This window comes from Microbulbifer thermotolerans (genome assembly GCF_001617625.1).
In the GTDB taxonomy this organism is placed as follows: domain Bacteria; phylum Pseudomonadota; class Gammaproteobacteria; order Pseudomonadales; family Cellvibrionaceae; genus Microbulbifer; species Microbulbifer thermotolerans.
The window spans coordinates 618,910-670,000 of the sequence record NZ_CP014864.1 but is presented as its reverse complement, the minus strand read 5'-3'; the positions used below and the strand labels follow the sequence as shown (position 1 = coordinate 670,000).

The 51,091-nt window shown below is 57.3% G+C and carries 44 protein-coding genes and 1 pseudogene (2 of these 45 running past the window's edge); 13 read left to right on the top strand and 32 right to left on the bottom strand.

The window, feature by feature from the left end:
• The 3 genes in view from ilvC to A3224_RS02820 are tightly spaced (at most 36 nt apart) and all read right to left on the bottom strand, a layout consistent with a single transcriptional unit that may run on beyond the window.
• Nucleotides 1-686, bottom strand: partial view of a ketol-acid reductoisomerase gene (gene ilvC / locus A3224_RS02830; RefSeq protein ID WP_067151210.1) — the 5' portion only. Its footprint begins 340 nt before the window's first position; the window shows 686 of its 1,026 coding nt (coding positions 1-686); it begins with the start codon at nt 684-686; its stop codon lies off the left edge, out of view.
• A 36-nt stretch (nt 687-722) separates the two neighbouring features.
• A complete protein-coding gene (gene ilvN / locus A3224_RS02825; RefSeq protein WP_067151207.1) occupies nt 723-1,214 on the bottom strand; it encodes an acetolactate synthase small subunit in 492 nt (163 codons plus the stop codon).
• 12 nt (nt 1,215-1,226) lie between these two features.
• Nucleotides 1,227-2,963: an acetolactate synthase 3 large subunit gene (locus A3224_RS02820; RefSeq protein WP_067151204.1), complete on the bottom strand. Its 1,737-nt coding sequence runs from the start codon at nt 2,961-2,963 to the stop codon at nt 1,227-1,229.
• A gap of 458 nt (nt 2,964-3,421) precedes the next feature.
• Between A3224_RS02820 and A3224_RS02815 the strand changes: the two genes are divergently transcribed.
• Complete coding sequence (locus A3224_RS02815; protein ID WP_067151201.1) at nt 3,422-3,889, top strand: DUF4124 domain-containing protein; 468 nt, start codon at nt 3,422-3,424, stop codon at nt 3,887-3,889.
• Nucleotides 3,890-4,025: 136 nt separating this feature from the next.
• Here A3224_RS02815 and A3224_RS02810 read toward each other — a convergent pair whose 3' ends face one another.
• The 5 genes from A3224_RS02810 to rluD all read right to left on the bottom strand — a co-directional run bounded on the left by A3224_RS02810 (nt 4,026) and on the right by rluD (nt 13,511).
• Nucleotides 4,026-7,073 carry an efflux RND transporter permease subunit gene (locus A3224_RS02810; RefSeq protein ID WP_067157338.1) on the bottom strand — a complete coding sequence of 1,016 codons (3,048 nt, stop codon included), beginning with the start codon at nt 7,071-7,073 and terminating at the stop codon, nt 4,026-4,028.
• A 359-nt stretch (nt 7,074-7,432) separates the two neighbouring features.
• Complete coding sequence (locus tag A3224_RS02805) at nt 7,433-8,563, bottom strand: efflux RND transporter periplasmic adaptor subunit (RefSeq protein WP_231902442.1); 1,131 nt, start codon at nt 8,561-8,563, stop codon at nt 7,433-7,435.
• Nucleotides 8,564-8,889: 326 nt separating this feature from the next.
• Nucleotides 8,890-11,493, bottom strand: a complete 2,604-nt coding sequence (clpB, locus tag A3224_RS02800) for an ATP-dependent chaperone ClpB (protein WP_067157335.1) — start codon at nt 11,491-11,493, stop codon at nt 8,890-8,892.
• Nucleotides 11,494-11,758: 265 nt separating this feature from the next.
• Nucleotides 11,759-12,523: a peptidoglycan editing factor PgeF gene (gene pgeF, locus A3224_RS02795; RefSeq protein WP_067151195.1), complete on the bottom strand. Its 765-nt coding sequence runs from the start codon at nt 12,521-12,523 to the stop codon at nt 11,759-11,761.
• Between the two features lie 4 nt (nt 12,524-12,527).
• A complete protein-coding gene (gene rluD, locus A3224_RS02790; RefSeq protein WP_067151192.1) occupies nt 12,528-13,511 on the bottom strand; it encodes a 23S rRNA pseudouridine(1911/1915/1917) synthase RluD in 984 nt (327 codons plus the stop codon).
• Between the two features lie 112 nt (nt 13,512-13,623).
• On the opposite strand from rluD, the gene A3224_RS02785 reads away from it, so the two are divergent.
• On the top strand, nt 13,624-14,568 hold the full coding sequence (locus A3224_RS02785; protein ID WP_067151189.1) for an outer membrane protein assembly factor BamD: 945 nt from the start codon (nt 13,624-13,626) through the stop codon (nt 14,566-14,568).
• 30 nt (nt 14,569-14,598) lie between these two features.
• Here the strand turns inward: A3224_RS02785 and A3224_RS02780 are convergent, their stop codons facing one another.
• Nucleotides 14,599-16,227, bottom strand: a complete 1,629-nt coding sequence (locus A3224_RS02780) for an NAD+ synthase (RefSeq protein ID WP_067151186.1) — start codon at nt 16,225-16,227, stop codon at nt 14,599-14,601.
• A gap of 91 nt (nt 16,228-16,318) precedes the next feature.
• Here A3224_RS02780 and A3224_RS02775 point away from each other — a divergent pair, with 91 nt between their 5' ends.
• The 3 genes from A3224_RS02775 to A3224_RS02765 all read left to right on the top strand — a co-directional run bounded on the left by A3224_RS02775 (nt 16,319) and on the right by A3224_RS02765 (nt 20,339).
• Nucleotides 16,319-17,914, top strand: a complete 1,596-nt coding sequence (locus A3224_RS02775; protein WP_067151183.1) for a sensor histidine kinase — start codon at nt 16,319-16,321, stop codon at nt 17,912-17,914.
• Nucleotides 17,915-18,036: 122 nt separating this feature from the next.
• On the top strand, nt 18,037-19,446 hold the full coding sequence (locus A3224_RS02770) for a sigma-54-dependent transcriptional regulator (RefSeq protein ID WP_067151180.1): 1,410 nt from the start codon (nt 18,037-18,039) through the stop codon (nt 19,444-19,446).
• Nucleotides 19,447-19,769: 323 nt separating this feature from the next.
• Nucleotides 19,770-20,339, top strand: coding sequence for a GspH/FimT family pseudopilin (locus A3224_RS02765; protein ID WP_067151178.1), 570 nt, complete (start codon nt 19,770-19,772; stop codon nt 20,337-20,339).
• 99 nt (nt 20,340-20,438) lie between these two features.
• Here the strand turns inward: A3224_RS02765 and A3224_RS02760 are convergent, their stop codons facing one another.
• The 13 genes and pseudogenes from A3224_RS02760 to murJ all read right to left on the bottom strand — a co-directional run bounded on the left by A3224_RS02760 (nt 20,439) and on the right by murJ (nt 34,584).
• Nucleotides 20,439-20,879 (bottom strand): type IV pilin protein, encoded by a 441-nt coding sequence (locus A3224_RS02760; RefSeq protein WP_067151176.1) that lies wholly within the window; start codon nt 20,877-20,879, stop codon nt 20,439-20,441.
• Nucleotides 20,880-20,944: 65 nt separating this feature from the next.
• The gene (locus A3224_RS02755; RefSeq protein WP_082817361.1) at nt 20,945-24,343 is read right to left on the bottom strand and encodes a PilC/PilY family type IV pilus protein; all 3,399 of its coding nucleotides are present in this window, start codon (nt 24,341-24,343) and stop codon (nt 20,945-20,947) included.
• 13 nt (nt 24,344-24,356) lie between these two features.
• Entirely contained in the window at nt 24,357-24,779 is a 423-nt protein-coding gene (locus A3224_RS02750; RefSeq protein WP_231902441.1) for a pilus assembly PilX family protein, read from the bottom strand.
• Between the two features lie 9 nt (nt 24,780-24,788).
• Nucleotides 24,789-24,893, bottom strand: a pseudogene (locus tag A3224_RS17605) (hypothetical protein); the annotation flags it as partial.
• Complete coding sequence (locus A3224_RS02745) at nt 24,893-25,921, bottom strand: PilW family protein (protein ID WP_067151170.1); 1,029 nt, start codon at nt 25,919-25,921, stop codon at nt 24,893-24,895. The pseudogene A3224_RS17605 and the gene A3224_RS02745, both read right to left, overlap by 1 nt.
• A gap of 2 nt (nt 25,922-25,923) precedes the next feature.
• Nucleotides 25,924-26,337 carry a type IV pilus modification protein PilV gene (gene pilV / locus A3224_RS02740; protein ID WP_231902440.1) on the bottom strand — a complete coding sequence of 138 codons (414 nt, stop codon included), beginning with the start codon at nt 26,335-26,337 and terminating at the stop codon, nt 25,924-25,926.
• A gap of 55 nt (nt 26,338-26,392) precedes the next feature.
• Nucleotides 26,393-26,917 carry a GspH/FimT family pseudopilin gene (locus tag A3224_RS02735; protein ID WP_067151166.1) on the bottom strand — a complete coding sequence of 175 codons (525 nt, stop codon included), beginning with the start codon at nt 26,915-26,917 and terminating at the stop codon, nt 26,393-26,395.
• Between the two features lie 234 nt (nt 26,918-27,151).
• Nucleotides 27,152-28,084: a 4-hydroxy-3-methylbut-2-enyl diphosphate reductase gene (ispH, locus tag A3224_RS02730; RefSeq protein ID WP_067151162.1), complete on the bottom strand. Its 933-nt coding sequence runs from the start codon at nt 28,082-28,084 to the stop codon at nt 27,152-27,154.
• Between the two features lie 43 nt (nt 28,085-28,127).
• The gene (fkpB, locus tag A3224_RS02725; protein WP_067151159.1) at nt 28,128-28,568 is read right to left on the bottom strand and encodes an FKBP-type peptidyl-prolyl cis-trans isomerase; all 441 of its coding nucleotides are present in this window, start codon (nt 28,566-28,568) and stop codon (nt 28,128-28,130) included.
• A gap of 7 nt (nt 28,569-28,575) precedes the next feature.
• Complete coding sequence (gene lspA, locus A3224_RS02720; RefSeq protein WP_067151156.1) at nt 28,576-29,103, bottom strand: signal peptidase II; 528 nt, start codon at nt 29,101-29,103, stop codon at nt 28,576-28,578.
• Nucleotides 29,096-31,900 carry an isoleucine--tRNA ligase gene (gene ileS, locus A3224_RS02715; protein ID WP_067151153.1) on the bottom strand — a complete coding sequence of 935 codons (2,805 nt, stop codon included), beginning with the start codon at nt 31,898-31,900 and terminating at the stop codon, nt 29,096-29,098. The genes lspA and ileS overlap by 8 nt, the downstream gene beginning before the upstream one ends.
• Nucleotides 31,901-31,966: 66 nt before the next feature.
• Entirely contained in the window at nt 31,967-32,938 is a 972-nt protein-coding gene (ribF, locus tag A3224_RS02710; protein ID WP_067151150.1) for a bifunctional riboflavin kinase/FAD synthetase, read from the bottom strand.
• 128 nt (nt 32,939-33,066) lie between these two features.
• A complete protein-coding gene (murJ, locus tag A3224_RS02705) occupies nt 33,067-34,584 on the bottom strand; it encodes a murein biosynthesis integral membrane protein MurJ (RefSeq protein WP_231902507.1) in 1,518 nt (505 codons plus the stop codon).
• Nucleotides 34,585-34,881: 297 nt separating this feature from the next.
• Between murJ and A3224_RS16755 the strand changes: the two genes are divergently transcribed.
• The 5 genes from A3224_RS16755 (at nt 34,882) to rpsT (ending at nt 39,430) form a co-directional block, all read left to right on the top strand.
• Entirely contained in the window at nt 34,882-35,049 is a 168-nt protein-coding gene (locus A3224_RS16755) for a hypothetical protein (protein ID WP_156481411.1), read from the top strand.
• A 156-nt stretch (nt 35,050-35,205) separates the two neighbouring features.
• The gene (locus A3224_RS02700) at nt 35,206-35,904 is read left to right on the top strand and encodes an OmpA family protein (protein ID WP_067151147.1); all 699 of its coding nucleotides are present in this window, start codon (nt 35,206-35,208) and stop codon (nt 35,902-35,904) included.
• Nucleotides 35,905-36,166: 262 nt separating this feature from the next.
• Complete coding sequence (gene pdsR, locus A3224_RS02695; RefSeq protein WP_067151145.1) at nt 36,167-36,856, top strand: proteobacterial dedicated sortase system response regulator; 690 nt, start codon at nt 36,167-36,169, stop codon at nt 36,854-36,856.
• Nucleotides 36,857-37,010: 154 nt separating this feature from the next.
• Nucleotides 37,011-39,035, top strand: a complete 2,025-nt coding sequence (locus A3224_RS02690) for an ATP-binding protein (RefSeq protein ID WP_067151142.1) — start codon at nt 37,011-37,013, stop codon at nt 39,033-39,035.
• 128 nt (nt 39,036-39,163) lie between these two features.
• Entirely contained in the window at nt 39,164-39,430 is a 267-nt protein-coding gene (gene rpsT / locus A3224_RS02685; protein WP_067151139.1) for a 30S ribosomal protein S20, read from the top strand.
• A 92-nt stretch (nt 39,431-39,522) separates the two neighbouring features.
• Here rpsT and A3224_RS02680 read toward each other — a convergent pair whose 3' ends face one another.
• The 5 genes from A3224_RS02680 to rplU all read right to left on the bottom strand — a co-directional run bounded on the left by A3224_RS02680 (nt 39,523) and on the right by rplU (nt 43,428).
• Nucleotides 39,523-40,134 carry a hypothetical protein gene (locus A3224_RS02680; RefSeq protein ID WP_067151135.1) on the bottom strand — a complete coding sequence of 204 codons (612 nt, stop codon included), beginning with the start codon at nt 40,132-40,134 and terminating at the stop codon, nt 39,523-39,525.
• Nucleotides 40,135-40,218: 84 nt separating this feature from the next.
• Entirely contained in the window at nt 40,219-41,352 is a 1,134-nt protein-coding gene (proB, locus tag A3224_RS02675) for a glutamate 5-kinase (RefSeq protein WP_067151132.1), read from the bottom strand.
• A gap of 121 nt (nt 41,353-41,473) precedes the next feature.
• A complete protein-coding gene (gene cgtA / locus A3224_RS02670; RefSeq protein WP_067151129.1) occupies nt 41,474-42,670 on the bottom strand; it encodes an Obg family GTPase CgtA in 1,197 nt (398 codons plus the stop codon).
• 171 nt (nt 42,671-42,841) lie between these two features.
• Nucleotides 42,842-43,099 carry a 50S ribosomal protein L27 gene (gene rpmA, locus A3224_RS02665; protein WP_067151126.1) on the bottom strand — a complete coding sequence of 86 codons (258 nt, stop codon included), beginning with the start codon at nt 43,097-43,099 and terminating at the stop codon, nt 42,842-42,844.
• Between the two features lie 17 nt (nt 43,100-43,116).
• Nucleotides 43,117-43,428 (bottom strand): 50S ribosomal protein L21, encoded by a 312-nt coding sequence (gene rplU / locus A3224_RS02660; protein ID WP_067151123.1) that lies wholly within the window; start codon nt 43,426-43,428, stop codon nt 43,117-43,119.
• Nucleotides 43,429-43,657: 229 nt separating this feature from the next.
• Here rplU and ispB point away from each other — a divergent pair, with 229 nt between their 5' ends.
• A complete protein-coding gene (gene ispB / locus A3224_RS02655) occupies nt 43,658-44,620 on the top strand; it encodes an octaprenyl diphosphate synthase (RefSeq protein ID WP_067151120.1) in 963 nt (320 codons plus the stop codon).
• Between the two features lie 54 nt (nt 44,621-44,674).
• On the opposite strand, the gene A3224_RS02650 is transcribed toward ispB, so the two are convergent.
• Both A3224_RS02650 and galU read right to left on the bottom strand, forming a co-directional pair.
• Nucleotides 44,675-46,024 (bottom strand): phosphohexomutase domain-containing protein, encoded by a 1,350-nt coding sequence (locus A3224_RS02650; RefSeq protein WP_067151117.1) that lies wholly within the window; start codon nt 46,022-46,024, stop codon nt 44,675-44,677.
• Nucleotides 46,025-46,882 carry a UTP--glucose-1-phosphate uridylyltransferase GalU gene (galU, locus tag A3224_RS02645; protein WP_067151114.1) on the bottom strand — a complete coding sequence of 286 codons (858 nt, stop codon included), beginning with the start codon at nt 46,880-46,882 and terminating at the stop codon, nt 46,025-46,027. It lies immediately after the preceding gene.
• A 280-nt stretch (nt 46,883-47,162) separates the two neighbouring features.
• On the opposite strand from galU, the gene fabA reads away from it, so the two are divergent.
• Entirely contained in the window at nt 47,163-47,687 is a 525-nt protein-coding gene (gene fabA, locus A3224_RS02640) for a 3-hydroxyacyl-[acyl-carrier-protein] dehydratase FabA (protein WP_067157329.1), read from the top strand.
• An 82-nt stretch (nt 47,688-47,769) separates the two neighbouring features.
• Complete coding sequence (fabB, locus tag A3224_RS02635) at nt 47,770-48,996, top strand: beta-ketoacyl-ACP synthase I (RefSeq protein ID WP_067151111.1); 1,227 nt, start codon at nt 47,770-47,772, stop codon at nt 48,994-48,996.
• A gap of 76 nt (nt 48,997-49,072) precedes the next feature.
• On the opposite strand, the gene A3224_RS02630 is transcribed toward fabB, so the two are convergent.
• From A3224_RS02630 to A3224_RS02620, 3 genes are all read right to left on the bottom strand, one after another.
• Nucleotides 49,073-49,927 (bottom strand): sugar nucleotide-binding protein, encoded by an 855-nt coding sequence (locus A3224_RS02630; protein WP_067151108.1) that lies wholly within the window; start codon nt 49,925-49,927, stop codon nt 49,073-49,075.
• Nucleotides 49,928-49,942: 15 nt separating this feature from the next.
• Nucleotides 49,943-50,485 carry a single-stranded DNA-binding protein gene (ssb, locus tag A3224_RS02625; RefSeq protein WP_067151105.1) on the bottom strand — a complete coding sequence of 181 codons (543 nt, stop codon included), beginning with the start codon at nt 50,483-50,485 and terminating at the stop codon, nt 49,943-49,945.
• 104 nt (nt 50,486-50,589) lie between these two features.
• On the bottom strand, nt 50,590-51,091 hold the final stretch of the coding sequence (locus A3224_RS02620) for an MFS transporter (protein WP_067151103.1). Its footprint extends 668 nt past the window's final position; the window shows 502 of its 1,170 coding nt (coding positions 669-1,170); its start codon lies beyond the right edge, outside the window; the stop codon is at nt 50,590-50,592.

Here is a 51,091-nt window from a genome sequence, read left to right as displayed (position 1 = left end):
AGACATTCAAAGTAGGCCATTTCCGGCGCGTAGCCCGCTTCCACCAAGGTTTCAAAGCCCGCCGTTACCAACGCGGAGACACCGCCACACAGAACCGCCTGCTCACCAAACAGGTCCGTTTCGGTTTCCTCGCGGAAGTTGGTTTCGATGATGCCGGAACGGCCGCCACCGTTGGCAGAAGCATAAGACAGTGCCAGTTCCTTAGCCGTGCCAGAGGCATTTTGATAGACGGCGATCAATGTCGGCACACCGCCACCTTCCAGATAGGTGGAACGCACTGTATGGCCCGGCCCCTTGGGCGCGATCATGATTACGTCGACGTCTTTGGGTGGCTCGATCAGCTCAAAATGCACATTGAAGCCGTGCGCAAACGCGAGCGCCGCTCCGGACTTCAAATTGGGCGCCACCTTTTCGCGGTAGATCTGCGCCTGGTGTTCGTCGGGCGTCAGTATCATTACCACATCGGCGTCTCTCACGGCGTCGGGGACTTCCGCCACACGCAGCCCGGCCTTCTCCGCCTTGGCCCATGAGCTGGACCCCTTACGCAGACCGACAACCACGTTTTTTACACCGGAATCCTTCAAATTGTTGGCATGGGCGTGCCCTTGGGAGCCGTAGCCGATGATCGCCACGGTTTTGCCCTGGATTAAAGACAGGTCGCAATCTTTATCGTAGTAAACTTGCATTACTCAGTTCCTATTTCACATCGGTTTAATAACAGTTCAAACACTCAATACTTTTTCACCGCGGGCTATGCCCGAAACTCCGGAGCGCACCACTTCCATAATGGTGTGCTCGCCCAGCGCCTGTAGAAAAGCATCCAGTTTTTCACTAGTACCCGCCACCTGCACCGTGTACATATTGCTAGTGACGTCCACAATCTGGCCGCGAAAAATATCCACACTACGCTTGATCTCATCGCGTTGCGCACCGCTGGCCCGCACTTTGACCAGCAAAAGTTCGCGCTCGATATGCGCCCCTTCCGTAAGATCCACCAGCTTAACCACATCAATCAATTTGTTCAGATTCTTGGTAATCTGCTCGATCTTGTGGTCATCGCCAATGGTGACCAACGTCAGGCGCGACAAACTGGCATCTTCTGTAGGCGCCACTGTCAGGCTTTCAATGTTGTAACCACGCTGAGAAAAGAGACCCACTACCCGGGAAAGCGCTCCGGGTTCGTTTTCCATCAGGACTGAAATAATTCTGCGCATCGTATTACTTCCCTAAGTCCGCTCCGTCTTGCTCAACCACATATCCCGCATGGAGCCATTCGGCATCACCTGCATCGGGTAGACATGCTCGGACGGGTCCACATAGACGTCGATAAATACGGTGCGGTCCTTAATCGCAAACGCTTCGCGCAGTTTGTCGTACAGCTCCTCTCGGCGCTCAATTTTCATTCCGAGGTGGCCATAGGCCTCGGCCAGCTTGACGAAATCCGGCAGAGACTCTTCGTAAACACTGTTCGAGAGGCGCCCCTCGTACTGCATTTCCTGCCACTGCTTCACCATTCCCAGGGCCTGGTTGTTCAGGCAGAGAATTTTTACCGGCAGATGGTATTGCGTCGCGGTGGACAGCTCCTGAATACACATCTGAATGCTGCCCTCACCAGTGACGCAGATCACTTCCTCATCCGGGTGCGCGATTTTCACCCCCAGCGCCGCCGGCAAACCGAACCCCATGGTTCCCAGTCCGCCGGAATTGATCCAGCGACGCGGCTTGTCGAACAGGTAATACTGGGCAGTAAACATCTGATGCTGCCCCACATCGGAAGCCACAAAAGCGTTGCCTTCCGTGATTTCATATACCGCTCGAATCACCTCCTGCGGCATGATCAGGGCACCATCGGTGCGGTAGCGCGGTGCCGTATAAAGCCCGTGGCGCTCGCGCCAATCGTCGATCTGACGCCACCAGTCGACAATAGCCGACTGGTCCGGCTGCTCATCGGAAGACTTGAGTATCTCCAGCATCTCACTCAACACGGACTGCACGGTGCCGACAATCGGTATGTCCGCCACAATCGTCTTGGAGATAGAGGCCGGGTCCACATCGACGTGAATAATCTTGGCCCCCGGACAGAATTTGCCCGGTGTGTTGGTTACCCGGTCATCGAAACGCGCGCCCACCGCCAGGATCACATCCGCGTGGTGCATGGCGGTATTGGCCTCGAAAGTGCCGTGCATTCCGAGCATGCCGAGGAAGCGTTTGTCACTGCCGGGGAAGGCACCAAGCCCCATCAGGGTATTGGTCACGGGAAAATTCAGACGGCGCGCCAGCTCAGTCAACAATTCGGCACCCCCGCCCTGCACCACGCCACCACCGGCGTAGATCACCGGACGCTTGGCGGACAACAGCTGCGCCACCGCCTTGCGGATCTGCCCGCTGTGCCCCTTTCCGGCCGGAGTGTAGGAGCGCATGCGCAATTTGTCCGGATAGCGGTAGGGGAAGCGATCCGCCGGGTTAGTGACATCCTTGGGGACATCGATCACCACCGGCCCGGGGCGTCCGGTACTGGCGATATAGAAGGCTTTTTTGACAATCTCGGGGATCTCTTCGGCGCTTTTTACCAGGAAGCTATGCTTCACGATCGGCCGCGAGCAGCCGACCATGTCGGTTTCCTGAAAGGCATCCTCGCCAATTTTTTCCGTTGGCACCTGGCCGGAAATCACCACCATTGGAATAGAGTCCATATAGGCTGTGGCGATACCGGTAATCGCATTCGTGGCGCCCGGACCAGAGGTCACCAGCACCACACCGACTTTGCCGGTGGCGCGAGCGTAACCATCCGCCATATGGGTGGCACCCTGTTCGTGCCGCACCAGAATGTGCTTGATGCTCTTCTGGCGAAAAATGGCGTCGTAAATATGCAACGCCGAACCTCCGGGGTATCCGAAGATCAGGTCCACCCCTTCATCCTGCAGCGCGCGAACCAACATATCGCCGCCGGAGAGTAATTCCACAAAAGCCCCCTCAAATTTCGCGATTCATAGGACAAACATCTCTCAAAGGGCAAGCTAGGCCAGCCAATGAGAAAAACAAAAGGCGATTGTAAAGGAAATCAATGATAAATATCAGCCTTTTGCGCAATCGCCCGCCGACTTTTAGGATGGCTCTATCGGCTTGGCCAGTGCGCGCGAGCCGACACCGGCATTAACCGGAGTCGTGCGGACTCGCAGGCCTCCTGGGTGGGGAGGGGTTCTCGACAAGAGGTGGCGGGCGTTTGGCCCGCCGGGCCGGAGCGGGCACCGCGGATATGCGGAAAACTCCAGTCGCCGAGGGAGCGATTGATTCTGCAAACTGAATCCCGGCTGTCAATAGAGCAACGCTGCATTAGCCAAAGTGTTAAAGGAGTTGTAGGCAAGCGCGCACAGACCGGTACAATGCCACTAAAGGACACCACAAAAACCGAGGAGCAACTATGCGCTTCGCTATAGCGATATTGATCTCAGCGCTGGCATTCGCCGCCCGGGCCGATGGTATTTACAAATGGGTGGATGAAAACGGCGTGGTGCACTTCGGCTCCCAGCCGCCGCAAAAGCAATCCGTCGAAGTGGTAAAGAAGCCCAAGTCAGAACGCTATAAGCAGTGGCAGGCGGAACAGGCAGCACTCAACCCCACCCCGGCCGAAGAACCCACCTCCAGTGAAAAAAATGTGGCGGCCGCCCCAAAGGCACAGCCGGAACAACAGCAAAATGAAGCCCTCACCAAGGCTCAAGAAGCTGTGCGCGCGCAGCGCTGCCGGATGGCCCAGTCTAACCTGCAGGAACTGACCACCCACAGCCGCATACGCGAACTGGGAGCCGATGGCAAGATGCGGGTACTACCTGAGGAGGAACGCCAGGAGCGAATCCGGCGCATGCAGCAAACCATTCAGGAAAACTGCTAAAGCGTAACCGCTGAAATTGTCGTTAGCGCTGAGACTTCCTGCCCTAGATGGAAGCTCTCAGCGCTAGCGCCCGCAATGGATAACAGTGCCGGGCAACCCCATCAAAGATTCCCCAAAGCTGAACCGCTCTTCCTCCTCAATAACCGTAATCCCTGCCTAGATATAAATACATCGCCGGCACCACAAACAGTGTAAACAGAGTACCAATTGTCATACCGCTGGCGACCACCAGGCCCATCGCAAAGCGGGCTCCGCCGCCAGGGCCGGCAGCGGCCAGCAAAGGCACCATCGCCAACACCAGCGATGCAGTTGTCATCAGGATGGGGCGCAGGCGAATACTGGCGGCCTGCTCTATCGCCTCGCGCTTGGAGTGGCCCTGCTCCTGCAGTTTATTGGCAAATTCAACCACCAGAATACCGTGCTTGGAAATGACACCGATCAGTGTCACTAATCCCACCTGGGTGTAGATATTCAGTGTGGTTAAGCCGAGACTGACAAAAATCATGGCCCCACAGACACTCATAGGCACTGTCACCAGCATAATCAGTGGGTCCCGCCAGGACTCGAACTGCGCGGCCAGCACGAGATAGATCACAATCAAGGCAAAAAGAAAGGTGATCTCCAACTCCCCTCCTTCAGACTTGTACTGGCGCGACTGGCCCGCGTAATCCACCGAGTACCCCTGGGGCAATATTTCGCGGGCGGCCTGATCCAACACACCCAGCGCTTCTCCCAGAGTAATACCGGGGCGCGGCACACCGGAGATGGTCACCGCATTCAACTGTTGAAAGCGCTTAAGTTGTTGCGGCTCTACAGTTTCACGCAGATTGACCAGCGTGGAAATTGGCACCAGGTCACCATTGACCGCGCGGATATAATAGTTTTCCAACTGTTCCCCCGTGAGCCGCTCTACCCGCACGACTTGCGGAATCACCTTGTAACTGCGGTTGTCCAGAGAAAAGCGGTTGATGTAGGCCCCGGACAGCATGGCGCCCAGTTCGCGGCCGATGTCGGCCATGCTCACCCCCATGGCCGCCGCCTTGTCCCGGTCGATCTCGACGATAATTTTCGGCTTGTCGATCTTCAGGTCCGAATCGACAAAAATAAATTTACGGCTGGCGATGGCTCGCGCCATGATTTCATCGGCCAAATCGGCGAGGCGCTCCACCGGCTCGGTGGCGCCGATTACAAATTCCACCGGCAGGCGGCCACCCGCGGTCGGCAGGCTCGGTGGCACCACAACCGCCACCTTGAGCCCGGCAATCTGCGCCACCTCTGCACTGATCTCCGCCTGCATCTCCGCCGTGTCTTTGTCGCGCAGATTCCAGGGGGCGAGCACATACCCTGCGACGGCGCTATTGGTGGCATTACTGGTACCGCCGACACCGTTGAGCAGGAAAAAATTGGCCACTTCATCGTGACGCTCGGCAATTTGTGTCAACTCCGCCGTATACTGTTCGAGGTAGTCCAGGGTTGCATAAGCATCAGCGGAAGAGATCGCCAACACCAAGCCCCGGTCTTCGGCAGGCTCCAGCTCTCTGGGGGAAGATACAAACAGAAAATAGCAACTGACCAGGACGATGGCGCCAAAGAGGAGAATCACCAAGCGGTCGTTCAACGCACTGTGCAAGCTACTCTTGTAACTTTCCTGCAAGCGGTTGAACTGCATTTCCAACCACTTTTCCAGCCGGTTGCCACCCCCTGTGCGAGGGCGCAGGATCTTGGCCGACATCATCGGTGACAAAGTTAAAGCCACCACACCAGACAACAGAACCGCACCGGCGAGAGAAAACGCGAACTCGATAAACAAAGTGCCGACGAGACCGCCGAGAAATCCGATGGGCAAGTAGACGGCGATCAAGGTGGTGGTCATAGCCACCACCGGCCAAGCCAACTCACGCGCACCAACAATCGCCGCCTCCTGAGGCACCATGCCCTCCTCGATATGCCGGTGCACGTTCTCCAGCACAATAATGGCGTCATCCACTACTATGCCGATAGCTAGCACCATGCTGAGCAGCGTCAGAAGATTGATGGAGAAACCCATCAGCAACATCAGAAAAAGCGCTCCCACCAGAGACAGTGGCACCGCTATCGCGGGGATTAAAACGCTGCGCAGGGAGCCGAGAAACAGGTAGATCACCAGAATCACAATCAGCACCGCTTCGACGATGGTCTTCATCACCTCGTCGATGGAATCCTGAATATATTCCGTACTGTCGTAAGGGATATCGCCAATCATCCCCTCGGGCAATTGCGGAAAAATCTCCTGCTCCAGGGTTTCCCTGACTACCCGGATCACATCCAGCGAATTGGCATCGGGCGCCACTTCTATGGCGACGAAAGTGGCCGGTCGGCCATTAAAGGAAACAGAGGTATCGTAAGACTCCGCCCCCAGCTCGACTTCCGCCACGTCGCCGAGACGCACCAGACGGTCGCCGTCGGCACGTACAACAAGACTGCGAAAAGCCTCTGGCGAGGCAATATCGGTTTTAGCCCGGATTTCCATAGCCACCATGGCACCTTTGGTGGCACCCACTGCGGACAGGACATTATTGCGCCGGAGCGCCGCACTCACATCGGCTGGAGTCACCTCCTGCGCGGCCATATCGGCAGGCCTCAACCAAATACGCATGGCAAAGGTCCGATTGCCCAGCAAACGTGCACGCTGCACACCGGCAATGGTCGATAGCTTGGGCTGTACTACGCGGGTCAGATAGTCAGTGATCTGATTGTTATCGAGAATGTCTGACGAAAAGGATAAATACATAGCTGCGGTGGATTCCCCCAGCGCCATATCCACACTGGAGTCCTCCGCCTCTTCCGGCAATTCACTGCGCAGCCGGTTGACCTTGGCCACCACCTGGGTCAACACCTCATTGGGATCGTAATCAAAATCCACATAGATCTGGATGGTTGAGATGCCCTGGACACTGGTAGACACCATGTAATCAATACCATCCGCGGTGGCGATCTCCTGTTCCAGCGGCGTGGTGATAAACCCCTGCACCAAGTCTGAGTCAGCACCGACGTACACTGTGGTGACAGTGATCACCGCATTTTCCAGCTCCGGATACTGGCGCACATTCAGTTCCGTGGCCGCGCGCAGGCCAAGCAGGAAAATAAACAAACTCACCACTGAGGCGAGCACCGGCTTGCGGATAAAAATTTCAGTAAAATTCACGCCTTTTCCCAAGCCATCCCGACTTCGGCAAACCGCTGACTAATCCGCGCTCAGGCAACGAATAAGCTCTGCACCCGGATGGAAAGCAGCAATGAGAAAATATAACTGAGCAAATGCCGGACAACAGGCGGGCCCAGTGCCACTATGGTTTCAGGGTTCCCTTAAGGAACCTCCCTGACGCTGACGCCGAGGCCTGATGAGAAGCTCAAGTGATGGGATGGGCATTTTGAAACCGTCGGAAATAGGGAGATATCCGGCGAAGCCGCCGGGACATACTCGTGCATTTTCGCAATACTTATCCCTTTGCCTGAGCGCCCCGAAACAAGCCGCAGCTCTTGTGCGGTTTAATTACGGGCCCACTAACTATTTTCCGGCTTCGGATCCGCGTCGGCGGGCGGACGGTTTTCATTTTCAATGATCACGGCACCCTCGTTGCGCAGTTTGAGCAGACCGCTACTCGCCACGACTTCACCCGCCCGCAAGCCCTGTACGACTTCCACCAGATCGCCGCGTTCTTCCCCGGTCTTCACGAAACGCTTGCGGGCAATAATGCTGTCACCGGTATCGCTCTTGCGCAGAATAAACACCGCCGTACCGTAGGGTGCGAACATCAGCGCAGTGCGCGGCACCACCAAGACCTTTCGCCGGGCGTCAATCTGCACCGCTACATCCGCAAACATACCGGGGCGCAACCGGTGTTGCGGATTTTTCAGTGTGCCCTGAAGCAGAAAATTGCGGCTGGCCGCATCCACACTGGGGTCTATGGCGGTAATGCGCCCATGAAACTTTTTGCCGGGAAAGGCGTCGGTTCCCAGAGTTATCGGCAGATCCAACGCCACTTTGGCAAGGTGCCGCTCCGGCAGAAAAAAATCGACGTAAATCGGGTCCAGCTGCTGAAGGGAAACCACGGCCTCCCCCGGGTTAACATTCTGCCCCAAGTCGATGCGGCGGATGCCCAAAACCCCGCTGAAAGGCGCGGTGATTTGACGTTTATCAATAGTGGCGCGCTGGACTTCCAGATTAGCCAGAACCTGCTCCAGCTCACTGCGGGTGGCGTCCAGATCCGCTTCTGTGGTGACGCCTCTGGCGTGCAGAGCCTTGACCCGCTGATGGTTGCGCCGCGCCAGCCGCAGCTCCGCTTCCAGTACCTGAAGCTGGGCGATTTCCGGTTCCGCGGCCAGCTCCGCTAACAAGGCCCCTTTTTCGACCGACTGCCCCGACTTAAAATGGATGGCGCTGACGATGCCCTGCGCTTCCGTGGTGACCTCCACACCATTTACCGCCCGTAGCGTTCCCACCGCAGTCAGCGTCTCCTGCCAGACCTGCACCTCCGCGGTAAAAGAAGTCACTGTTGCCGGCGGCAGTGGCATACTGTCGAAAGCGCGATTCATCATGACAAGGCCGATATATTTGAAAGCAAAAATACCGCCGAACAACAGCAGGCAGCCGAGGAGCATCAGCAGCATGCGTTTGTTCAAAACCCGAGACACAGTGCCATTCCACTGAATTGCGATTTCGGCATCGGCCGACTCTTTCGCCGAACAACAAAATTCAGTTTATAAACAAATGGCTATTTACGCCTGGAGACTGCCGCTGTATCACACTCGCTCGACGTCAGGAAAACAATACATGCCGTGGGTTTAGCAACGCGCCGCGTAATATGAAAATTTTGAGCGAAGGGAGGGATAGTGCGAAACCACCGGCTACTGAGCAGTATCCGGCGGTTCCACAGGAATGGATTGCGTGTTTCGCAAAGCGAGATTCACGCCTGAGCGCCCGGCACTAACGGCACTCAGGCGGATTTGTCAGGGTTACCTCAACGGAATACCGCCCGGTCTCCATCCAGTTCGGCATGAATAGTGTCGCCGGGCACAAATTTGCCTGCCAACACATCCTGCGCCAGGGGATTTTCCAGCCACATCTGTATCGCACGCTTCAGAGGGCGGGCACCGTAGACGGGGTCAAAGCCCACTTCGGCCAGCTTGTCCAGCAGCGCTTCGGAGACTTCCAGCTGCAAATCCCGCTCGGCGAGACGGCGGCGCATAGCCGCCAGTTGAATTTCGGCGATAGAACGCACCTCCGCCTGATTCAGCGGGTGGAAGACCACCACTTCGTCAATGCGGTTGATAAACTCCGGCCGGAAATGGCCACTTACCACATCCATCACCGCACTCTTCATCTGCCGGTACCGGATTTCTGTGTCCACTTCGTCCGCATCCCGGTCAGCGGCATACTTCTGGATCAAGTCGGACCCCAAATTGGAGGTCATCACCACCACCGTGTTGCGGAAATCCACGGTGCGTCCCTGACCATCTGTGAGGCGACCGTCCTCGAGTACCTGCAGCAGAATGTTGAAAACTTCCGGGTGCGCTTTTTCCACTTCATCCAGCAGTATCACCGAGTAGGGCTTGCGCCGCACCGCCTCGGTCAGGTAGCCACCTTCCTCATAACCCACATAGCCGGGCGGCGCACCAATCAGGCGTGCCACTGAGTGTTTCTCCATAAACTCGGACATATCGATGCGCACCATGGCGTCCTCGGTATCGAACAGGAACTGCGCCAATGCCTTGCACAGCTCCGTTTTTCCGACACCAGTGGGGCCGAGGAACAGGAATGAGCCATTGGGTCTGTTGGGATCGGCGAGACCGGCGCGGGAGCGACGCACGGCATTGGACACCGCGGCTACCGCCTCGCCCTGCCCGATCACGCGCTTGTGCAGCGCCTCTTCCATACGCAACAATTTTTCCCGTTCGCCCTCGAGCATTTTTGCCACAGGAATTCCGGTCCAGCGGGAAACCACTTCCGCCACTTCCTCCTCGGTGACCTTGTTGCGCAACAGGCGCAAGTCTTCATCACCCTTGGTTTCGGCAGCGGCTTTCAATTGTCCTTCTAATTGCGGAATTAATCCGTATTGCAATTCCGACATCCGCTCCAGGTCGCCGGCGCGGCGCGCCGCTTCCATATCCAGCTTGGCCTGCTCCAGCTTTTCCTTGATATCGTGGCTGCCTGCCAGCTGAGCCTTCTCCGCTTTCCATACCTCTTCGAGATTGGCGTATTCCTTTTCCAGTTTCTGGATTTCCTCTTCCAACTTGGCCAAACGCTTTTGTGCCGCCTCGTCGTCCTTGTCTTTTTTTACCGCTTCGCGCTCTATCTTCAGCTGAATCAGACGCCGGTCCAGTTTATCCATCTCTTCCGGCTTGGAATCGATTTCCATACGGATACGGCTCGCAGCCTCGTCGATTAAGTCGATGGCTTTGTCTGGCAATTGGCGATCGGTGATATAGCGCTGGGACAATTTGGTCGCAGCGATAATGGCTGAGTCGGTGATATCGACGCCGTGGTGTACTTCGTAACGCTCTTTAAGCCCCCGCAAAATAGCGATGGTGTCTTCTTCGTTTGGCTCGTCAATCAGCACCTTCTGGAAGCGCCGCTCAAGGGCGGCATCCTTTTCGATGTACTGGCGGTATTCATCCAGGGTGGTGGCGCCGACACAGTGCAATTCACCGCGGGCCAGCGCAGGTTTCAGCATATTGCCGGCATCCATGGCGCCCTCGGCCTTGCCGGCGCCCACCATGGTGTGCAGTTCGTCGATAAACAGGATAACGCGCCCTTCCTGCTTGGAGAGTTCGTTGAGCACCGCTTTCAGGCGCTCCTCGAATTCACCGCGAAACTTGGCTCCGGCCAAAAGCGCGCCGAGATCCAGGGAGAGCAATCGCTTGTCTTTCAAGCCTTCGGGAACTTCGCCGTTGACGATACGCTGCGCCAACCCCTCGACGATGGCGGTCTTCCCTACCCCCGGCTCACCGATTAAGACGGGATTATTTTTGGTGCGCCGCTGAAGAACCTGGATGGTGCGACGGATTTCATCGTCGCGGCCGATCACAGGATCCAGCTTGCCTGCCACGGCGCGCTCTGTCAGATCCAAAGTGTATTTATCCAGAGCCTGACGCGCGTCCTCAGCACCGGCATCATTGACTTTCTCGCCGCCGCGCACTTTTTCAATGGCCGCCTGCAATTGTTTGACATCGCCGTTGGCATTGAGGATTTTTGACACCTCACCGGCAGCGGCGTCAAAAGCGGCCAGTAATACAGTTTCGCTGGCAATAAAACTGTCACCGTTTTGCTGCGCCCGTTTGTCCGCCAAATTAAACAGCCGCGCCAGCTCCTGCGACATACCGACATCGCCAGTGGGCGTACCTACCGTGGGCAAACTATCGAGCCTTTTTGCCAAATCGTTGCGCAGACCGTTGATATTAAAACCGGCCTGAGAAAGAAAAGCGGGGACACTGCCGTTATTCTGATTCAGCAGCGCCAATAACAAATGTTCGGGATAAATCTGGTTGTGATCGCGGCCAACGGCGAGGGACTGGGCGTCGGCAATCGCCGCTTGCAGCGGGTTCGTCATTCTATCTATGCGCACGGAAAACCCTCTCTGGATCTGTTCAACGACATATTGATTCAGTCTGGTTACCGATATGCGGGCGGCACAGCGATTTTCAATCCGGGCGGAAAATACAGGCGTATCACACCCGGCGCCCAAAGCCTTCCGCAGAGGGAAAGGTACGGGAATCCTCTGATCATTCCACGCCTTGATTTTAGGCCCGGGAGAAAAACTCAAGAGACAAGTATCAGAGGCTTCACAGGCAAATCATCCGCCATCCAGCCGTAGAGAGGATTGATCTGTATCAGTTTTCCAGCCAGATCAGAGTGGCCATGCGTCCAGTGATTTTGTCACGCCGGTAGGAATAAAAATGCGCTTCTTCCGTAAAGGTACAGCGGTCACCGCCGTAAATGGCATCCACGCCGAGCTGGTGCAACTCGGCGCGCGCCAGGGCGTATATATCCGCGAGAAAATGCAGCGGCTTTTGCGTGTGAGGACGAAAGCACTGGGCAATTGCTTCCGTGTGCGCGCCACTGAGTGCATTTTCAAAAAAAGCCTCCAACACATCCACACCAGTTTCAAACGCCTGCGGCCCTATAGCCGGGCCCAGCCACACCAGCAGTTCCGCCGGGTCGCAGTCGAGCGCCTCCACACTGGTCCGCAGTACGCCACCAGCCAGTCCGCGCCAGCCGGCATGCGCCGCAGCCACCCGGGTACCGGATTGATCACAAAAAAGCACCGGCAGGCAGTCGGCAGTGAGCACTGCGCACACCGCACCTGGGCTGGTTGCGAAACTGGCATCAGCAGTGCGCACCAGACCATCGGCTCGGGCCGGCACAACTCTGTCACTGTGGATTTGCTCCAGCCACTGGGGCTCTGCAGGGAGCCGCAGATCCCGCTGCAGGCGTTTGCGATTGTCCGCCACCGACTGGTCATCATCCCCCACGTGGGTGGCCAGGTTGAAAGCGGTATAAGGTGCGCCACTGGTGCCCCCAGAGCGCAAGCTGGTGGCCGCGCGCACATTGGAAGGCGCCGGCCAGCGTGGAAAGAGGTAGTTTTCGCTGGGCATGGTTCTATATTCCTATACCGTCTGCTGCGGAAGCGGTCCCTGCGTCCTCGCGCAACAGTTCGAGCAGCCGCAGCATATCCGCCGGTATCGGCGCACGCCAGCGCATTTCCTCGTCACTACGCGGGTGCCGCAGGCAAAGCTCGGCCGCATGCAGGGCTTGGCGCGGGAACTGCTGCAGCGCCCGAGCCAGTTCCGGCGAGGCCTCCGGCGGCAACCTGGGGCGGCCACCGTAGAGCGGGTCGCCCACCAGCGGATGGCGGATATACGCCATATGCACCCGGATCTGATGGGTGCGCCCCGTGGCAAGAGCGCAGCGCAATAGCGTATGGGTGCGAAATCGCTCCCGCACCCGGTAGTGTGTAATCGCCTCTTTGCCGCCGAAGTCCAGCACCGCCATTTTCAAGCGATTTTGCCGGTGGCGGCCGATGGGCGCGTCCACGGTTCCGCCACCGCTAATGGCGCCCTGAGCCAGGGCGTCGTACTGGCGGCTGACAGTACGCGCCTTTAACTGCTGCACCAGGCTGGTCTGTGCCGGAAGCGTCTTGGCTACCACCATCAGGCCACTGGTGTCTTTGTCCAACCGGTGCACTATACCCGCGCGGGGTACCCGCTCCAGCGCCGGACAGTAATGCAGCAAACCGTTTAGCAAGGTGCCGTCGGGGTTTCCGGCCGCAGGATGGACGACCAGACCCGCAGGCTTATTGATCACCAGCAAACTGTCGTCTTCAAAGACGACCTGTAAGTCCAGTGCCTGGGGACGCCATTCCCCCTGGGGCTCCAGCTCGGCGCGCAACCGCAGGCGCTCACCGCCGAACAGCTTGTCCTTCGGCTTGGCCGTATTGCCGTCGACAGTCAATTGCCCGCCTTTTATCCAGGATTGCAGGCGCGCGCGCGAATAGTCGGGAATTAATTCCGCTGCTGCCTGGTCCAACCTGTGTCCGGCAAGCCGGGCGGGTACGTCAATATCCAGTTTCAGAAGTTCGGCCATGGGTCAAATATTTTGGACGGCTCCGCGTATGTGGTTAAATGGCGGGCCGTTGGTTGCCTATAATTGGCCGCTAGTTTAAAGGTAGAAAGTAATAATGATAGAGCGAGGGGCTATGCAGGCTGGAAAAACGCTGTGGTTGACCGTGGTCAAGGTACTCTTGTCCACGATTTTGGTAGCCTGCGCCAGCACCGATGAATCCGAAGAGGGGCTGCCCTCCGGCAATCGCACCGAACAGGCCTTCTACGAGGCCGCACAGCGTCAGCTCAGATCCAGTCAGTGGGACCTGGCAATCAAGAACCTGCGCGCCCTCGAGGACAATTTCCCGTTCGGCAACTACGCCGAGCAGGCGCAACTGGAGCTGATCTACGCCTATTACCGCAACTATGAAAACGACGCAGCCATCGCCGCCGCGGACCGCTTCATCCGGCTACATCCCCAGCACCGCAATGTGGATTACGCCTACTACATGAAGGGGCTGGCCTCCTTTACCGAAGGCAGCGGCCTGTTCGAGCGCTTTCTACCCACCGATATGACCAGCCGTGACCCCGGCTCGGCGCGGGAGTCCTTCGCCCACTTCGCGCAGCTGATGGCGCGCTTTCCGGAGAGCCGCTACGCACCGGATGCACAGAAGCGCATGATCCACCTGCGCAACCTACTTGCCCGTTACGAGATACACGTGGCCAACTACTACTTCAAACGCGGCGCCTACTTGGCGGCAGCCAACCGCGGCCGCTACGTGGTGGAGAACTTCCAGCAAACCCCGGCGATACCGGATGCCCTGGCGGTAATGGTACAGAGCTACCACCTGCTGGAAATGCCGGAGCTGGAGGCCAGTGCGCTATCGGTACTGCGCACCAACTACCCCAATCACCCGGCCTTCCTGCGCAACGGCAGCTTCAATTACAACTACTACAAAGGGGCCAGTGGCCGCAGCTTTATCCACCGCATAACTCTGGGCCTGTTCGAGAAGTCCGATCCCCGCGGCTTCGACAGCCGCGAGCTATACAACCCTGAATACCAACGCGAAGAGGCGCCGCTGCCGCCAGAACTAATGTAAGAACGGGGGCGGGCAGCGAACTGCCCGCGCTCATTCCCCGGCTTTCCAGCCGTTGGTAATCGGATAGCGCCGGTCGCGGCCAAACCCGCGCTCAGAGATGCGCACGCCCACCGCCGCCTGGCGTCGCTTGTACTCGTTGCGATCCACCAAGCGCACCACTCTCTCCACCGTGTTCCGCTCGAAGCCCTGGCGGATAATGTCTTCGGCCGAGTAGTCTCTTTCAATGTAGAGGTTCAATATCTGGTCAAGTATCTCGTAGGGGGGAAGGCTGTCTGAGTCCACCTGTCCCGGTGCCAACTCTGCACTCGGGGGGCGGGTGATCGCGGTCTCGGGGATCACCTCGGAAATACTGTTGCGGTAGCGGGCCAGCTGAAACACCAGTGTCTTGGGCACATCCTTGAGTGCGTTGTAACCACCTACCATATCGCCGTAGAGAGTCGCGTAGCCCACCGCCAGCTCACTCTTGTTGCCAGTGGTCAGCACCATAGCCCCCTTCTTATTGGAAATGGCCATCAGCAATACACCGCGAGAACGGGCCTGCAAATTCTCCTCGGTGGTGTCCCGCTCAGTGCCTGCGAATTCGTCAGCGAGTGCTTGGCTGAAGGCGTCGAATACCGGCTCGATACTGATCACCCGGTAATGAATGCCCAGTCGCCTGGCCTGCTCAGCGGCATCGTTCTTGCTCAGATCGGATGTATAACGAAAGGGCATCATGACCGCTTCCACCCGCTCCGGCCCCAGCGCATCCACAGCAATCGCCAGAGTCAGGGCAGAATCTATGCCTCCGGACAGGCCTAACACCACACCGTTAAAACCATTTTTGTTGACATAGTCGCGCACGCCGAGCACCAGCGCCTGATAGACCGAGGCCAAATCCTCCAGGGCCGGGGTAATCTCGCCGGGCTTTAGGGCCGCTTTGCCATTCTCGTAGGTAACACTGACCGGCAGCAACTTCTCAACGTATTCTGGCGCCCTTGCGCACAGCTTGCCCTGGGCATCCACAGCAAAGGAGCCACCGTCAAACACTAGCTCGTCCTGACCTCCGACCCAATTCACATAAACAACCGGCATATCCCCCGCCCTGGCCTGCCCCGCCAGCAATTCAAGCCGCTGTTGGGCCTTGCCCCGGTGGAAGGGGGATGCATTGATGTTCAACATCAACTTGGCACCGGCAGCGGCAGCCTGTGCCACCGGCTCCGGGTGCCAGATGTCCTCACAGATCGAAATGGCGGTCGGAATCCCTTTGATATCGACGACGCAGGGCTTGTCACCGGGAACGAAATAGCGCAGTTCGTCGAACACCTGATAGTTGGGTAACTTTTGCTTGGCGTACTCGGCGGACAGTCGACCATCGACAATCAACCCCGCCATATTGAACACCTTGCCCGCTACCACCCTCGGGTAACCCACCAAAATCGCACAGGGAAGCTCCGCCGCCATCAATTGCGCCAGCGCGGCGTCCACACGCCGCTGCATACTTGGGCGCAACAGCAGGTCTTCCGGCGGATAACCGCATAGCGTCAATTCCGGAAACAGCACCAGCTCGGCGCCAAAGTCCCGATAGGCCCGGCGTGTTACATCGATCACCTGTGCGGTGTTACCGGGAATATCCCCCACCAAAGAATTGATTTGTGCCAGCACTAGCTGCAAAGTAGACATCGTTTTACCTCAGACCGGACAGGCGGCTATTGTACCGTGACCAGGGGGACAACAGCAGTGACTGCGCAAAAAGAGTAATCGGGGAAACAACTTGAGCCGTCCATTGACCAACACTGGCGGAGTCGCATTACAACACCAAGAGTTACTGAGGGTCTATGCCTTTTACCGGGTTGCCATAGCCCTGGTTCTGCTGAGCATTTTTACCTCCGACCTGGGTCAGGGAGCCGTGGGCAACAGCGCTCCGGCACTCTATTTGAATACTGTGATTGCCTATACCGCGCTCAATCTGGGCTGGTTTTTGCACCTGCGCCACAATGCCTACCAGACTACCGCGGGCCAAGTCGGGCTGATTCTCGGCTGCGACATTCTCACCTTCCTGCTGCTGATACAGGCCAGCGGCGGCCTCAACTCCGGACTCGGCTATCTGCTGCTGGTCAACTGCTCGGTGGGGTCCCTGCTTTTGGACCGGCGCATGAGCGCTTTCTTCGCTGCCGTTGCCAGCATCGGCGTGATCGGCCAGCAACTCTACGGCCTGCTCGCCGGTAACGCCGGTACCCAGGACATCGTTTCCGCCGGTAGTCTCGGCGTACTGCTTTTTGTTGCCGTCAGCTCCCTACAGTATCTCTCGGCACGTATACGCAGCGCGACCCTGCGCGCCGACCAGCAGAGCCGCCAGGCCGCACACCTGCAGCGGCTGGCGCAACAGATCATAGAGCGCATGCGCACCGGTGTGTTGGTGCTGGATGCCACAGACAAACCCGAACTGATCAACCAGGCCGCGCGGCAATTACTCGGCGGACCGGCTGGACCCGCCACCCCGTACTGGCAGGAACTGCATCGGATAGTAGACGAGTGGAACAGTGACACATCCCGCAGCAGCGCCTTGATGCGCGCAGCTAATGGCAACGAGTTGCGCCTCAATTTTGCCAAGCTACACCGAGGACATAGGGACAGCACCCTGGTGTTCATCGAAGACAACCGCAAGCTCACCCAGGCGGCTCAAAAGCTCAAGCTCGCCTCCCTTGGACACTTAACCGCTTCCATAGCCCACGAAATACGCAACCCCCTCGGAGCCATCAGCCACGCTGCACAACTGCTGTCGGAATCCCAGCACCTGAATGAACAGGACCGGCAGCTCACCCGGATCATCTGTCGGCACAGCCAGCGGGTAAACGAAATCGTCGAAAATATTATGCAGCTGTCCCGCCGCCGCGCCGCCGCTCCACAGTTGCACGACCTGGGCATGTGGCTTGAACTTTTTGTCCAGGATTATCGGGCCAGCGCTCCGGACGATGCCAACATTCAATTGCACTTTTCTGAACAGACAGTCAATGCCCGCTTTGATCCCCAGCAACTGGCGCAAGTGGTTACCAACCTGTGCAACAACGCATTGCACCACTCCTATCTTGCAACCGGGCGTCGGGAAGTCGAACTGGCGGTTTACCACAACAAAGAAAGCGACTGCGCGGTACTCGATGTCATCGACAGCGGTCAGGGCGTGCTACCGGAGCACAAAGACAAAATATTCGAACCTTTTTTCACCACCGGCCATGGAGGAAGTGGCCTGGGGCTCTATATTGCCCGGGAACTCTGCGAGGCTATTCAGGCCAACCTCTACTACTGCCGCACAGCAAGCAATAAAAGCTGTTTTCGGATAGAGTTCGCACACTCAAACAGATTTTTTTGACAGAATAGAGGGGCAATTATTTATCTAACCCTTCGTTAACTTGAAAAGAGTATCTGCCATAATCGGCCACCGAGTTTCAATTTTTCAGGAATCCTGCAATAAAGACCACGACTACTAACTAGATGGAACCCTTGGCCCTGGTCATCGACGATGAGCCCGATATCTGTGAGCTGCTAGCCCTGACATTGCAGCGCATGGACGTTCACTGCCACACCGCCGCCACACTGAGGGAGGCGCAGCGGTTGTTGGATGAGAATCGCTATGATTTTTGCCTCACCGATATACGCCTGCCAGACGGCGACGGCCTACAGCTGGTGGAGCACATCCAAGCGCAAGATAAAAGCGATCTGCCGGTGGCGGTCATCACCGCACACGGGAATATGGATACCGCTATCAAGGCGCTCAAACTGGGCGCCTTTGATTTCGTCAGCAAACCGGTGGATCTGGAACGACTGCGTAGTCTGGTGCAATTGGCGCTGCGCCTGAACCACAAGCGCACTGATACGCAAAAACCAAATTCTGATCACCTATTGCTCGGCGAAACCGAAAAGATGCGGGAGTTGCGCCGCCAAATCGCCAAGGTGGCACGCAGCGATGCCCCTATCTATATCAGCGGAGAATCTGGCTCCGGCAAGGAATTGGCAGCCCGATCGATCCACGCCCAAGGGCCACGCGCCGACAAACCTTTTGTGCCGATCAACTGCGGCGCGATTCCCGCGGAATTGATGGAAAGCGAATTTTTTGGTCACAAAAAGGGCAGCTTCACCGGCGCCCACAGAGACAAACCCGGTCTGATGCAGGCCGCCGAAGGCGGGACCCTCTTCCTGGATGAAGTGGCGGACCTCCCTTTAGACATGCAGGTTAAACTGCTGCGCGCGATACAGGAAAAATCCGTGCGCCCAATCGGCGCCAGTCAGGAGGTACCGATAGACGTCCGTATTCTCAGTGCTACCCACAAAGATCTCGCCAAGGAAGTGGCCGAAGGTCGCTTCCGCAACGATCTCTACTACCGTATCAACGTTATTGAAATCACTGTGCCCCCACTGCGTGAGCGCAAAGAAGATATCCCTCTCCTGGCACAAACCATTATGCAGCGCATCGCCACCAATGCCGGTGTTTCCCCTCCCCACCTCTCTGCAGAGGCGATGGAAGCGTTAAAGAACTATCAATTCCCCGGCAACGTGCGCCAACTGGAAAACACCCTGGAGCGCGCCTTTACACTGAGCGACCAACAGATTATTCGCGCACAGGATTTGCATTTGGAGCGGGAGGCGCTGTCAGCAACACGTAGCGCAGAACAACCGACTCCTCCCCGTCCCCCTTCCCAGCCTGCCGCAGCCCAGACCTATCCCGGCCAGTTCGACCCAAGCCACTACGGCTCCCTGGACAGCTTCCTCCAGGCAATTGAAAAAGAAGCCATCGAGAAAGCTTTGAACGAAACCCGCTGGAATAGAACCGCCGCAGCTCAAAAGCTTGGCATCAGTTTTCGCTCCCTGCGGTACCGGCTGAAAAAATTGGGATTGGAAGATTAAGGAAGCTTTGATTAATTTGCGTGAGTGCGGTAAGTAGACCTTGGGGACTCAAGTAATAAGATGAATATTTCGACAACGTACGAGCGCCCCGTAGCTCCCGCGGATTGTATCCTGCATCCAACAGTTTCTAAATGTCCACCTCAACAGCAGATGATTCTCATCTGAAAGCTAAATATCTCCGCTTCCATAGGATGAATTAATCAGAGACTCTTCCACGATTACTGTAAATGCGGACTAGAACGTTCGTACTGCAATAGCCTGTAATTGGCTTTTTTTCTGCAAGCGGTATGCTAATGCAAACTCAAGGAAGAGGAGTTTGCACTGTGAAGAAATCTTTAGGATTTACTCTTATCGAGTTGCTTCTCAGCATTACCATCCTTGCAATTGTTGCTTCTTACGCCTTACCTACCTTTAGCGATCTCACCCGGCGTTACAAGAGCGAAGCCAAAGGTCGGGAACTTTTCGAATTACTCATTTTAATGCGCACCAAGGCATACAGTGAGCATAAAAGCTACACATTATGTCCAAGCGAAAATGGCAGTAGTTGCGGAAAAGACTGGGCATATGGCGCAATTTTATTTGCAGACAATGACAGAGATGGAGAACTGGACGCTTCTGAAAAAATTGAACGCACACTATCAAAGTTGGAAGATGGCGCCACTTTGAGTTGGAACGCGTTCAACAATAAAGGTTTTATCACTTTTCGTCCAAATGGCACAACCCCGGCACAAAGTGGAAATTTTAAATACTGCCCTCCTGGAGGCGAAGAAAAATACGGCTGGTTTATTATCTTAAACACTATCGGCCGCCCCTATTTCGGAAAAGACCGGGATGGAGACGGTATTGTAGAAAATGGCAGCGGATCTCCACTGACCTGTGATGCAAAAAACTAAACACTCAATGAGTGTTTCCCTGGCGGAGTAGCACTCCGCCAATTATCAGAAAACCAGCAAAACAGAACTGTAACTGCGTAAGTTACTTCGGCTCCCTAGCTAACTACAGCTCTTTCTCCAGCACATCTCAGAGTTATCGAAAGCGCCATTATCATCCCTATCCCAGGCCCGAACACCGGATGATCTCAACTCCAATTTACCATCACCAACCTGCCCATTAATCGGGGTTGCCTGCAGAGTATATCCCTCAGCATCGGCATCTGTAATGCGTAAATTGTACGTTTTATTACCACCATCTAGCGGCGCCTGGCTAGGGAAAATATCTGGAACGCCACCAGTATGTGAACCAGCATAAGTACCATTTTGTGTAAAATGTTTTTCCATTGCCTGCGCCAGGCCCATCAATGCACCCTGGGCATCGGCACGGTTTGCACTTCGCACATGCTCTCGGTACGACGGCCATGCCACTCCAGCCAACACTGCGATAATCGCCACCACGATCATCAACTCGATTAACGTAAAGCCATTTTGTCTTTTCATAATTGCACTCTGTCAGTGTGATCAGGGCCTGTAACTTACCACTATCAAACTGTTATATCAGACTATTAATTAGGAGTAATTTCTTCCCAGCTGAGGCGGCCCGCACTGCTCCCCCCGCCTGTTTCAGTAGGCCTTCCACTGGTGCTTCCTGAAGTGTCTCCGGTATACTGCCATACGACGCCGCTGCCTTTAATGAAGCCGGATTCATTGGGCATTCCTGATGTCACCATCTCCCCAATCAAACCCTGATCGTCACTATTGATCTCTCCATCTCCATTCGTATCAAAAACAGCAAAATCTGTCGGAGCTAGGCCAGTACGAAAATCCACTGACATTAGCCAACCGAAACCTCCAGCAGAGCACACCTGCCCGGTAGGAATCATAGTGTTGAAAAAGAGTACCTCGTCAATAAGGGTAGGACGTGTGACCACTCTCTCTCCACCATCGGGGGTAACCCCCGTTTTTAATTGCATATACCAGCCGCTTTTGCTACTCCAATCCACCGCGCTGCCCGTAGCCTTCCGCAAGGTTTTTACACTACCATCGGCCTGCGTTACATCCTGATTAACTAACGTACGGATTTCAAGGTCCGCCTTGCTGAGGCCGTATTTTCCGTTATCCGACACCGCATAGAAACCGCCAGCGGATGTATCGGCGGTATCCACTTCCGTCAAATACTGACCGGATCCGAAATAAACCAGCAGGTTCGGGGTAGAACCGTGGCTATACACAACATTTTTAGCCACTAGCGGCGCAGCTGTGATAGGTTCTCCGCCTGTGGAAAATAGAGGTTTCGGATTATTGCTCGCATCCTTGATCACATCCCAACTACCGGTTTTACTGAGGTCAAAAGCCCACATATTCCCCTTTAAGTCTCCCGCGTAAACACGGTCAATAGTGCCGTCCAAGTCAGCATCCACTATGGCAGGCGTAGACAACCCATTCTTATCCATTGAACTGCCAACGCCGGTAGAGATATAGACATAGTTATTGCCCAGATCATCATTGCCATCTAGATATACGATGAACAAACCTGCATCGCCAGTGGTACTGTTATAGCCGTTGCCAAAAATTGCAGCCCACTCACCATTGGATAAACGACCTATCTGCGGACGGCTAAAGGTGTAACCCAGATTATTGTTATCCGAGTCTGTAAACTCCCACATCACCAGTGAACTGGCATTCGCAGCAATAAAGTTCGCCGGTTCGGTCACATCCAAGGCATAATAACCCTTTCCGCCGGCTCCAAGGCCACCGACCAAAACCGTCTTCCAAGCACCATCAATGTAGGCATCTGTAACCGTCGGCGTACCATCCACATAATATTTGTGCTGATAGATCTGGGAAGTCAGTGCATGTAATCCTTTTTCATCCTCGGTACTGGCCAAGGCTGAGGGAGAATAAGCGATCAATTCTTTTCCGCCATCAGAACCGGTGGTGCTGGCATTAAAACCGTGGAGAAAGCCGTCATTGGTTCCGACATACACAACAGGAGTCCGGCTACTTTTAGCGGATTTAAAGGCGCTATAGCTACTCGCTTCAGGAAACTTTTCTGTTTCCCAACCCGCATCCGGTTTGGCGACATATACGGGCGATGAATTAATAATATCGCCCAAGCGGCTAACGCGCTGGCGGAACTCATCTTCGGCTGCGCCTTCATTGGAGCGGTCGCCGCGCAAATAGGCTATCCGCTCCACTGCCCGGCTGTCAGTTACTGCTACTCCGGTAGAGGTATTTATATTTAAATCCTGCTCACTGACAGTATCAGCATTGGCTACGTCTAACCCGGCACTGTCAGCGGTAAACAGCACACCGCCACCTTCAGCAACGCCATCGTTATTTTTATCCAAGTCAGCTCGATATGTGAGCATAAAGCGCTGACTGATATCAGACAGAGCATCCAGTTTAGCTCCTGCCTCCCAGACAGGCGTTGATGATATTTTGCCGTCGCTATCAATGGAGTATGCGGCAAGCTCACCACTCCAGTTACCACTATCAAACTTGGCTGCAAACAGCGCTGTATCAGACTCCAAAGACGTGCTATTGAAAGAAACCGCGCTGGAGCTACCAACAATTGCGTTAACTTTACTGATAATCTGGTTAAAAGTAGTTTTCAGTTGCGAAGCGTTATCCGCGGAATAGACGCCGCCGCCGCCCAGGGCACCCGCGTTTACCATCACATCTGTGTCTGATAGACCTTGGCTTGCAAAGCCAATCAGATAACTGGTGATATTATTTTTTACTGGAGTACCATCGGGTTCCTTTAGGTCTGGCCGCAGATCGATTTCGTAAAGCGCTTTAATTACGTCATCCATAGACTCATCATCGCCATGCGTACACCCTTCCGGTCCTTCACAAGGAGTGTCATATTTTTTCAGAATACTGCTAACATTGTCATCAACAGAAGGTTCCCCATCAGTCAACGCCACCATAAAACTTTTTTGGCAGTAATACTGAATTGCTCCGTTTTCTACACCAGTCTGAGGAATAGGCACCCCATTCCAGTGTGGCTGACTACTGAAAATCACATCTCCTTGAGCTTCTTTGGCATCGCCATTTTTATCAACATATGATAACTTTTGGTTTTCATATCCACTAATAAAATAGCGACCTATATCTTGAAAACTTTCAGCCAGTGGGGTACCACCACTTGCACTGATCTTATCTATCGCTTCAAGCAAATCTTCGCGTGAATCATCAGTTATACTTGTAAGCCCTGACAACGCCCGGGCACCGTCACCAGCATTAAAGTCCATCAAGCCCACGCGAACATTCTCCAGGCCTGAAACCAATTCAGCTGCTGCAGATTTCATAATGTCCGTACGGCGACCAACACCAAGCTTGATTCGACGAGCAGTTTTGCCATCCTCTTCTAAAAACTTATCTGCAGTATATGTTCCCGCAGCAGTTTTTGTCGAAAAGAACCAATTCAAAAAATGACCCGACTGCCTAGGACGAGCACCATTACTGCCATCATCATACAAATTCAAATAACTATAAGTTTGATAATCCCCCGTTCTATAATATGAACTACTATTCCCATCTGCATAAAACCGAACAGCAAAGTTTGTATTATTATCAAAACAATTATTTACCGAGTTCCAGGTTTGCCAGTCACCATTCTGGTAAGACTCTATGCTGAATTCCACCTTGCCAGAATATTTGTTAACTCGGTAGTTAACCGTATAGTAATTGTTGTAGTTTTTCCTATTTTTATCAATTGGATTTGCACAAGGGATATTCTCAGCAGGGTCATAATCTTCCGGCGGCAACACAACCTCATACATAGAACCAGATGAGTCCAGCAAGAACATAATATTTGGCTCAGCCGAGCCTCGAGTATAGAGTGGCACATCAGATAGCGTACCCGGTGCCGCAGAAGCGCTAGTGGCTAAAGTAAGCAAGAAAGCTGCACTCATGGCACGCAATGGAAACTGTACACCTGCCTTTTTATTTAATTCCATTTTTTTCACTCTCTTAAAATGCCTTGCCGTAGAGGGTTACAACTATGCGTTCAGTACCGCCAATACCCTGCCCACGAGCGACTATCTTAAAAACCTGAACATCACTAGCGGAGAGCTTGCTAACCCCCGCACTCTTATCAACACTGGAAACGTCGGCATCGTTAGTCGCTTGGCCCGCCATTTCTATAAACATACGCCCCTTCAGTTTGGTGACACCGTCAGGGCCTTTCATTGAAACTTCTTCAGCCCTGGAGTTGGCGTCCTTCCAGGTATCCGCAGCGAAGAGATCATCGGGACCGTCGCCAGCAGTACGCAACCAGCCAGTGGTACCAAAGGAAGAGGTATCCGTAAGACTATCGATATACGCCTCTCCCTTGCGAGCCATAGTTTCAGCGACTTCCAGTGCAATCTTTGCGTCTCGGGAGGCAAACGTCATTCGCTCATTCATTAATACCCCTCGGGCGCCCGACACACCAATCAAAGTAAGCACCAGAAGAATTATCAGGCTGACGATTAATACCGCACCGCTTTGCCTACCTATACTCTTCATCACATAGCCCCCCTGTTGCGCACTTTTACTGTCGCCACATAAAGCTTTCTCAAGCGCCCATCCGAGTAAGTCGTCTCGGTTCCATCCAGCTCAGTAATTTTTTGTTCACCGGCACCTGCATTTCCTTCACTCGCCACAAGTAGCTGCAATTTAATTGCTGTTACTCCAGCCATTACACTTAAGGTAGAACTTGCATTCTGCCAGGTATCTACAATACCGTTACCGGTCGTATCTCTACCGTAGGAAACCTGCATATCCTCTATGCCAGGAACCAATTCCTGAGTGATATCACTGGAGCCGGTCACCTCTCGCATAAACAGAGAATTGGTTCCAGCGGCACTTTGTGCGATGAAAAAAGTCCTCTGGTAAGGCAAAAGCAACCTGGAATCCGCACCATAACTCATTGTCAAAGTGTCGCTTGTGTTTTCTATCCAACCACTCTTCACGGATCCCGCAGCATGGGCAATCACTCTGTCACTGCCACCACCCAGGGTTCCACTAACCCCTGTGATTGTCAGCGCATCAGCAGCAAGACAGTTTGAAACAAGAACCACTTGGCCTGCAGTAATAGGGCAATTGGAGGTGACTTTAAGCTCGCCCGGGACAGAAGTGTCCACTAACCTTCCGACTCCGCCACACGCATCCATTGTGCCGCTCAAAATCAAAATATCCGTGCCATCTACAACATCTATTGAATCTACCTTCTCACTGGAATCGGCATTGTCTATTCCTTGCACGCCATCGGCACCGATAGAAGCCAGAAAACCACTACTTACATTGAGATGATTATCAATACTTGCCACATCTGATACACACCCCCAGTAGTCCGCGGAGCGGATTTCCTTACTCAGCAAATCGATAGCAAAGCGACCGCTTTCCTGGACCCGGGAGAAGGCGGTTTGCATACGCATAGTGTCACTGTTGCTCTGGAATATCTGCAGGACTCCCAACAACAAAAGAGAGCTCAACAGTATGCCAATCATCAGTTCAATCAACGACAGACCGCGCTGCTGGCCAAATAGCTGCATGACTAAAGCTCCACAATCATTTCAAATGAGGCATCTTCCAGTGCACTTGCCGAGGTTCCGTAATCCTCTCCGGTATGCTGCTCTTTCCAGTCAATCGTCACCGTCACCACATCTCCATTGCGGCTGATAGTGCCTTTCGCGGAGGGTAGATTCGACTTCAGAACTTGGTCCCACTCATAAAGATCCCGGGCGGCAAGCTCGTTGACGGAGCAGGATGAACTACAGTCGTTGCTGGAAGTGGAAGTACCACTTACCGTGCCATCGTAATCCCCTTGCTGGACACCGCTGGGGTTGGCACGCATACGCTCGACGATCTCCTGAGCCGCCAAAGCCGCCATGTAACGGTGATGAGCACCGCTACCGTTCTTCAGACTCATCATCTGCGTGGCGGCAAGGCCGAGTAACCCAACCGCCAAAACTAGAACCGATACCAACACCTCGATCAGTGTCGCCCCTCTTTGTGTTTTCATCCTAATCCCCACTGCTACAGGCAATGCCGGTATTCAAGCGAATTGCACCAGACACCAGCAACTCGAGCTCTCGACCATGATTCCCAGTGCGATCGTCACACAGTTTCAAAGTCAAAGTGTTGCCCAGGCTGCCCCCGCCACGAGCGTTAAAAGTAAAGTCAACATTCTTGGCGTTAGCGCCGCCGATATTGGCATCCAGAGCCAAGGTCGCAAGATCGATATTGAGCTCCCGCAGCTCTTCACCACTATCGAATCCATTGTCGCTATTACTGTCGAACCAAACCCTAAGCCCATTGGCGACATCGCCATCAATTGCGCTAACGCGAACTCCGCCCCCCCGACGCACGGCCTCTGCTCGCGCATATTGCAGCAAGCCGTTTAGGTCATTGGTCATGGTGGCGACACGATTATTTTTAATCATGGTATTAAAGGAAGGGACAGCCATCGCGGTAATAATGCCCAAAATCATAAGCACTACCATCAGCTCAACGATGGTGAAACCAGCTAACCGTCTAAAGTTGCTCATTATTGCTTTACCCTGGAAACACGGACTGCCAGCACAATGCCATGCATCAAACTAGCCTGGTGCATGTATACCAACTTGGCGTAGCAGTTAAAGGGAGGGAATCGACAATTTGCAGGAGAGGCCGATAGGCGGTACTGGGGAGGCGACAAATGGATTGGAAAGTGGAGGATTAGCGAGGACAGCTAACCTCCAGCCCACTTTTAGAGGTGCGAGCTCTGCCTAATCAAAAGCTGCTTAGCGCAACTCTCTCGGCAGAGAAAAGCGAATATTCTCCTCCCGCCCTGCCATCTCCCGTGGCAACTCGGCACCCAGCTGACGCAGGCGCTCGATCACTTCCTGTACCAGCACCTCTGGCGCCGAAGCGCCGGCAGTGATGCCGATTGCTTTTTTGCCCTCGAGCCAGGCCGGCTCTATATCTGCGGCACCATCGATCAGTTTGGCGGTGGTGCCGCAGCGCTCGGCCAGTTCACGCAGGCGGTTGGAGTTTGAACTATTGGGGCTGCCGACCACCAGCACTAGGTCGCTTTCCAGTGCCAGTTGCTTCACGGCGTCCTGACGGTTCTGGGTTGCATAGCAGATGTCATCCTTGCGCGGGCCGCGAATATTGGGAAAGCGGGCGCGCAGGGCGTCGATGACCTTGGCGGTGTCATCCATGGACAGCGTGGTCTGGGTGACGAAGCTCAGATTGTTTTCGTCTTTGACCTGCAGCTTGGGTACATCTTCCTCGTCTTCGACCAGATAGATAGCACCCCCATTTCTGGTGTCATACTGCCCCATGGTGCCCTCCACCTCTGGGTGGCCGGCATGGCCGATCAATATACACTCCGCCCCCTCGGCACTAAATTTGCTCACCTCCATATGTACCTTGGTCACCAGCGGGCAGGTAGCGTCGAATACCTTGAGACCGCGTGCGGCGGCCTCCTGTTGTACCGCTTTGGAGACGCCGTGCGCACTGAATATCACGATGACGTCGTCCGGTACTTCACTCAATTCGTCGACAAAAACCGCTCCGCGTTCGCGCAGGCTCTCCACAACGAATTTATTATGCACTACTTCGTGGCGCACATAGATGGGCGCACCGAATACATCCAGGGCACGGTTGACGATATCGATGGCCCGGTCGACACCGGCACAAAAGCCGCGAGGATTGGCAAGTCGGATTTGCATATTCAGATCAACACTTGTTCGCTGCGAAGATACCGGAGGCCAGTTACTGAATGGAGTCCACCTGGAGAATTTTTACATGGAAGTTCAGCGTCTGGCCGGCCAGTGGGTGGTTGAAATCGACGGTGACTTCGTCCTCGCCTATTGAACGGATGACACCGGGCAGCTCGCCGCCGCCATTGTCAAAAGAAACGACCAGCCCCGGCTCCAGTTCCATATCCGGAGAGAAGCTGTCACGCCGTACCTTTTGAATATTACTGGGGTTTCTCTGCCCAAAGCCCTGCTCCGGCGGTATTTCGAATTGCGCCTCATCGCCGGCTTTGAGACCGAACAACGCCTTCTCGAAACCGGGCAGAAGATTGCCGTCGCCGACACTGAATGTGGCCGGCTCGCCCTCAAAGGTGGAGTCGACGACGCTGCCATCGTCCAGCTTCAAACTGAAGTGCAGGGTAACCCGGCTGTGCTCTCCGATAACGGTATTTGCCATCTTTCTTCTATACTTCCGCGCTCTTCTCCGCCTCGCCTTTCTTGCCGGCAAAGAACAGCAATTCGATCACCAGCATGGCCGCGCCGATGCTGATCGCCATATCCGCCACATTAAACACTGGAAAGCTCCAGCCGCCATAGTAGACGGAGATAAAGTCACGTACATAGCCGAGCAGCATCCTGTCCCAGAGATTGCCAATAGCACCACCGAGAATCAGCCCCAAAGCCGCAGGTTCCCAGCGCTTTGCCGGAGAAAGCCGCCACAGCCACACTGTCACCACAATACTAAAACCGAATGCGATAACACCGAAAAACCAGCGCTGCCAGCCGCCGGCATCAGCGAGAAAACTAAAGGCGGCACCGTAGTTCTCCGCGTAGGTGAACTGCAGCAGGCCGGGGATGATCTGCATTGCGGGGCCGTACATAAACGCCTCCACCGCCCACACTTTTGTGGCGATATCCAGCAGTATCACCCCCAGCGCCAGCCAGTACCAGCGCCACGGGTGGCTGAATGCCTTTAAACCCGTTTTAAGCATAGTGCCGTTCCTCACCGGAACCAGCCACATTGTCCACGCAACGGGAGCAGATCTCGGGATGCTCGGGGTCCGCCCCCACATCGGCACGATAATGCCAACAGCGCGCGCACTTGGGGTGGTCGACTTTGCGCACATCCACTTTAAGTCCGGACAGTTCAGTACTGTGTGCACCTGCGGCATCGCTGAGGCGCTGGACCGAGGTGGAAGAACAGATCAATACAAACCGCAACTCGTCCTCAAGCTCCGCCAGTTTGCCGCGCAGCTCGTCATCGGCGTAAAGCGTTACCGCCGCCTGCAGAGACCCGCCGATATTGCCCGCCGCGCGCTGTTCCTCCAGCACTTTGTTCACCGCAGTTTTCACCTGGGCAATCGCAGCCCAGTAGTCCGCCCCTTTGGCAAAATCCGCGGGAAGTTTCGGCAGAGGATACCACTCCTCGAGGAATACGCTCTCCGCCTTTTCCCCAGGAATAAATTGCCATACTTCTTCGGCAGTAAAGCTCAGAATCGGCGCAATCCAGCGCGCAAAGGCCTGGACAATGTGGTAGAGGGCCGTCTGCGCCGAGCGGCGCGCGACACTGTCGCGTTGTGTGGTGTACTGGCGATCCTTGATGATATCCAAATAGAAGCCGCCCAGGTCCACCACACAGAAATTGTGCAGCTTCTGGTAAATATGGTGGAACTGATAGTGGTCATAGGCTGCGACAATTTCGTCCTGCAGGCGCGAAGCCTTGTCCAGCGCCCAGCGGTCCAGCGCCAGCAGCGCATCTTCCGGCAGCAGGTCCGTTTGCGGATCGAAGCCAGCCAGATTGGACAGGAGGAAGCGCGCCGTATTACGCAAGCGGCGGTAGGAGTCCGCGGTGCGCTTCAGGATTTCGTCGGAGACCGCCATCTCGCCGCTGAAATCGGTAGCGGCAACCCAAAGGCGCAGCACATCCGCACCCAGTTTGTTAATGACTTCCTGAGGCGCAACGACGTTACCGACAGACTTTGACATCTTGCGCCCCTGGGCATCCACGGTGAAACCGTGGGTCAGCACCTGCTTGTAGGGAGCACAGTTGTTGATGGCGATAGAGGTTTTCAGAGAAGACTGGAACCAGCCGCGGTGCTGGTCGGAGCCTTCCAGGTACAAATCCGCCGGGAAGCGCAGGCCCTCTCGGCGCTCCAGCACGGCAAAGTGTGTCACACCAGAGTCGAACCAGACATCCAGAGTGTCGGTGACCTTCTGGTACTGATCGGCCTCGCTGCCCAACAGCTCACTCGGGTCTAAATCGAACCAGACATCCATGCCCTCCGCATCGACGCGCTCGGCCACTTTCTCCATCAGTGCCGGGGTGTCCGGATGGATCTCGTGTGTCTCCTTGTGTACGAAAAGAGCAATGGGCACGCCCCAGGTACGCTGCCGCGAGATGCACCAGTCCGGACTGGCATCCAGCATGGCGTCAATACGTGCCTTACCCCAGTCGGGGATCCATTCCACCTGATCCGCGGCCTGCTGTGCATGATCGAGCAGGTCATTCTGCTGCATACTGATAAACCACTGCGGCGTCGCGCGATAGATCAGCGGCGTCTTGGTACGCCAGCAGTGAGGGTAGCTGTGCACCAGTTTGTCCTCGCACAGCAACACGCCTTTTTCTTTCAGCAGGGCAACTATTTTGTCGTCCACCTTGTAGACATGCTCACCGGCGAACAGGGGCACACTGTCGCGGTAGACCCCGTTGTCATCGACGTAATTCAGCGTGTCGATTCCGTAGCGCTTGCCCACAAGGAAGTCGTCCGGACCGTGGTCCGGGGCCGTGTGCACACAGCCAGTACCGGCGTCGGTGGTTACATGGTTACCGAGAACAATCGGCAACAACTTGTCGTAGAAGGGGTGGTGCAACTTCAGGTGTTCCAATGCAGCACCGCGGATGCGCCCTACCACCTCACCGCTGAGACCGGCGCGTTCCAGTACCGCATCCTTGAGCGCTTCCGCCACCAGAATACGCCTGTCGCCAGCCTGCACCACAACATACTCCAGCTCAGCGTTGACCGAGACCGCCTGGCTGGAGGGAAGGGTCCAGGGAGTGGTGGTCCAGATGACGACTGAGAGGGGGCCGTCGCCGGCGTGACCTCCGGCGGCATCGGCGATGGCCAGGGCCGTTTCCTCGGTGGCGGGGTAGCAGACATCGATGGAGTAGGACGTTTTATCCCGGTACTCCACTTCCGCTTCCGCCAGCGCCGAGCCGCCGACCACGCTCCAATAGACAGGCTTGAAGCCGCGCGCCAAGTGGCCATTTTTCACGATGCGGCCGAGAGCGCGAATGATGTCCCCCTCGAACTGAAAATCCATAGTGCGATAGGGATTGTCCCACTCCCCCAGTACGCCCAGGCGGACAAAATCCTTTTTCTGCCCCTCGACCTGCTTGGCGGCGTATTCGCGGCATTTCTGGCGGAACGCTTTGTAATCCACCTTACTGCCAGCTTTGCCGATTTTGGTTTCCACCTTGTGCTCAATGGGCAGGCCATGGCAGTCCCAGCCGGGCACATAGGGGGCGTCAAAGCCGCTCAAGGTCTTTGACTTGACGATGATGTCCTTCAGGATCTTATTGACCGAGTGACCGATATGAATATCGCCGTTTGCGTAGGGCGGGCCGTCGTGGAGGATAAACTGATCGCGCCCGGCGCGCGCTGCGCGGATCTTTTCGTAGAGCTTTCCCTCCTGCCATTTTTTTAGGATGGCCGGTTCCCGCTGCGGCAGGTTGCCGCGCATAGGAAAATCGGTTTCGGGCAGGTTCAGAGTGGCTTTGTAATCGGTCATTGGGTATCCGCTTGGCTCAAGTGCTGATCATTGAATTCTGGCGGGGCAAGGGCGAATATCCCGCCCCTATGGATTTTGTGCAAACCACGTTTTCGCCTCCGCAATATCCCTGGCGATCCGCGCTTTCAGCGCCTCCAGGGAGGCGAACTTTTCCTCATCACGCAATTTGTGGCAGAACTCCACCGCCAACTCGCGGCCGTAGAGATCGCCATCGAAATCGAACAGGTTAACCTCCAGCAGTGGCTCGGCGCCCGCGCCCTCCACCGTGGGGCGGAACCCCACGTTGGCCACACCGTCGACGGCCTTGCGGCCATCGACAAGCTGCGGGCCTCTGGTTGCGCTGACGCGCACCGTGTATACGCCCACCAATGGCGAACGGTAGCGTTGCAGGCGCACATTGGCGGTGGGCGCCCCCAGCTGTCGCCCCAGCGCCCGCCCCGGCGCCACGCGGCCGGTGATCCGATAAGGCCTGCCGAGCAGCGTCTCCGCCAGCTCAAAATCCGCGGCCTCCAGCGCCGCCCGGATGCGCGTGCTGCTGACCCGCGCACCGCGGATTTCCACCGTTGCCGTATCCTCGACGCTAAACCCGGCCTGCTGCCCCACCCGCTGCAGCAAATGGTAATCCCCACTGCGATCGCAGCCGAAGCGGAAGTCATCGCCAACCACTAAATGGCCAATATTCAGTCCGTCCACAAGTATGCGCTGAATAAAGCCCTGCGCGCTCAGGCTGCGCAGCTTTTCATTGAACTGGAGGCACAACACCCGGTCCACTCCGGCATCGAACAGAGCCAACACCTTTTCTTTAAAGCGCATCAGTCGCGCCGGCGCCCGCTCACCGGAAAAATACTCATGAGGCTGGGGCTCGAAGATAATCGCAACAGAGGGCAAACCCAACTCTCGGGCACGCCGATTTAACTGCGCGATAATCGCCTGGTGACCCAGGTGAACGCCGTCAAACGAGCCGATAGTGGCCACGCAGCCTCTGTGACAGGAGCGCAGGTTGTGCAACCCGCGGATCAGTTCGCGCTCTGGGGCCAAAGTGGTCTTTCCATCCTCACGAAATCGAGCGGCGCAGTATAGCGGATAAGTGATTGGCGGTCAGTGACGGAGATTCTGGCCACAAACGCAGTCCCGAGACAGCCACTACTGAGTCGGCGGGTACGGGTTCAACCGGCAGCGCGAAAATGACGGGGCCTCAGGCCAACCACAAAAAGGGTCAACAGATAAGTAGCACCACCGCCAGCCACCAGCATGCCCATTCGCCAAGCGCGATCCAACCAGGACCAGTCGCTCCAATCCCGCCAATAGTGCAGCGCCAGCAACAGTACCCCCATCATCGCCAGATTCGCCGCCAGCAGGCGCAGCAAATAAACACCCCAGCCAGCCTCCGGACGATAGATATGGTCGCGGCGCAGTCCCTGGTACAGCAGCCACGCATTGATCACAGCCTGGCAAGCGGTGGCCAGCGCCAGCCCCATATGACCCAGCCTGAAATAATGATTGAGAGGAATGACGAACGCCAAACTCAACAACATCTTGGCAGCGATGGCGATCAGACCGAAGCGCACCGGCGTATAGGTATCCTGACGGGCAAAGTAGCCCGGCGCCAACACTTTGATCAGCATGAATGCCAGAAGGCCCAGGGAATAAGCGCGCAGCGACCAGGCGGACATTGCCATATCCCGCGGTGCCATAGCCCCGTACTGAAACAATGTCGTCAACAGCGGCTCCGCCAGGACCACCAGCGCTACTGAAGCCGGCAGTGAGATCAGTGTCACGCTGCGCAGCGCCCAGTCCAGCGTATGTCGGAAGCGCTCGGGGTCTCCGTCCGCGTGCTGGCGCGACAGGCTCGGCAGTATCACCGTAGCCACGGCGACACCGAAAACACCCAGCGGCAACTCCGTCAGACGGTCGGAGAAATACAACCAGGACACACTGCCAGAAGGCAGGAAAGAGGCGAGCAGCGTATCCAGCACCAGACTGATCTGGGTCACGGACACGCCGAAAATGGCTGGCGCCATCAGCCTGAGGATCTTTCGCACCCCGGGGTATTGCCAGTCCCAGCGCGGCCGCGGCAACAGCCCGAGGCGGGCCAGAAATGGAATCTGGAACAGGAGCTGAACAGTACCCGCAGCGGAGACCCCCCAGGCGAGCGCCATGATCTGCGGCTCAAACCAACCCGCGGCAACCGTCGCGGCGGCAATCAGGACCAGATTCAACAGTACCGGGGTCAACGCTGGCACAGCAAAGCGGTCAAAGCTGTTCAAAATCGCCCCGGCAAAGCCTGTCAGGGAAATCAGCATCAAGTAGGGAAAAGTGATGCGCAACATATCCACCGCCAGGTCGAACTTTTCCCGCTCGCCGCCGTCCCACCACCAGCCGAATGCAAAAATTCCCGCCACCAAGGGCGCGCAGAGCACGCCGAACAGGGTTACCAACAGCAGTGTGCCGCCCAAGGCCCCCGCAACCCTGTCATTCAGCTCCCGCGCCGCGGCAATTCCGCCGCTCTGCCGGTACTCGGCCAGTACCGGCACGAAAGCCTGGGCAAAGGCACCCTCGGCGAAAAGGCGGCGAAAAAAATTGGGGATCTTGAAGGCCACAAAAAAGGCATCCGCAGCATCGCCGGCACCGGCAAAGCGCGCCAAAACCATGTCGCGGACCAATCCCATGACCCGGGACAACATGGTCGCGCCCCCGACAATAGAGCTGCCACGCAGCAATCGTGCAGCACCGGAACCGGTACCTCGATCACCCGCATTGCTGTGAGGCTGATTCGGGCTGGCGGGCGGCTGTGACAAAGCGGCGACTCCTGGCAAAAGGGTTGCAATCGGTAGAGGCGTGGCCGCAAAGTCTACCTTAAATTTCCCCCCAAGGACGGAAACCGGGAAGTGTCTGGGTCCTACGGATGCCAGCGCACGAGCCTATACTCGAAATGAGCAAGTGGTGCGTCCCAAAGGAATGGTGGCGCAAGGAGAGAATGGATGGCCATCAATACACTGATGATTGCTCTGGCACTGGCATTGGTGCTGTATGTCGCAGTGGCACTCGGCCCGCGTCCGCAGCGGATAAGAGTGCGCATAGAAGCGCCTCGCGACAACCGTTACCACCGCCAAGGCGGCAGACCAGCCAAAGGGAAGCAAGATCGGTGAGCGCGCGGGGCGGTTGCCATATTTCGCCATAATTGCGCTTGAGTTCGCCATAGCCGCGCCATTTGAGCGCCTCTTTGCGGTTATTAAATAAGTCTCAACCGGGCCGGAAACAGCGTTGGCCCCTCTGAAGACCGACATACCGCAAGGAGACGGATTATGAAAAAAGTACTGATGGTTGCGACTCTGGGTTCCCTCATTGCCACCGGCGCTCAGGCAACAGAGCAGCGAGAAGGGTTCCAGGGATCGAAGCTCACACCGGCCAAGCAGGCCACTGTATTTACCGGAGCCGCGGTAGCCGGCGCCGCAGTGGGTGGTCCGGTCGGGTTTATCGCCGGTGCCCTGGGCGGAGCCTGGCTGGGCGAGCAGATCAAACAAGCAGAAGAGGCAGACATGCTGGCGACACAATTGACCGAGAGCCGCGCAGAACTGAACGATCTGGCACAACAACTCGACGCCGCGCGACTGTCGGCCAACGACGCCAACGAGCTCGCCGTCGACTCCCTGCGGTTTCAACTGCTCTTCACCACCGGCGATGACCAGCTGAAAGAAGGCCAGCTGCGCCAGGTTGAAGCGCTGGCAAACTTTCTCAACCGCCACCCCCAGTTACACGTGCGCCTTGAAGGACGGGCCGATCCCCGCGGCAGCGACGGTTATAACAATGTGCTGTCCGACCAACGCGCTCTTTCCGTCCAACGGGCACTGGAAAGCTACGGCGTCGATGCCACCCGCATCAGCCGCCAGGCACTGGGCGCCACCCATTCCAAGGCCCCGCGCGGCGATGCCGACGCCTACGCAATGGAGCGCCGCGTTGACATCCACTTCAACTTGCCGGAATCCATGGCCGGTAACTTCTGAGTGCCGCGCAACCTCTGACTCATCCGCGTAAGAACTATGGGCCGCACGGCCTTGCCCGGACCGAAAATCCAGGCAGCGCACCGGCCCACTTATACCCCTCCAGTGCGAACCCCTGTTGTACTTGATGTACTTGCGGGCGCCTGCCGTCCGCCTTTTTGATTTCGCGCCAATAAGGCATCATCCTGCGACATCGCCGCACCGCACCGCCGGAGGGCGTCAGAACGGATTCCAACTTTGTACCAGAACACTCGCGCCTTTACCTATGACCGCCACCATCGCCATTGTTGAAGACGAACGCGCCATCGCTGAAAACTACCGCGACGCCCTGCGCCGCAGCGGCTACCGGGTCGAACTCTACGAATCTCGCCCCGCGGCACTGGATGCCTTTCGGCAGAGACTCCCTGACTTGGCCGTGATCGATGTGGGATTGGGCGCCGAAGTGGAGGGCGGTTTCGAACTGTGCCGCGAACTGCGCGCCATGGCGCCCACCCTGCCGATCCTTTTTCTAACCGCACGCGACTCGGAGCTGGACATCATCTCGGGCCTGCGCCTCGGCGCCGACGACTACCTGACCAAAGATATCTCCCTGCCCCATATGCAGGCGCGCATCAACGCCCTGCTGCGCCGTGTCAGCGTACTGCGGGATCAGAGCGACGACAGTGAAACCCTCACTCAAGGCAAGCTGGAGCTGGACATTTCTCGCCTGCACTGCCACTGGAACGGCGAGCGCGTAGACCTGACAGTGACCGAATTCTGGATAGTGCACGCCCTGGCCAAACGTCCCGGCCATGTAAAGTCCCGCAGCCAGCTGATGGAAGCGGCGCGTGTGGTATTGGATGACAACACTATCACCTCCCACGTAAAGCGCATCCGGCGCAAATTCCAGGCCCTGGATGCCGAATTCAACGCGATCGCCACTGCCTACGGTATGGGCTACCGATGGCGAGCCTGAGGGAAGGCACCCTGACGGTGCAGGTCATGACCACAAAAGACGCGTCCCACTTCCCTCTCCACACCGCCACGGAAAAGTCTCAGCTGCGGCCGGGACAGTCGCGCTATGGGCGCCCCGCCTTCCCAACCCGTTTGTCACTGCATAGGATGACAGCGTGAAACTGCGCCGCCAGCTACTACTCGTCAGCCTGGTCGCCCTGGCACTGCCCTGGGCCGGCTGCCAATACTTGCGCCAAGTGGAGCAAGCGCTGGCCCAAGGGCAGATCCAAGCCCTGGAGGCCACCGCCAGCGCTGTGGCAGCGAGGCTTGCCAGCGCGCCGCAACTGATAGCCCCGGACCCCGAACGCCACGCCCGACCGCCGGGCGCACAACTCTATTTGCACCCCCTGCCCCAGGCACCGCTGCTCGACGGCTACGGCGATGAATGGCGCCAGTGGCGGTTGCCGGCACGACAACTGCCAGACACGGACGGCAGCCCCTTCGCGCAGGTGACCCTGGGCCAGTTCGACAATCACGTCTATCTGTTGTTGACCGTGGCCGACCGCACCCCCGCCCACCACGATCCGCGCACAGGCCTTTTGGCCAGCGGCGACGCAGTCGCAATCCACACCGCTGACCACCACTACACCCTGCCGGTCGCTAGCCAGGGGCCAGTCCACGCCCTCTGGCACAACCCCTCCCGCGGCACAGATGAAAGGGAACTGCGTCTGCGCGGCCGCTGGACTTCCTCCGCCAGCGGCTATCAGCTGGAAATGGCCATCCCCCTTTCCTTGACGGGCGGAGAGCTGGCGCTGGAGATCGCCGACCGCGCCGACAGCGATGGCGGCCAGCCCCGGCGCAACGCCGGCACCCTGCCTGCGGACGGCCGCCCCGGCAAGCTGGTGCGGCCCCTGCCCCAACTGCAGGCGGAACTGGATCATTTCGCGCGCCCCCAACTGCATTTGGCTGTTGTGGACAGCGAGGGCTTCCTGCTCGCCGGCAGCGGACAGATAGAAGCGGCTTATGAAAAAGAATCGCAATTCTGGCTGCGCAGCTGGATCTACCGCCGACTGCTGAGCGGAGAGCCCCAGTCCCCCATGCCAGAGGACACTCTGCCCTCAACCCTGACCCAAAACCGCGTCACCGCCCGGCAATGGTTCCGCGGCCCTTTCGCGAGCCGCATCGGCGCCGTCAGCGTGCCAGTCGTCACCCGCGCCGACGATGTCGTCGAGCGCCCCTTGCTGGGCCGGGTTATCGCTCTGCAATCCGGCCAGGTACTACAGTCCCTGACAGAGTCCGCCGCCCATCGCCTGTGGCTGATCAGTTGTGTCGCTGCCGGTACTGCGCTGTTACTTCTGCTGGGTTACGCCAGCTGGCTGTCCTGGCGCATCCGCCGCCTGCATCGCGCGGCGCAAAATGCCGTAGATGCCAGCGGGAAATTGCGCGGCAACTTCCCCCGCTCGCGCATGGACGACGAACTGGGCGCGCTGAATCGAGCCTTCGCCAGCCTGCTCGCCGAGCTGGATCAGTACCACCAGTATTTGCGTACCCTGGCGAGCAAACTGTCCCACGAATTGCGCACCCCCCTGGCCGTCGTACGTTCGTCCCTCGACAACTTGGCCGCCGGGACGCTCGACGAACAGAACCGCCGCTACGCCGAGCGGGCCATGGAGGGCAGCGCCCGCCTTTCCGGCATTCTCAACAGTCTGGCCGCCGCCAGCCATCTAGAAGCCAGCATCCAACAGGCGGAAAGGGAAGACTTCGATTTGGCGGACCTGCTGGAAGTGCTGATACAAAGCTACGCGGACGCCCAGCCAGGGCACAAATTCACTCTGGAGAAACCCTACGGCACAATGCCGCTTTGCGGCGCTCCGGAACTACTGGCCCAGCTGCTGGACAAGCTGGTGGATAACGCCTGCAGTTTCGCGCCCGCCGGCAGTGAGATTCGGGTCTCGCTGCAGCCGTCGGCGGACTGGTACCGGCTGTCGGTGGAAAACGACGGCCCATTGCTGCCGGAAGGCTATACACAAAAGCTGTTCGACTCCCTTGTCTCAATACGCGACGACGGGGGCAAAGCGGGCCACCTGGGCCTGGGCCTGCATATCGCCCGGCTAATCGCCGATTTCCACCGCGGGCGCCTGACGGCGACCAACCGCGAAGACGGCAGCGGGGTGATCTTCACTCTCGAACTGCCCCGCTAGACCAGCGCCGCGCACAACCCTCCCCAGCGGTTGACAAACAACCAGCGGTGGGGATAATGTCGCGTCCCGATCGGGCCCACGGGGCCTGTTAGTTAGAGATTTATTAAGATTCCAGACAGGAGCAACCGGTGGCCAACTCACCTCAAGCGAAGAAACGCGCGCGCCAAAACGACAAGCGCCGCAAGCACAACGCCAGTCTGCGCTCCATGGTGCGCACCTACATCAAGAAGGTAGTTGCGGCCATCAATGCAGGCGACGCGGAAAAAGCCAAAGCAGCCTACGCAGAAGCGGTACCAGTGATCGACCGCATAGCGGACAAAGGCATTATTCACAAGAATAAGGCCGCCCGTCACAAGAGCCGCCTGAACGCGCAAATCAAGAAGCTGGCTGCTTAAGTAGCTACGCAGGGGAACCCCCTGAAGTTACCCACAAAAAAGCCCCGCCAACGGCGGGGCTTTTTTGTGGGTAATCTGAAACTGCCCCAAAGCTAACCGCGAGCCTTACCTTCACCTTCCTCACCAGAATAGCGATCCAAAAAGCGCTCGTACTTGGGCAGGAGCTCATCCGCCCACCGCAACTGCTGCCTCATGACGGCCTCCGAGATATCAATGGCCATCAACACCTTGTCCGGAGACACAAAGAGCTCCGAATAAACAATATCGTGAATCCGCCCGTTCAACTCCTCAAACTGGGCATTAACACTGTACAAAGCAAAAGCCTCGTGCAGCAATTCAGGGTCGACCGAGCTCGCCAAGGCATTGTGGGACAGGTACTCCCAGGAGGAGTCATCCAAATCCAAAATCCGATAACCGTGGAAACGCCCAATAAGCTCCCGCAGACTCTTGTCTGCCGGCAACTCCTGGCGCAGATCGAGCAGCGCCGACAGCCGCACATCAACCATCTCGCGAAAGCTGCGCAACTCTTCGGCGTTGAGCGCCATTTCCTGCAGCAGCCGGTCCGTCGCCTCGCGCGCGGCCTGCTTCGCCACCATCTCTTCGCGGATATTATTCACCAGCAGCGCCGCCAGAACACCGATCAGAACCACCAGAGTATCCAGCAGCAGGCGGCGCACATCCGCCCGAAAGAAACCCAATCTCATCGTCTCTCCCCGCCTTCATCGCCCGAAACGGCTGCACCTCCCCTCCCCCACAATCGGCGAAGAGAAAACAAAAAGCTAATTCGCCTACAACAGTATCAGGTTGTCGCGATGGATCAACTCATCGTCGTCGCGGTAACCGAGCAGTTCCACAAACTTCTCCGACGGCTGGCGGAGTATCTTCGCCGCCTCACCACTATCGTAATTGACCAAGCCTCGAGCTATCTCCTCACCGGCACTGTTGCGGCAGGAAACCAGCTCGCCGCGATGAAAGCGCCCCTCCACAGCGGTAACACCAACGGCCAACAGGCTCTTGCCCCCTGTGCGCAACGCCAACTCGGCGCCGCTGTCCAAGGTCAAAGCACCGCGCACCTGCAGCTGGCCTGCCAGCCAGCGCTTGCGCGCGGTCAAGGGGTCAGACTCGGGCGTCAGCATGGTCCCCAGCGGCTCGCCGGCACAGACTCTCTCAATTACGCTCTCCCGCGCGCCACCAGCGATTACAGTGCAGGCACCAGACCGAGCCGCCAGCTGCGCGGCGCGCACCTTGGTAGCCATACCACCGCGACCGAGGCCACTGCGGGCCCCCCCCGCCATGGTTAACAGCTTCGGATCCGCAGCCGACGCCTCTCCAATCAACTCCGCCTGGGGATTGTCGCGGGGGTCCTGGGAGAAGAGGCCGTCGGCATCCGTTAGGATCAGCAGCGCATTCGCCTCAACCAGATTGGCCACTAGTGCCGCCAGAGTATCGTTGTCGCCAAACCGAATCTCGTCAGTAGTCACCGTATCGTTTTCATTGACGATGGGTACGGCACCAAGAGACAACAGCGTCCGCAGAGTACTGCGCGCATTCAGATAGCGGGTGCGGTCGGAAAGATCGTCGTGGTCGAGCAATATCTGCGCCACACGGCAATCGAATTGACCGAAGGCGTGTTCGTACACCTGCACCAAGCGGCTCTGACCTATGGCGGCGGCCGCCTGCAACTGATGAATAGATTCGGGGCGCCGGCGCCAGCCGAGGCGGTCCATACCCGCCGCGACGGCGCCGGAGGAAACAAGAATTACCTCTATTCCGCGATCGCGCAGCGCCGCTATCTGCCCCGCCCAGTTTAAAATGGCCGCGCGGTTTACCCCCCGTCCATTATCGGTTAGTAGAGCACTGCCGATTTTGATAACCCAGCGCTTGCCTGATGCAAGCCGCTGACGAGACGAACCGGAGTCCATTTTCCCGCTCCCAACCCCTTTGATAGGCGCCACTGGCGCTCAAGTTGCCCCCTCGACCTGCCCCGCAAGCGGGAGAGGAGAAAAAAATCGCAGGCCGCGCAGGGCGGCTCCGAATGCTGCATTAGTGCCGGTATTCTATCTCGACATCGTAATCGTCGTCCTCATCATCGTCGTCCAGCCCTTTGGCTGCACGGCGTTTGGCACGCTGAATTTCCCTCAACTCCTCAATACGCACACGAGCCTCGCGCTGCATCTGACGCTGGGACTCAAGCTCCGCGGCGGCCGCTTCGGGATCGGCAACCTCTTCGGCCCTGCGCTCCTCCAGGTAGTCCATCAGGCGCCCCGCAAGCAAGTCCGTACCCTCGCCGCGGATGGCTGCCACCCGGAACACCGGCCCCTTCCAATCCAGGGCCTCGACGATCGCATCACAGCGCTGATCGAGCTCTGCGGCCGGCACCAAGTCGGTTTTACTCAGCACCAACCAGCGCTCACGCCCGGCCAGAGTGGGACTAAAAGCGGCCAACTCCCGCTCAATAACACGGGCGTTTTCCACCGGGTCCGAATCGTCGAACGGAGCCAGGTCCACCAAGTGCAACAGCACCCGACAGCGAGTCAGATGCTTGAGGAAGCGGATACCCAGGCCGGCCCCCTCAGCAGCCCCCTCGATCAGACCGGGGATATCGGCAATCACAAAGCTGCGATGCTTCTGCACCTGGACCACACCCAGGTTGGGCACCAGCGTAGTAAACGGATAGTTGGCCACCTTGGGTTTGGCCGCGGACACAGCGCGGATAAAAGTGGACTTGCCGGCGTTCGGCAGTCCGAGCATGCCCACGTCCGCCAGCACTTTCAGCTCAAGCTTCAGGTTGCGCTCTTCACCCGGGGTACCATTGGTAGTCTGGCGCGGCGCGCGGTTGGTGCTGGATTTAAAACGCGTGTTACCGAGACCGTGAAAGCCGCCCTGGGCCACCAGCAGGCGCTCGCCGACCTCGGTCATGTCGCCGAGCGTCTCCCCGGTATCCACATCGATCACTGTGGTACCTACCGGCACCTTTAAAATCAGATCCTCGCCCTTGGCTCCAGTGCAGTTGCGGCCGCGGCCGGGCTCGCCGCTGCCGGCCGCATAACGGGTCTGGTAGCGGTAATCCACCAGTGTATTCATGGCGTCATCGGCAACTAGGTAGACGGAACCGCCATCGCCGCCGTCACCGCCATCCGGACCACCCTTCTCGACAAACTTTTCCCGCCGAAAGCTCAGGCAACCGTTACCCCCCTTTCCGGCCTGGACGTGAATAGAGGCCTCATCGACAAATTTCATGCTCACTCCGCCGCTGTAGCGCTTGTTTTCCTCTACCGCAGTGTAATCTGCTCGGCCTTCAACCCCGCCAATTGCCAGCGAACTGCCGGCGCCACGGACATTCTAAGCCCTCCAGACAACAAAAAGCCCCGCTCAAGCGGGGCTTTTTGTGAACATCGGGTACAGAGCCGCTCAGGCAGTTTCAATAGAAACAAACTTGCGCTTGTGAGGACCCTTCACCTCGAACTTCACAACACCATCCGCAGTGGCGAACAGGGTGTGGTCCTTGCCCATGCCTACGTTGACGCCGGCGTGGAACTTGGTGCCGCGCTGACGCACGATGATATTGCCTGCCACTACAGACTGGCCGCCAAAGCGCTTCACGCCCAGGCGTTTACTTTCGGAATCGCGACCGTTGCGCGTACTACCGCCAGCTTTCTTGTGTGCCATGAGTCGTTACTCCTCTGTTATGCCTTGATACCAGTGATTTTCACTTCGGTATACCACTGGCGGTGGCCCTGACGCTTCATGGAGTGCTTGCGACGGCGGAACTTGATGATTTTCACCTTCTCGCCGCGACCGTGGCTGACCACTTCGGCAGTCACTTTAGCGCCGTCTACAACGGGGGCACCGATGTTGATCTTGTCGCCATCAACAACCATCAGCACCTTGTCGAAATCAATGGTTTCGCCGGTGGCTACTTCCAGCTTTTCCAGGCGAAGAACCTCGCCCTCTTCCACGCGGTGCTGCTTGCCACCGCTCTCAATTACAGCGTACATATCTATGCTCCGATACGGACGACACGAAGCAGCGGCAGGCCCTAGCAGTGAGCCATTATCCGCATTTTGGGAGCTTGCGCCGTGTTATTTCACTCGAACCGCCACCGAACCCAGGGCCCGGTTTAAGCGGGGCGCAGATTCTAATCAATTCATCCGGTTGATACAATAGCGCCTTTCGCCAGCCGGACACCCCGGCAAATCACGCTCAAGTAGTACAAGGAACCCTCGCATGCTGCCTTTTCACCGGGCCGCCGCCGATGACTTTGCCGCGGTCAACCAGCGCATCCTAGACCAACTGCACTCCGACGTTCCCCTGGTGGAAAACATCGGCCACTACCTGGTTGAAGCTGGCGGCAAGCGTCTCCGCCCACTGCTGGTACTCCTGTGTGCCCGCGCCGTCGGCTACAAGGGCGCCGACCACATTGACCTGGCAGCGATTATCGAGTTTATCCACACAGCCACCCTGCTGCACGACGACGTGGTGGACACCTCCGACAGGCGCCGCGGCCGCCTGACCGCCAACGCCAAATGGGGTAACGCCCCCGCCGTGCTGGTGGGCGACTTCCTCTACTCACGCGCTTTTCAGATGATGGTCGCGCTGCAAAATATGAAGATCATGGCCATCCTCTCGGAAACCACTAACACCATTGCCGAAGGCGAAGTTCAGCAGCTGGTCAATGCCGGGGATCCGGCGGTGAGCGAGGAAAATTACTTTACCGTGATCCACAAGAAAACAGGCGCCCTGTTCGAGGCCGCCTGTGAAACCGCTGCGGTACTGGCCGGGTGCCCGCCACAGCAGCGGGAAGCGCTAAAGCACTACGGCCGCGCCCTCGGCCTGGCTTTCCAGTTAGTGGATGACGCCCTCGACTACCGCGGTAACCCCGAAGAGCTGGGCAAAAATGTCGGAGACGACTTGGCGGAAGGCAAGCCGACCCTGCCGTTGATCTACACCATGGCCAACGGCTCAAAAGCGCAGGCGGCCCTGGTCCGCGAAGCAATTGAGCAGCGCAGCAGTGCAAAGCTGGCGGAAATTGTCGAGGCAATCGAGTCCTGTGGCGCCCTGGAATACACCATGGAGCGGGCGCGAGCGGCTGCGGACGAGGCGAAAAATCGGCTGGCGTTTCTGCCGGAGGGGGATCAGAAGACCGCTTTGCTGCAACTGGCGAGTTTTGCCGTGGAAAGGTCCACCTGACGTTTTTTTGAGGGGGCGGATTTGAGCCCGCCCCTTGGCCCGTGAAAGTTCCTATCAGCCGCGAATCAAACGCAGCAGCTCCTCGGTCTTCTCTTTCATCAGCACTTTATCCCCGCGGGACTCTACATTCAGGCGCACCACCGGCTCGGTATTGGACATGCGCACGTTGAAGCGCCAATCAGCGAAGGCGACGCTGAGGCCATCCACGTGCTCTACGCTTTCGGCAGCGGGACCATACTTCTCTTCCACCACTTTCAGCAAAGTGGCCGGATCTGCCACCTTGGAGTTGATTTCACCGGAGCAGGGGAAAGCGGCCATACGCTCACCCACCAACTGGGACAACGGCTTGCCACTGCGACTGACCAGCTCGGCCACCAGCAGCCAGGGAATCATTCCGCTGTCGCAATAAGCGAAATCCCGGAAGTAGTGGTGCGCACTCATTTCCCCGCCATAGATGGCGTCTTCCGCGCGCATACGCTCCTTGATAAAGGCATGTCCCGTCTTGCTCTGAATAGCTTCACCGCCAGCGGCACGGACGATGTCCTGGGTATTCCAGACCAGGCGCGGATCGTGAACGACTTTTGCACCCTTGTGCTTCGAAAGGAAGGCTTCAGCCAGCAGGCCAACCACATAGTAGCCTTCAATAAAGTCGCCGTTCTCATCAAAGAAAAAGCAGCGATCAAAATCCCCATCCCAGGCGATACCGAAGTCAGCACCGCTCTCGCGCACCGCCGCCGCGGTGGCCCCGCGGTTTTCTGGCAGAATGGGATTGGGGATACCATTGGGAAAGCTGCCGTCCGGCTCGTGGTGTATCCGCACAAACTCGAACGGCAAATGGGGTGCCAGCGCATCCACCACGCTACCGGCGCCGCCATTGCCGGCATTGACCACCAGCTTGAGCGGTTTGAGCCCCTCGACATCCACATAGCCCAGCAGGTGTTGAACAAAGTCAGCCCGGTGCTCATAGCGGGCGATATCACCGCGTTTTTCCACCGCTGCGAAATCGTTTTCTTCCGCCAAGCGCTTGATATCCTTGAGGCCCGTATCACCGCTGATCGGGCGCGCGCCAGCGCGCACAAACTTCATTCCGTTGTAGTCCATCGGATTATGACTGGCGGTCACGCAGATACCGCCATCAAAACCGCCGTGAAAGGTGGCGAAATAAACCTCTTCGGTACCGCACTGACCGATATGGAATACGTCGGCGCCCGCATCGCGCAAGCCGTCCGCCAGGGCATCGGTCAACTCGCCGCTCGTCAGGCGGATATCGTGCCCTACAACCACGCGTTTTGCGCCCAGGAACTGAGCGAAAGCGCGGCCGACGCGATAAGCGATATCGGCGTTCAACTCATCGGGCACCCGCCCGCGCAGGTCGTAGGCCTTGAAGCAGGTCAGCTCGGTCATTTACTTTTTCTCCGCGGCGTCGATTCGGGCTTGCTCCGGCAGATAGACATTTTCGTAGACGTAGTTGGTGGCTTCGATAAAGCCATCCACGGAGCCGCAGTCGAAGCGGCGTCCCTTAAACGCATAGGCCAATACACAGCCGCGCTGCGCCTGCGCCAGCAAGGCATCAGTTATCTGCACTTCTCCGTTCTTGCCCGGTGGCGTCTCGCGGATGAGTTCGAAGATGTCCGGAGTGAGAATATAGCGACCGATAATGGCCATATTACTGGGCGCCTCCTCGGCGGGCGGCTTCTCCACCATGTCGGTGACCTGATAGAGACCCGGCTTGATCTCATTGCCGGCGATAACACCAAATTTATGGATCTGTTCCCTGGGCACTTCTTCCACAGCCACAATGCTGCAGCGGAACTGCTTGTATAGCTGCACCATCTGCCCCAGAACACCCAGCTCTTCGTTCAGGCACAGGTCGTCCGCCAGCACGACGGCGAAAGGCTCATCACCGATCAGGCGCCGGCCTTGTAATATCGCGTCGCCAAGGCCGCGCATTTCCCCCTGGCGCGTATAGGAGAAGCTGGCGTCACTAATAACACGGCGAATGCACTCGAGATATTTCTCCTTGCTGGTGCCGGCAATCTGTTGCTCCAGCTCGAAATTGGTATCGAAATGGTCCTCGATGGCGCGCTTACCGCGACCGGTCACAAAGCCAATTTCGGTGAGCCCGGCCTCAATCGCCTCTTCTACCCCGTATTGCACCAGCGGCTTGTTCACCAGGGGCAGCATCTCTTTGGGCATGGCCTTGGTGGCCGGCAGGAACCGGGTGCCGTAGCCGGCAACCGGGAATAGACATTTTTTCAGCATTCTTATCCTCTGCTCTCTCTGTTTCGCAGCGTCATCCCGCGTCAAACGACGAAACTTATCACAATTTTGTTACACAAATCATGCACATGGGATGCCATAAATCGCCGCCCACCTGGCGCTCCCCCTTGCGGGCAAATGTTACAGCTTTGTGGCAGACAGCCCCATATCGGTCACAGATAGGATCATGACCGACTGGACAAGCTATCCTCAAACCTTAGAATGCCCGCTCTTGCAAAAGCGCCCAAGGTCGATGGCGCAAACACCCAAAGACGGGGAGAAAATGAGTAATTTTGTTCAAAAAAGCAGCTACAGCAAAGAAGAACTGCTGGCTTGCTCACGCGGTGAGATGTTCGGTCCCGGCAACGCCCAGTTGCCCGCCCCCAATATGCTGATGCTCGACCGCATCACCCACATTTCTAAAGACGGTGGGGCCTACGGCAAGGGCGAATTGATCGCCGAGCTGGATATACACCCGGACCTCTGGTTCTTCGAATGCCATTTCCCCGGCGATCCGGTGATGCCGGGCTGTCTGGGACTGGATGCCATGTGGCAGCTGCTTGGCTACTTCCTGGCCTGGAAGGGCAACCCCGGTCGCGGCCGCGCGCTCGGTTGCGGCGAAGTGAAGTTCACCGGTCAAATACTGCCGACAAGCAAAAAGGTCACCTACCACATCCAGATGAGTCGCCTAGTGGAGCGGAAACTGGTCATGGGTATCGGCGACGGCACTGTCTCCGTGGACGGCCGCGAGATCTATACGGCAAAAGACCTGCGTGTGGGCCTGTTTACCCGCACCGATAATTTTTGAGTCCGACCCGACACGTTCGCCGCAAACTTATTCTGACAAGAATAACTAGGTACACTGTCGAAAAGTCTTACTGGAGATCACTATGCGCCGGGTTGCTATTACCGGAATGGGCATCACTTCCTGCATCGGTACCAATACAGAGGAAGTGACCGCTTCCCTAAAAGCGGGACGCAGCGGCATCCGCTTTATGGAGGAGTACCGCGAACTGGGCCTGCGCAGTCAGGTCGCCTGCCCGGTGGATATCGATTTCAAGGAGCATATCGACCGCAAGGTGCTGCGCTTTATGGGGGACTCCGCCGCTTACGCATACATCGCGATGAAAGAAGCCGTCGCCATGTCCGGCCTGGAGGAAAGCGATATTTCCAATCCCCGCACCGGCATAGTAATGGGCTCCGGCGGCACCGCCACCCGCGAGATCATCGACGCTGCGCAGACTCTGAAGGAAAAGGGCGTACGCCGCGTCGGCGCCTACCGGGTGCCTCAGGTGATGGGCAGCACTGTATCGGCCTGCCTGGCCACCCCTTTCAAAATCAAGGGCGTCAACTACAGCATCTCCTCCGCCTGCGCCACCAGCGCGCACTGTATCGGCAATGGTGCTGAGCTGATCCAGATGGGCAAGCAGGATATCGTCTTTGCTGGTGGCGGCGAAGAACTGGCCTGGAGCCTGACTCATCTGTTTGATGCCATGGGCGCCCTCTCCACTAAATACAACGATGAGCCCACCCGCGCCTCCCGCCCCTACGACGCGGACCGGGACGGCTTCGTAATCGCCGGTGGCGGCGGCTGCCTTGTACTGGAGGAAATGGAACACGCCAGGGCTCGCGGCGCCAAAATCTACGCGGAGCTCGTTGGTTACGGCGCCACCTCCGACGGCTACGACATGGTGGCCCCCAGCGGGGAAGGCGCCGTGCGCTGCATGCAGCAGGCACTGGGCGGGATGGACGGCAAAGGATTGGAAGGCGGGGTGGACTACATCAATACCCACGGCACCTCGACACCAGTCGGTGACGTGGCGGAACTCAAGGCTATGCGCGAGGTCTTCGGCGACAAGGTGCCAGCCTTCGCCTCCACCAAGTCCCTGACCGGCCACTCTCTGGGCGCCGCCGGTGTGCAAGAGGCCATTTACTGCCTGCTGATGATGCAGAACGGCTTTATCGCCGCTTCGGCCAACGTGGACAATCTGGATCCCGCCGCCGAAGGTATGGACTTGGTGACTCAGATGCGGGAACAAGAGATCGGTCGCGCCATGTCCAACAGCTTTGGCTTCGGCGGTACCAACGCCTGCCTAATATTCGACAAGGTCGAGTAATTCGCCGGGTGCGGAACAGAGCTTCCGCACCTTCCCGCCTACTATGCCGCGCGACTGGCCAGGGACCTGCACAGCCTCAAAGCGCGAATTCGTCGCGCCGCATTTTTCCCAGCCGCTCCAGCCACAACTCCACCTGCCGGGTCAGCCCCTGGCGCCAGCTGCGCTGCTGTATTCCAAACACATCGCGCAATTTTCCGCAGGCCAGGACTACACTGCGGGCTTCCCCTTCCTCCAACGGGCTGAGCGCTGCAGATAGGTCCTCGTCACAAAAAGACTGGGCGCGCTCCACCACTTCCCGCGCAAACTCCATGGCCGTGCAACTATCCGCGGAACCGTAGTGGTAGATGCCGGATGAGGGGGCGCCACTGGCCAGCTGCTGCGCCACAGCCACCGTGACCCTGGCCATGTCCGACACAGTCACCGGACTGCCGCGACTCTGATCGTCCAGGGACACAGGCCGACCCGCCACCAGACTCCGCAAGATACGCCCCAGCAAGGCATCTTCATCGAGGTCCACCATCCAGCCGAAACGCAATGTGATCAGGTTTTCGCACCCGCCCAGCGCCGCTTCACAGGCCAGCCACTCGCACCCGGCTTCGCAGTCCGGCTGCGGCAGAGCCTCCTCATCGTAAACTTTGCGCTCGCCGCCCCTGAATACTTGACAAGAGGACAGATGGATCAGATTGCCGCTATTTATCTGCGCGAGCTGCTCGCACACATCCAGTGCGGTGGACATGCCCCGACGTCCCCCGCAAGCAGAGGCATTGATCACAATGGATCCCGGACGCAACTCACCCAACTCTGCCGCGGCCAACAGCTGCACGCGAAACCCGGCGCGCTGCAGGCGTTTCTGCAGCGCGGCGTCCAGGGCGCTGCCAACGCCGATTACCGCGACGGAATCCGGCTGATAACCGGTGTGATGCTCCTGCACGGGACTGACGGGACCTTAGAAGGGAATATCGTCATCGAAACTGTTGTCGAAACCACCAGAGGGCGCCTGGTTCGGCTGCTGTCCCGACGGATTGGTGGAAGGCGCCATCGGCGAGGGCGCTGATCGGCCTTGGGCATAGGGGTCAGCCTGACCGCCGCCCTGCTGCTGATAGCCGCCCTGGCCGCCGCCCATGCCCTGATTAAAACCGCCCTGCTCACCGCGGCTGTCGAGCATCTGCATCTCGTTGGCCACAATTTCCGTGGTATAGCGGTCCTGGCCGTTCTGATCCTGCCACTTGCGGGTCTGCAGGCGCCCCTCTACATAGACTTTGGAGCCCTTGCGCAGATACTCACCGGCGATCTCGGCCAGGCGGTTAAAAAAGACCACCCGATGCCACTCTGTGCGCTCCTGGGGCTGCCCGGTCTGCTTGTCTTTCCAGGACTCTGACGTCGCCAAGCTGACATTGGTCACGGCGCCGCCGCTGGGCATATAGCGGGTTTCCGGGTCTGACCCCAGATTACCGATCAGAATAACTTTGTTGATACCCCTGCTGGCCATGGGCCTCTCCTCTCGTAGCTGTGGAACCGGTCCAGTACGGATTCCGAAAATAAACTTTGCAAATTATGGATATTTATCCAGCGGCACACAACAGGCGCAACCGGTTAGCAAGTGCCAGCAGTTCTGCCGCGCCAAAGCAATAAACACCATAGCAACGCCCACAACAGCAAGACTGTGAAAATCATCACCACTACTGCTCCGGCGCCGCCGAAATTAAACAACCAACCCCCGCACACCCCACCGGTGAAGACACCGAGGAACTGCACAGTGGCATAGAGCCCGGATGCGGCGCCGCGGGCCTCCGCGGGCGCTTCCCGGGTCAACTGCGCTGGCATCAATGCCTCCAGCAGATTGAAGGCGATAAAGAAAACCGACAGCAAAGCCAACAGTGGAAAACCGGACTCCACCCGGAGCGCACCCGCGCCGGCACCCAGTGCAAACAGAGCCGCCAGCATGGCCTCACGCACTCGCCCCCTGCGCTCCGCCAAGCGCATCAGCGGCAACATAACGACAAAGGCTCCCAGCATAATCGGGCCATATATTTTCCAGTGCGAGCCAGCCGGCAGCCCCAGAGTTTCTACCAGCACCAGCGGCAGCGGCACGAAG

Coding starts and splice junctions, on each gene's coding strand:
- ilvN (WP_067151207.1), bottom strand. CDS start 1,214: ATGCGCAGAATTATTTCAGTCCTGATGGAAAACGAACCCGGAGCGCTT.
- A3224_RS02815 (WP_067151201.1), top strand. CDS start 3,422: ATGCGCTTCGCTATAGCGATATTGATCTCAGCGCTGGCATTCGCCGCC.
- pgeF (WP_067151195.1), bottom strand. CDS start 12,523: ATGCCCAGCGAAAACTACCTCTTTCCACGCTGGCCGGCGCCTTCCAAT.
- rluD (WP_067151192.1), bottom strand. CDS start 13,511: ATGGCCGAACTTCTGAAACTGGATATTGACGTACCCGCCCGGCTTGCC.
- A3224_RS02785 (WP_067151189.1), top strand. CDS start 13,624: ATGCAGGCTGGAAAAACGCTGTGGTTGACCGTGGTCAAGGTACTCTTG.
- A3224_RS02780 (WP_067151186.1), bottom strand. CDS start 16,227: ATGTCTACTTTGCAGCTAGTGCTGGCACAAATCAATTCTTTGGTGGGG.
- A3224_RS02770 (WP_067151180.1), top strand. CDS start 18,037: ATGGAACCCTTGGCCCTGGTCATCGACGATGAGCCCGATATCTGTGAG.
- A3224_RS02760 (WP_067151176.1), bottom strand. CDS start 20,879: ATGAAAAGACAAAATGGCTTTACGTTAATCGAGTTGATGATCGTGGTG.
- A3224_RS02755 (WP_082817361.1), bottom strand. CDS start 24,343: ATGGAATTAAATAAAAAGGCAGGTGTACAGTTTCCATTGCGTGCCATG.
- A3224_RS02750 (WP_231902441.1), bottom strand. CDS start 24,779: ATGACGTTTGCCTCCCGAGACGCAAAGATTGCACTGGAAGTCGCTGAA.
- A3224_RS02745 (WP_067151170.1), bottom strand. CDS start 25,921: ATGCAGCTATTTGGCCAGCAGCGCGGTCTGTCGTTGATTGAACTGATG.
- A3224_RS02735 (WP_067151166.1), bottom strand. CDS start 26,917: ATGAGCAACTTTAGACGGTTAGCTGGTTTCACCATCGTTGAGCTGATG.
- ispH (WP_067151162.1), bottom strand. CDS start 28,084: ATGCAAATCCGACTTGCCAATCCTCGCGGCTTTTGTGCCGGTGTCGAC.
- fkpB (WP_067151159.1), bottom strand. CDS start 28,568: ATGGCAAATACCGTTATCGGAGAGCACAGCCGGGTTACCCTGCACTTC.
- lspA (WP_067151156.1), bottom strand. CDS start 29,103: ATGCTTAAAACGGGTTTAAAGGCATTCAGCCACCCGTGGCGCTGGTAC.
- ileS (WP_067151153.1), bottom strand. CDS start 31,900: ATGACCGATTACAAAGCCACTCTGAACCTGCCCGAAACCGATTTTCCT.
- murJ (WP_231902507.1), bottom strand. CDS start 34,584: ATGTTGTCCCGGGTCATGGGATTGGTCCGCGACATGGTTTTGGCGCGC.
- A3224_RS16755 (WP_156481411.1), top strand. CDS start 34,882: ATGGCCATCAATACACTGATGATTGCTCTGGCACTGGCATTGGTGCTG.
- A3224_RS02700 (WP_067151147.1), top strand. CDS start 35,206: ATGAAAAAAGTACTGATGGTTGCGACTCTGGGTTCCCTCATTGCCACC.
- pdsR (WP_067151145.1), top strand. CDS start 36,167: ATGACCGCCACCATCGCCATTGTTGAAGACGAACGCGCCATCGCTGAA.
- A3224_RS02680 (WP_067151135.1), bottom strand. CDS start 40,134: ATGAGATTGGGTTTCTTTCGGGCGGATGTGCGCCGCCTGCTGCTGGAT.
- proB (WP_067151132.1), bottom strand. CDS start 41,352: ATGGACTCCGGTTCGTCTCGTCAGCGGCTTGCATCAGGCAAGCGCTGG.
- cgtA (WP_067151129.1), bottom strand. CDS start 42,670: ATGAAATTTGTCGATGAGGCCTCTATTCACGTCCAGGCCGGAAAGGGG.
- rpmA (WP_067151126.1), bottom strand. CDS start 43,099: ATGGCACACAAGAAAGCTGGCGGTAGTACGCGCAACGGTCGCGATTCC.
- rplU (WP_067151123.1), bottom strand. CDS start 43,428: ATGTACGCTGTAATTGAGAGCGGTGGCAAGCAGCACCGCGTGGAAGAG.
- ispB (WP_067151120.1), top strand. CDS start 43,658: ATGCTGCCTTTTCACCGGGCCGCCGCCGATGACTTTGCCGCGGTCAAC.
- A3224_RS02650 (WP_067151117.1), bottom strand. CDS start 46,024: ATGACCGAGCTGACCTGCTTCAAGGCCTACGACCTGCGCGGGCGGGTG.
- galU (WP_067151114.1), bottom strand. CDS start 46,882: ATGCTGAAAAAATGTCTATTCCCGGTTGCCGGCTACGGCACCCGGTTC.
- fabA (WP_067157329.1), top strand. CDS start 47,163: ATGAGTAATTTTGTTCAAAAAAGCAGCTACAGCAAAGAAGAACTGCTG.
- fabB (WP_067151111.1), top strand. CDS start 47,770: ATGCGCCGGGTTGCTATTACCGGAATGGGCATCACTTCCTGCATCGGT.
- ssb (WP_067151105.1), bottom strand. CDS start 50,485: ATGGCCAGCAGGGGTATCAACAAAGTTATTCTGATCGGTAATCTGGGG.